General features: G+C 34.5%; 61 protein-coding genes and 2 tRNA genes (2 of these 63 only partly in view). 35 read left to right on the forward strand and 28 right to left on the reverse strand.

Features of this window, described 5'->3' with window-relative positions:
• Both KCG49_RS05385 and KCG49_RS05390 read left to right on the forward strand, forming a co-directional pair.
• On the forward strand, window positions 1-882 hold the 3' portion of the coding sequence (locus tag KCG49_RS05385; protein ID WP_218545172.1) for a GlmU family protein. Its footprint begins 294 nt before the window's first position; only the last 882 of its 1,176 coding nucleotides appear in the window; its start codon lies off the left edge, out of view; it ends in the stop codon at window positions 880-882.
• Between the two features lie 5 nt (window positions 883-887).
• Entirely contained in the window at window positions 888-1,796 is a 909-nt protein-coding gene (locus tag KCG49_RS05390; protein WP_218545173.1) for a TolB family protein, read from the forward strand.
• Window positions 1,797-1,840: 44 nt separating this feature from the next.
• Here KCG49_RS05390 and KCG49_RS05395 read toward each other — a convergent pair whose 3' ends face one another.
• Window positions 1,841-3,454, reverse strand: a complete 1,614-nt coding sequence (locus KCG49_RS05395; RefSeq protein ID WP_218545174.1) for an ABC transporter substrate-binding protein — start codon at window positions 3,452-3,454, stop codon at window positions 1,841-1,843.
• Between the two features lie 117 nt (window positions 3,455-3,571).
• Here KCG49_RS05395 and mtaB point away from each other — a divergent pair, with 117 nt between their 5' ends.
• Together mtaB and KCG49_RS05405 are read left to right on the forward strand one after the other, a co-directional pair.
• Window positions 3,572-4,897, forward strand: a complete 1,326-nt coding sequence (gene mtaB, locus KCG49_RS05400) for a tRNA (N(6)-L-threonylcarbamoyladenosine(37)-C(2))-methylthiotransferase MtaB (protein WP_218545175.1) — start codon at window positions 3,572-3,574, stop codon at window positions 4,895-4,897.
• Window positions 4,898-4,954: 57 nt separating this feature from the next.
• Window positions 4,955-5,497, forward strand: coding sequence for a hypothetical protein (locus KCG49_RS05405; protein WP_218545176.1), 543 nt, complete (start codon window positions 4,955-4,957; stop codon window positions 5,495-5,497).
• An 88-nt stretch (window positions 5,498-5,585) separates the two neighbouring features.
• Here the strand turns inward: KCG49_RS05405 and KCG49_RS05410 are convergent, their stop codons facing one another.
• The 3 genes from KCG49_RS05410 to KCG49_RS05420 form a co-directional block, all read right to left on the reverse strand.
• The gene (locus KCG49_RS05410) at window positions 5,586-6,257 is read right to left on the reverse strand and encodes an LbetaH domain-containing protein (RefSeq protein ID WP_218545177.1); all 672 of its coding nucleotides are present in this window, start codon (window positions 6,255-6,257) and stop codon (window positions 5,586-5,588) included.
• Window positions 6,247-7,080, reverse strand: a complete 834-nt coding sequence (locus KCG49_RS05415) for a beta-keto acid cleavage family enzyme (protein ID WP_256259875.1) — start codon at window positions 7,078-7,080, stop codon at window positions 6,247-6,249. The genes KCG49_RS05410 and KCG49_RS05415 overlap by 11 nt, the downstream gene beginning before the upstream one ends.
• A 197-nt stretch (window positions 7,081-7,277) precedes the next feature.
• Window positions 7,278-8,687 (reverse strand): short-chain fatty acid transporter, encoded by a 1,410-nt coding sequence (locus KCG49_RS05420; RefSeq protein WP_218545179.1) that lies wholly within the window; start codon window positions 8,685-8,687, stop codon window positions 7,278-7,280.
• A 145-nt stretch (window positions 8,688-8,832) separates the two neighbouring features.
• Here KCG49_RS05420 and KCG49_RS05425 point away from each other — a divergent pair, with 145 nt between their 5' ends.
• From KCG49_RS05425 to KCG49_RS05440, 4 genes are all read left to right on the forward strand, one after another.
• The gene (locus KCG49_RS05425; RefSeq protein ID WP_218545180.1) at window positions 8,833-8,985 is read left to right on the forward strand and encodes a YqaE/Pmp3 family membrane protein; all 153 of its coding nucleotides are present in this window, start codon (window positions 8,833-8,835) and stop codon (window positions 8,983-8,985) included.
• 3 nt (window positions 8,986-8,988) lie between these two features.
• Window positions 8,989-9,609, forward strand: coding sequence for an SDR family oxidoreductase (locus KCG49_RS05430; protein ID WP_218545181.1), 621 nt, complete (start codon window positions 8,989-8,991; stop codon window positions 9,607-9,609).
• 47 nt (window positions 9,610-9,656) lie between these two features.
• On the forward strand, window positions 9,657-10,217 hold the full coding sequence (locus KCG49_RS05435) for a type 1 glutamine amidotransferase domain-containing protein (RefSeq protein ID WP_218545182.1): 561 nt from the start codon (window positions 9,657-9,659) through the stop codon (window positions 10,215-10,217).
• A gap of 163 nt (window positions 10,218-10,380) precedes the next feature.
• The gene (locus KCG49_RS05440) at window positions 10,381-11,469 is read left to right on the forward strand and encodes a DUF2911 domain-containing protein (protein WP_218545183.1); all 1,089 of its coding nucleotides are present in this window, start codon (window positions 10,381-10,383) and stop codon (window positions 11,467-11,469) included.
• 70 nt (window positions 11,470-11,539) lie between these two features.
• Here the strand turns inward: KCG49_RS05440 and KCG49_RS05445 are convergent, their stop codons facing one another.
• From KCG49_RS05445 to KCG49_RS05455, 3 genes are all read right to left on the reverse strand, one after another.
• Window positions 11,540-12,037: a ClbS/DfsB family four-helix bundle protein gene (locus KCG49_RS05445; protein ID WP_218545184.1), complete on the reverse strand. Its 498-nt coding sequence runs from the start codon at window positions 12,035-12,037 to the stop codon at window positions 11,540-11,542.
• Window positions 12,038-12,115: 78 nt separating this feature from the next.
• Window positions 12,116-12,952, reverse strand: a complete 837-nt coding sequence (locus KCG49_RS05450) for a DUF6671 family protein (protein WP_218545237.1) — start codon at window positions 12,950-12,952, stop codon at window positions 12,116-12,118.
• Between the two features lie 7 nt (window positions 12,953-12,959).
• Window positions 12,960-15,494: a DUF559 domain-containing protein gene (locus tag KCG49_RS05455; RefSeq protein ID WP_218545185.1), complete on the reverse strand. Its 2,535-nt coding sequence runs from the start codon at window positions 15,492-15,494 to the stop codon at window positions 12,960-12,962.
• A gap of 129 nt (window positions 15,495-15,623) precedes the next feature.
• On the opposite strand from KCG49_RS05455, the gene KCG49_RS05460 reads away from it, so the two are divergent.
• The 3 genes from KCG49_RS05460 to KCG49_RS05470 all read left to right on the forward strand — a co-directional run bounded on the left by KCG49_RS05460 (window position 15,624) and on the right by KCG49_RS05470 (window position 17,315).
• Window positions 15,624-16,280, forward strand: coding sequence for a TrmH family RNA methyltransferase (locus tag KCG49_RS05460; RefSeq protein ID WP_218545186.1), 657 nt, complete (start codon window positions 15,624-15,626; stop codon window positions 16,278-16,280).
• Window positions 16,281-16,320: 40 nt separating this feature from the next.
• On the forward strand, window positions 16,321-16,851 hold the full coding sequence (locus tag KCG49_RS05465) for an SRPBCC family protein (protein ID WP_439901095.1): 531 nt from the start codon (window positions 16,321-16,323) through the stop codon (window positions 16,849-16,851).
• Window positions 16,852-16,952: 101 nt separating this feature from the next.
• Window positions 16,953-17,315 (forward strand): VOC family protein, encoded by a 363-nt coding sequence (locus KCG49_RS05470; protein ID WP_218545187.1) that lies wholly within the window; start codon window positions 16,953-16,955, stop codon window positions 17,313-17,315.
• A gap of 6 nt (window positions 17,316-17,321) precedes the next feature.
• On the opposite strand, the gene KCG49_RS05475 is transcribed toward KCG49_RS05470, so the two are convergent.
• The 4 genes from KCG49_RS05475 to KCG49_RS05490 all read right to left on the reverse strand — a co-directional run bounded on the left by KCG49_RS05475 (window position 17,322) and on the right by KCG49_RS05490 (window position 21,791).
• Window positions 17,322-18,125, reverse strand: coding sequence for a carboxypeptidase-like regulatory domain-containing protein (locus KCG49_RS05475; protein WP_218545188.1), 804 nt, complete (start codon window positions 18,123-18,125; stop codon window positions 17,322-17,324).
• A gap of 123 nt (window positions 18,126-18,248) precedes the next feature.
• Window positions 18,249-20,078 (reverse strand): DEAD/DEAH box helicase, encoded by a 1,830-nt coding sequence (locus tag KCG49_RS05480; protein WP_218545189.1) that lies wholly within the window; start codon window positions 20,076-20,078, stop codon window positions 18,249-18,251.
• A gap of 162 nt (window positions 20,079-20,240) precedes the next feature.
• Complete coding sequence (locus KCG49_RS05485) at window positions 20,241-21,299, reverse strand: alpha/beta hydrolase (RefSeq protein ID WP_218545190.1); 1,059 nt, start codon at window positions 21,297-21,299, stop codon at window positions 20,241-20,243.
• Between the two features lie 90 nt (window positions 21,300-21,389).
• Window positions 21,390-21,791 (reverse strand): LytTR family transcriptional regulator DNA-binding domain-containing protein, encoded by a 402-nt coding sequence (locus KCG49_RS05490; RefSeq protein WP_218545191.1) that lies wholly within the window; start codon window positions 21,789-21,791, stop codon window positions 21,390-21,392.
• A gap of 573 nt (window positions 21,792-22,364) precedes the next feature.
• On the opposite strand from KCG49_RS05490, the gene KCG49_RS05495 reads away from it, so the two are divergent.
• The gene (locus KCG49_RS05495; RefSeq protein ID WP_218545192.1) at window positions 22,365-23,504 is read left to right on the forward strand and encodes a lycopene cyclase family protein; all 1,140 of its coding nucleotides are present in this window, start codon (window positions 22,365-22,367) and stop codon (window positions 23,502-23,504) included.
• A 24-nt stretch (window positions 23,505-23,528) separates the two neighbouring features.
• On the opposite strand, the gene KCG49_RS05500 is transcribed toward KCG49_RS05495, so the two are convergent.
• Window positions 23,529-23,768, reverse strand: coding sequence for a hypothetical protein (locus tag KCG49_RS05500; protein WP_218545193.1), 240 nt, complete (start codon window positions 23,766-23,768; stop codon window positions 23,529-23,531).
• Complete coding sequence (locus KCG49_RS05505) at window positions 23,761-24,216, reverse strand: SRPBCC family protein (RefSeq protein WP_218545194.1); 456 nt, start codon at window positions 24,214-24,216, stop codon at window positions 23,761-23,763. Before KCG49_RS05505 ends, KCG49_RS05500 begins: the two co-directional genes overlap by 8 nt.
• 232 nt (window positions 24,217-24,448) lie before the next feature.
• Here KCG49_RS05505 and KCG49_RS05510 point away from each other — a divergent pair, with 232 nt between their 5' ends.
• The 9 genes from KCG49_RS05510 (at window position 24,449) to KCG49_RS05545 (ending at window position 34,240) form a co-directional block, all read left to right on the forward strand.
• Entirely contained in the window at window positions 24,449-26,395 is a 1,947-nt protein-coding gene (locus KCG49_RS05510; RefSeq protein WP_218545195.1) for a peptidylprolyl isomerase, read from the forward strand.
• 6 nt (window positions 26,396-26,401) lie between these two features.
• Complete coding sequence (locus KCG49_RS05515; RefSeq protein ID WP_218545196.1) at window positions 26,402-27,253, forward strand: peptidyl-prolyl cis-trans isomerase; 852 nt, start codon at window positions 26,402-26,404, stop codon at window positions 27,251-27,253.
• Entirely contained in the window at window positions 27,201-28,658 is a 1,458-nt protein-coding gene (locus KCG49_RS05520) for a peptidylprolyl isomerase (RefSeq protein WP_218545197.1), read from the forward strand. Before KCG49_RS05515 ends, KCG49_RS05520 begins: the two co-directional genes overlap by 53 nt.
• A 3-nt stretch (window positions 28,659-28,661) precedes the next feature.
• On the forward strand, window positions 28,662-29,615 hold the full coding sequence (locus KCG49_RS05525; protein WP_218545198.1) for an AAA family ATPase: 954 nt from the start codon (window positions 28,662-28,664) through the stop codon (window positions 29,613-29,615).
• A gap of 5 nt (window positions 29,616-29,620) precedes the next feature.
• Complete coding sequence (locus KCG49_RS16575; RefSeq protein ID WP_439901096.1) at window positions 29,621-29,821, forward strand: GldL-related protein; 201 nt, start codon at window positions 29,621-29,623, stop codon at window positions 29,819-29,821.
• A 208-nt stretch (window positions 29,822-30,029) separates the two neighbouring features.
• On the forward strand, window positions 30,030-32,297 hold the full coding sequence (locus KCG49_RS05530) for an aconitate hydratase (RefSeq protein ID WP_218545199.1): 2,268 nt from the start codon (window positions 30,030-30,032) through the stop codon (window positions 32,295-32,297).
• A gap of 125 nt (window positions 32,298-32,422) precedes the next feature.
• Window positions 32,423-33,094, forward strand: a complete 672-nt coding sequence (locus tag KCG49_RS05535; RefSeq protein ID WP_218545239.1) for a Crp/Fnr family transcriptional regulator — start codon at window positions 32,423-32,425, stop codon at window positions 33,092-33,094.
• 9 nt (window positions 33,095-33,103) lie between these two features.
• On the forward strand, window positions 33,104-33,667 hold the full coding sequence (locus KCG49_RS05540; protein ID WP_218545200.1) for a TlpA family protein disulfide reductase: 564 nt from the start codon (window positions 33,104-33,106) through the stop codon (window positions 33,665-33,667).
• A 12-nt stretch (window positions 33,668-33,679) separates the two neighbouring features.
• Window positions 33,680-34,240: an adenylate kinase family protein gene (locus KCG49_RS05545; protein ID WP_218545201.1), complete on the forward strand. Its 561-nt coding sequence runs from the start codon at window positions 33,680-33,682 to the stop codon at window positions 34,238-34,240.
• Between the two features lie 38 nt (window positions 34,241-34,278).
• Here the strand turns inward: KCG49_RS05545 and KCG49_RS05550 are convergent, their stop codons facing one another.
• The 6 genes from KCG49_RS05550 to KCG49_RS05575 all read right to left on the reverse strand — a co-directional run bounded on the left by KCG49_RS05550 (window position 34,279) and on the right by KCG49_RS05575 (window position 38,359).
• On the reverse strand, window positions 34,279-34,725 hold the full coding sequence (locus tag KCG49_RS05550; protein ID WP_218545202.1) for a sterol desaturase family protein: 447 nt from the start codon (window positions 34,723-34,725) through the stop codon (window positions 34,279-34,281).
• A gap of 18 nt (window positions 34,726-34,743) precedes the next feature.
• Window positions 34,744-35,583 carry a phytoene/squalene synthase family protein gene (locus KCG49_RS05555; RefSeq protein ID WP_218545203.1) on the reverse strand — a complete coding sequence of 280 codons (840 nt, stop codon included), beginning with the start codon at window positions 35,581-35,583 and terminating at the stop codon, window positions 34,744-34,746.
• Window positions 35,584-35,619: 36 nt separating this feature from the next.
• Complete coding sequence (gene crtID / locus KCG49_RS05560) at window positions 35,620-37,080, reverse strand: bifunctional phytoene desaturase/3,4-desaturase (RefSeq protein ID WP_218545204.1); 1,461 nt, start codon at window positions 37,078-37,080, stop codon at window positions 35,620-35,622.
• Window positions 37,081-37,085: 5 nt separating this feature from the next.
• A complete protein-coding gene (locus tag KCG49_RS05565; RefSeq protein ID WP_218545205.1) occupies window positions 37,086-37,985 on the reverse strand; it encodes a MerR family transcriptional regulator in 900 nt (299 codons plus the stop codon).
• Window positions 37,986-38,147: 162 nt separating this feature from the next.
• Window positions 38,148-38,233: transfer RNA gene (locus tag KCG49_RS05570), tRNA-Leu, on the reverse strand.
• Between the two features lie 53 nt (window positions 38,234-38,286).
• Window positions 38,287-38,359, reverse strand: a tRNA-Lys gene (locus KCG49_RS05575).
• Between the two features lie 129 nt (window positions 38,360-38,488).
• Here KCG49_RS05575 and KCG49_RS05580 point away from each other — a divergent pair.
• Window positions 38,489-39,010: a shikimate kinase gene (locus KCG49_RS05580; RefSeq protein ID WP_218545206.1), complete on the forward strand. Its 522-nt coding sequence runs from the start codon at window positions 38,489-38,491 to the stop codon at window positions 39,008-39,010.
• Here the strand turns inward: KCG49_RS05580 and KCG49_RS05585 are convergent.
• The 3 genes from KCG49_RS05585 to KCG49_RS05595 all read right to left on the reverse strand — a co-directional run bounded on the left by KCG49_RS05585 (window position 39,002) and on the right by KCG49_RS05595 (window position 40,540).
• A complete protein-coding gene (locus KCG49_RS05585) occupies window positions 39,002-39,505 on the reverse strand; it encodes a phosphoribosyltransferase family protein (protein ID WP_218545207.1) in 504 nt (167 codons plus the stop codon). The genes KCG49_RS05580 and KCG49_RS05585 overlap by 9 nt on opposite strands.
• A 113-nt stretch (window positions 39,506-39,618) precedes the next feature.
• Window positions 39,619-40,185: a methyltransferase domain-containing protein gene (locus KCG49_RS05590; RefSeq protein ID WP_218545208.1), complete on the reverse strand. Its 567-nt coding sequence runs from the start codon at window positions 40,183-40,185 to the stop codon at window positions 39,619-39,621.
• Window positions 40,169-40,540: an RNA-binding S4 domain-containing protein gene (locus tag KCG49_RS05595; RefSeq protein WP_218545209.1), complete on the reverse strand. Its 372-nt coding sequence runs from the start codon at window positions 40,538-40,540 to the stop codon at window positions 40,169-40,171. The genes KCG49_RS05590 and KCG49_RS05595 overlap by 17 nt, the downstream gene beginning before the upstream one ends.
• A gap of 29 nt (window positions 40,541-40,569) precedes the next feature.
• Between KCG49_RS05595 and KCG49_RS05600 the strand changes: the two genes are divergently transcribed.
• Window positions 40,570-41,718 (forward strand): FKBP-type peptidyl-prolyl cis-trans isomerase, encoded by a 1,149-nt coding sequence (locus KCG49_RS05600; protein WP_218545210.1) that lies wholly within the window; start codon window positions 40,570-40,572, stop codon window positions 41,716-41,718.
• Between the two features lie 73 nt (window positions 41,719-41,791).
• Here the strand turns inward: KCG49_RS05600 and KCG49_RS05605 are convergent, their stop codons facing one another.
• From KCG49_RS05605 to KCG49_RS05615, 3 genes are read right to left on the reverse strand one after another with little or no spacing between them, the layout of a single operon-like run.
• A complete protein-coding gene (locus KCG49_RS05605; RefSeq protein WP_218545211.1) occupies window positions 41,792-42,385 on the reverse strand; it encodes a porin family protein in 594 nt (197 codons plus the stop codon).
• A gap of 54 nt (window positions 42,386-42,439) precedes the next feature.
• Entirely contained in the window at window positions 42,440-43,393 is a 954-nt protein-coding gene (locus KCG49_RS05610; RefSeq protein WP_218545212.1) for a transketolase family protein, read from the reverse strand.
• 19 nt (window positions 43,394-43,412) lie between these two features.
• The gene (locus KCG49_RS05615) at window positions 43,413-44,258 is read right to left on the reverse strand and encodes a transketolase (RefSeq protein ID WP_218545213.1); all 846 of its coding nucleotides are present in this window, start codon (window positions 44,256-44,258) and stop codon (window positions 43,413-43,415) included.
• Window positions 44,259-44,435: 177 nt separating this feature from the next.
• Between KCG49_RS05615 and tgt the strand changes: the two genes are divergently transcribed.
• The 12 genes from tgt to KCG49_RS05675 all read left to right on the forward strand — a co-directional run bounded on the left by tgt (window position 44,436) and on the right by KCG49_RS05675 (window position 56,225).
• A complete protein-coding gene (gene tgt / locus KCG49_RS05620; protein ID WP_218545214.1) occupies window positions 44,436-45,566 on the forward strand; it encodes a tRNA guanosine(34) transglycosylase Tgt in 1,131 nt (376 codons plus the stop codon).
• A 3-nt stretch (window positions 45,567-45,569) separates the two neighbouring features.
• Window positions 45,570-46,646: an LptF/LptG family permease gene (locus tag KCG49_RS05625; RefSeq protein WP_218545215.1), complete on the forward strand. Its 1,077-nt coding sequence runs from the start codon at window positions 45,570-45,572 to the stop codon at window positions 46,644-46,646.
• Window positions 46,633-47,541 (forward strand): DMT family transporter, encoded by a 909-nt coding sequence (locus KCG49_RS05630; RefSeq protein WP_218545216.1) that lies wholly within the window; start codon window positions 46,633-46,635, stop codon window positions 47,539-47,541. The genes KCG49_RS05625 and KCG49_RS05630 overlap by 14 nt, the downstream gene beginning before the upstream one ends.
• A 55-nt stretch (window positions 47,542-47,596) precedes the next feature.
• A complete protein-coding gene (locus KCG49_RS05635) occupies window positions 47,597-48,550 on the forward strand; it encodes an acetyl-CoA carboxylase carboxyltransferase subunit alpha (protein WP_218545217.1) in 954 nt (317 codons plus the stop codon).
• A 169-nt stretch (window positions 48,551-48,719) separates the two neighbouring features.
• The gene (dnaB, locus tag KCG49_RS05640; protein ID WP_218545218.1) at window positions 48,720-50,252 is read left to right on the forward strand and encodes a replicative DNA helicase; all 1,533 of its coding nucleotides are present in this window, start codon (window positions 48,720-48,722) and stop codon (window positions 50,250-50,252) included.
• A 72-nt stretch (window positions 50,253-50,324) separates the two neighbouring features.
• Window positions 50,325-51,365: an AI-2E family transporter gene (locus tag KCG49_RS05645; RefSeq protein WP_218545219.1), complete on the forward strand. Its 1,041-nt coding sequence runs from the start codon at window positions 50,325-50,327 to the stop codon at window positions 51,363-51,365.
• A gap of 57 nt (window positions 51,366-51,422) precedes the next feature.
• Window positions 51,423-52,340, forward strand: coding sequence for an aminotransferase class IV (locus KCG49_RS05650; protein WP_218545220.1), 918 nt, complete (start codon window positions 51,423-51,425; stop codon window positions 52,338-52,340).
• A complete protein-coding gene (locus KCG49_RS05655; RefSeq protein ID WP_256259878.1) occupies window positions 52,333-53,058 on the forward strand; it encodes a sulfotransferase-like domain-containing protein in 726 nt (241 codons plus the stop codon). Before KCG49_RS05650 ends, KCG49_RS05655 begins: the two co-directional genes overlap by 8 nt.
• 146 nt (window positions 53,059-53,204) lie before the next feature.
• Window positions 53,205-54,389, forward strand: coding sequence for an asparagine synthetase B (locus KCG49_RS05660; RefSeq protein WP_439901097.1), 1,185 nt, complete (start codon window positions 53,205-53,207; stop codon window positions 54,387-54,389).
• A gap of 10 nt (window positions 54,390-54,399) precedes the next feature.
• Window positions 54,400-55,473: an adenylate/guanylate cyclase domain-containing protein gene (locus KCG49_RS05665; RefSeq protein ID WP_218545222.1), complete on the forward strand. Its 1,074-nt coding sequence runs from the start codon at window positions 54,400-54,402 to the stop codon at window positions 55,471-55,473.
• Between the two features lie 44 nt (window positions 55,474-55,517).
• Window positions 55,518-55,796: an EF-hand domain-containing protein gene (locus KCG49_RS05670; protein ID WP_218545223.1), complete on the forward strand. Its 279-nt coding sequence runs from the start codon at window positions 55,518-55,520 to the stop codon at window positions 55,794-55,796.
• 6 nt (window positions 55,797-55,802) lie between these two features.
• Window positions 55,803-56,225 carry a secondary thiamine-phosphate synthase enzyme YjbQ gene (locus tag KCG49_RS05675; RefSeq protein ID WP_218545241.1) on the forward strand — a complete coding sequence of 141 codons (423 nt, stop codon included), beginning with the start codon at window positions 55,803-55,805 and terminating at the stop codon, window positions 56,223-56,225.
• A gap of 71 nt (window positions 56,226-56,296) precedes the next feature.
• Here KCG49_RS05675 and rplT read toward each other — a convergent pair whose 3' ends face one another.
• From rplT to infC, 3 genes are all read right to left on the reverse strand, one after another.
• Window positions 56,297-56,641, reverse strand: coding sequence for a 50S ribosomal protein L20 (gene rplT, locus KCG49_RS05680; RefSeq protein WP_218545224.1), 345 nt, complete (start codon window positions 56,639-56,641; stop codon window positions 56,297-56,299).
• A gap of 163 nt (window positions 56,642-56,804) precedes the next feature.
• Window positions 56,805-57,002, reverse strand: a complete 198-nt coding sequence (gene rpmI, locus KCG49_RS05685; RefSeq protein WP_040279932.1) for a 50S ribosomal protein L35 — start codon at window positions 57,000-57,002, stop codon at window positions 56,805-56,807.
• 64 nt (window positions 57,003-57,066) lie between these two features.
• Window positions 57,067-57,485, reverse strand: partial view of a translation initiation factor IF-3 gene (gene infC, locus KCG49_RS05690; protein ID WP_218545242.1) — the 3' portion only. The gene runs 133 nt beyond the window's last position; the window shows 419 of its 552 coding nt (coding positions 134-552); its start codon lies off the right edge, out of view — the gene reads right to left on this strand; its stop codon occupies window positions 57,067-57,069.

The raw sequence follows: 57,485 nt of genomic DNA on the forward strand, positions 1-57,485 counted from the left end.
GCATTTTTTGCAAAAGAAGGAGAGGAAGTCAATGATTTTTTAAGTTTTGATGCCATAGAATTTGAAAGTAATGTTTTAACTATAGAGCACACTTGGGATATTTTTTCAAAGAATGGAGATGCTATAAAAGATGATTTCTTACTTATAACCAAGGATAGAAAATCAGAACCTATTCCTGCTACTATAAACACAATCAACCCAGAACATATTTTTATCGAAAAAGGAGCAACCTTAAACTTTGCTACATTAAATGCCAGTTTTGGTCCAATTTATATTGGTCGAGATGCAGAAATCATGGAAGGTTCTGTTGTTAGGGGACCTTTAGCACTTTGTAATAATGCTACTTTAAAATTGGGAACAAAGATTTATGGACCAACCACAGTCGGGCCACATAGTAAAGTTGGCGGAGAAGTTAATAATTCGGTGTTATTTGGTTATTCTAACAAAGGCCATGATGGGTTTTTAGGAAACTCTGTCTTGGGAGAATGGTGTAATTTAGGAGCAGATACGAACAATTCAAACCTTAAAAATAATTATGCCGAAGTAAGATTATGGGATTATCAAACTGGCGGCTTTGCAAAAACTGGATTACAGTTTTGTGGACTTATGATGGGAGATCATAGTAAGTGCGGTATCAACACTATGTTTAATACTGGTACGGTTGTTGGTGTAAGTGCTAATATCTTTGGAAGTGGTTTTCCTCGCAATTTTGTACCGAGCTTTTCTTGGGGAGGAAGTAAAGGCTTCGTAACCTATAAAACGAATAAGGCGTTTGAAGTCGCAGAAGTAGTTATGGCTAGGCGCAAAGAAGAATTTACAGACAAAGACAAAGCGATTTTAGAACATGTTTTCGAAGAAACAAAACAATACAGAAGAGAATAATAGTTATGCTTAGAACCAAATTTACACTACTGCTTTTATTAACTTTAGCCTATAGCTTTTCGCAAAGCGATGATGTTGCAATAAAACCACTTAAGATTAATACCAAGCTCAATCACTATGGTGCACAGGTTGCGGGTGATAAAATATACTTCAGTCATCATCTCACTACAAAACGAGGTCGCCCAATTAAAGATAAATATGATGGCTTTATCTATACTACGTACGAAGCTTCTTTGAGTGAAGATGGGGAAATTATAAATGAAAAACCCATAGAAAAAACTAAATTAGGGCAATTCAATCTGTCTTCAGTTACATTTTCAAAAGATAGAAAATACATGTACTTTACTTCAAATCATGTAGGTGAAAAGGGGACCAATAAACGAAAAGGTGTAGATACATACAATTTAATGATTCAGCGTGCAGAGTATGTTGAGGGAAAGGGATGGACAAATTTTGAAACTCTGCCATTTTGCAATCCAGATAATAATTATGCACATCCAGCTTTAAGTCCAGATGGATCTGTATTGTATTTTGTTTCAGATTTTAAAGGTACTAAAGGCAAATCCGATTTGTTTAAGGTTTCTGTTTCTAATCATAAAACCTATGGTGAAGTTACCAATTTGGGAGAATCCATTAATTCTTCACGTACCGAGGTTTTTCCGTTTGTAAGTGCGGATAACAAGCTGTATTTTGCATCAGATAGACGAGGAGGAAAAGGAGGCTTGGATATTTACGTCTACGATTTAGAATCTGGAGACGATGAACAAGTTCCGGTGTCTTTAGATGAACCCATAAACAGTATGGGTAATGATTTTTCATTCTTTATAAATGAGGATTTAACTACAGGCTATTTTTCATCGAGACGCTCTAAGGGAGAAGGAGGCGATGATTTGTATTATTTTGAAAAGTTTTGAGTTACCGGAGGCTTTGAAAATTAATTGATTTCATAGTTATACTACTAATCATTTACTTTTTTAACGGTTTTCAATTCCAATAAATTAGTAGCATTAATACCCAAGCCCTTAACTTCTTTTCTGGTAAACCGAACTACCTCGTCATAAAACAATGGTACTATTGGTGCAGAGGTCATGACTAAAGAGTCCATTTGGGTGTAAAGCTGCTCTCGTTTTTCTGTATCGGTTTCGAGATAGGCGGTTTCATACATGGCATCGAATTCATTACTTTTAAAATGCGTGTAATTTGGGCCATTCGGTGCGAAGTTTTTACTATAATATAGAGATAGGTAGTTTTCAGCATCAGGATAATCAGCAATCCAGCTCGCTCTAAAAAAGTCGAGTTGGCCGTTCGCTTTGGCATCTTTCAAGCTCGATGCAGGTATTACATCCACATTGACCTGTATGCCTATTTTTTGAATTTCACGTTGAATAAATTCACAAAAACTAAGGTAATTACTTGTTGTGGTCAATGTTATTTCTGGATTTTGGATTCCTGTTTCAGATTTAAATTCTGCCACTAATTGTTTTGCTTTTTCCGGTTGATGAGTAAAGCCAATTGCATCGTCAAAACCAGGCAACCCCTTTGGGATAAATCCGCCCGAAGCAGGTATGCCAATGCCATTTCTAAGATAAGTCATCATTTTAGCTCGGTTAAAACCCAAGTTAATCGCCTTTCTTAGTTTTAAGGATCGTAATTCATTAACCTCATTTTCCATATAAAAAGCTAGATATTCGGTGTTTAGATATGGACCACGAATCATGTTAACATCATTTGCATACTGTTCTCGTAGCTTACCGTCAGCAGTTAAAATTTCATCTTTATAGGAAGTATCCAGCCCAGATACAAAATCAATATTTCCTTGTGCGAATTGTAAAAATTCACTCTGCTTATCGGATAAAAATGTTATGGCTATAGCTTCTAAATATGGTAGCGTATTTCCTTTAGTGTCCTTTTCAAAATAGTTGTTGTTTCGTCTAAAAACAAGCTTAATATTTTCTTCCCAACGCTTAAATTTGAAAGGGCCAGTACCAATGGGGTTCGACCTAAAATCATTACCATAGTGTTTTACAATTTCTTTAGGAACGACGGAACAATACTTCATGGTCAATAAACCTAAAAATGCTGGGAAAGGTTGTTTTAATTTTATTTGAAAGGTAGAATCGCTTATAGCAGAAAAATAATCGACTTTATTTAACACCCAACTGCCAGGAGAAGCGACTGACTTATCTTTAAGTCTATTAAAACTGTATTCAAAATCTGATGCTTTTACGGTTCTGGTTGAATCATTATTAAATAGTTTATGTTTATGAAAAAACACGTCTTTTCTAAGATGAAATGTATAAGTTGTGGCACTATCGGTAATGGTCCAATTCTTAGCAATACAGGGCAGTACGTTTAACTGATCGTCCATTTGTACCAAGCCATTAAATAACTGATGTGTTGCCCAAATGTCTGCCAAATCCTTAGAGAAAGCTGGATCTAGAGAACCTATATTTTTGTGCTCGTTGTATCTAAAGACGAGGTGGTCTTTATTTAATTTTTCTTTAGAAGTACAAGACATGACAACTAGAAATAGTATGGCACAGTAGAATACAGTTTTTTTCGGTTTTAGCATATAACTAATATATTGTAAATTTGCAGCCACAAAAATTTATAAGTTGCACATTACTCTCAATTTGAGTGCTAAAGGTAAATTTAAAAACATCTTGAAACAAGTTCAGGATAACAAAAGATGGAAACGAAAAAAGTAGTATTTTACACCTTAGGTTGCAAACTCAACTTCTCAGAAACTTCCACCATAGCCAGAAGTTTTAAAGACGAAGGTTTTGAGCGTGTGGACTTTGGGCAAGAAGCGGATATATATGTGATTAATACCTGCTCGGTTACTGAAAATGCAGACAAACGTTTTAAAACAATCGTAAAGCAAGCACAAAAAATAAATCCGGATGCTTTTGTTGCTGCTATTGGTTGCTATGCACAATTAAAGCCTTCAGAATTGGCAGATGTCAATGGAGTAGATTTGGTTTTGGGAGCCACAGAAAAATTTAAAATAACAGATTATCTTAATGATTTAACAAAAAACGACTTTGGCGAGGTACACTCTTGCGAAATTGAAGATGCGGATTTTTACGTTGGTAGTTATTCAATAGGCGATAGAACAAGAGCTTTTCTTAAAGTACAAGATGGCTGTGATTATAAGTGTACGTATTGTACAATTCCACTCGCCAGAGGTATTTCTCGTAGTGATACCATGGACAATGTCTTAAAAAATGCCAAGGAAATTTCCCAACAAGATATTAAGGAAATCGTTTTAACTGGTGTAAATATTGGAGATTATGGTAAAGGCGAGTTCGGAAATAAAAAGCATGAACATACCTTTTTAGACTTAGTAACTCAACTTGATAAAGTTGAAGGTATTGAGCGCTTAAGGATTTCGTCTATTGAGCCCAACTTATTGAAGAATGAAACGATAGATTTGGTGTCTAAATCCAGAGCTTTTGTGCCTCATTTTCATGTGCCTTTGCAGAGTGGGAGTAATGATATTCTTAAAAAGATGAAACGTCGCTATATGAAAGAACTATACGTGAATCGTGTTTCAAAAATAAAGGAAGTCATGCCACACGCTTGTATTGGTGTCGATGTTATTGTAGGTTTTCCTGGAGAAACAGATGACCACTTTTTAGAAACGTATAACTTTTTAAATGAACTTGATATTTCCTATTTACATGTCTTCACATATTCTGAGCGCGACAATACAGAAGCGGCAGAAATGAATGGTGTTGTACCTAAAAATATCAGAGCCAAACGCAGTAAAATGTTGCGAGGGCTATCTGCCAAAAAGCGAAGAGCATTCTACGAAGAACAACTAGGTACTGAACGAACCGTTTTGTTTGAAAGCGAAAATAAAGAAGGCTATATTCATGGGTTTACTGAAAATTACGTAAAGGTAAAAACACCTTGGAATCCTGAGTTAGTCAACACGCTTCATGGAGTTCATTTGACTAAAATTGATGAAGATGGTTTGGTGCGATTTAATTTTGTTAAAGAATCTCTTTAAAAGAGCTAATATAGTTTGTTTCTTATGTTATATTTGCGCCTAATCAATTAACATATTATGAAGAAAATTTTTTTAAACCTTTTCGTTTTATTGGGGCTTTTGCTCGTAACATCTTGTAGTGATGATGATGACGATAACAGTGTTTCACTTGAAGGAACTTGGGTGCTAACTACTTTGAGCACAGATGGATCCTTTGATCTAAACAATGATGGTTCTGCTAGTGCTAACCTATTAAATGAAATAAATTGCCCAACTAACGAATCCATTATTTTTACTGATGTTACGGCAACTTATGTATCAACATTTTCTCTAGAAGAAATCGAACTTGTTGTAGATGGAGAAGGAGAGACGGAAGATATGTATATTGTCGACTGTGATTCAGGGTTAGAAAGCAATCAAGCAACTTACGTGAGAAATGGAAATACGATTACCGTTACGTTTACTTATGTAGAGGATGGTGAGACTTTTGAAGAAATCAATATATTGAATATAGATGGTAACACTATTACTTTTACGGAAGTAAATGGCTTTGTTGTTGAAGGAGATGATTTTGAAATCTTAGTTCAGCAAGATCTTGTTTATACCTTTACTAAGGAGTAATATTTAGTTTGACAAGTTCTAAATAACCGATGCAGGCCATTTAGAACTTGTCATTTTAATAAGCTTTATTTAATGGGATAATAGAAATTTAAATCTCCCATAGTTCGTTAGGACGTACTACTTTACATGGACTGCCGTACGCAATGCAGTTAGGTGGAATATCTTTGGTAACGACGCTTCCCATACCTATAAATGTGTTATCACCAATGGTAACATTGTTGTTCACTAAACTTCCTGTGCCAATTTCGCAACCTTTACCAATTGTCACATTACCCGATGTTACAACACCTGGATTAATATCCGTAAATGCTCCAATTTTATTATGATGGCCTATTTTGGCTCCTCTTTTAATACTAACCCCAAATCCTATAGCGGTTTGGGAGCTCACTACACATTGATAGTCTACTAAAATACCATAATCTAATTGGCAACTTTGACTAATTACTGACGAGTTGGAAACTAAATTGTTGTAATCTTCATTATTGAGATAGGGTTTAAAATCCTTATAGACTTTATGCTTATGTCTCCCGCTTGCCAAACCAAACAAAACGTGTTGGTTTGGTCGTACATCTTGCATAGATTTTATGGTATAATCTATACGTTTTATAAGATCATTTGCCTTGCCATCTAACTCTAAATTTGGAAAGACTTCGACTCTAATAGGTAATTTGTATTGATAATGAATGAGGTCATAAACAACACAAACCCAATACGGATCAAAACCCAAAAGTTGAAATGTGGTATGTTGGTCAGGCTTCATTGTTTCTAAATCCAAGTGCGCCAAAAGCTTTCGCAGTAAATAGTGGTGCTTGGTGTATATCCATTAAATTATGAATGCGTTTCAGCAATTCAATATTAGAGCATTGGCGTGTACGTTGGTTGTCCCACCAAATGTTATCTTCAATACCAACTCGTACTCCGTAGCCCAAGGCTATAGCAGCAGCATTAACTTGTAATTGGTAATTTGAAAGTCCTGAAAGCCCAATAAGATGCTCCTTGGGAATACTTGATAATGCTGTGCCTAAATGCTGAAAATTTGCCTGAAAGCCTGCTATGTTACCAAAAATGAGATTCCAATACACAGGGGCTTTTACGTAACCTTTATCAATGAGATAATGACCATAGTTAATCATACCCAAATCAAAACATTCCAGCTCTGGTGTTACTCCATTTTTGGCCATTTTCTCTGCCAATCGCTGTACCATATCGGGTGCATTTACTGAAGCTTGTTTTAAAAAATTTAAACTGCTCAATGTTAGTGAGCACATATCTGGTTTTAGTTCTATAACTTCCGAACGACTATCAAAATCTTTTACCATTCGACCAGACGTGCTTCCGCAAAGTATTAAATCTGGACAATGTTTTCTTACGCCTTCAAAAATTTTTTGATACACGCTTTTTTTATGCGTTGGTGTTCCGTCTTCTAGTCTGGCATGGAGATGTGCTATAGTGATGCCAAGCTCATAAGCCTCATGGGTTTGTTCTATAATTTCATGAGGAGAAGTTGGGACATGTGGTGTGATAGCTTTGGTAGGTACCATACCCGTCGGACAAAAATTGATAATAATACCTTGGTCGTTCAATGGGGAAATGATTATTATTTAAGGCTAAATATAGATGTTATTGAATAATTTAAGTCTAGACCTATATGAACTGCCAAACTTTACGATGAATGGTTTTACGATGCTTTATTTATCGATAAATAATAGTGAACATGAATGCTCATTGAATGTTTTAATATCGAAGGTTTTGTGTTGAATTAATATGTTTAGGGTAAGTTTTATAGTGGCACATAAGTCACCATCAAGGCCTGAATGACAAACAACACAATAAAAGGAATAAACAAATAGCCAACCACATCCCTGGCCTGTATCTTAATCCCTTTTCCCATCACAGGGAAAACAATTAAAAGAAAAAAGGGTTGTAATAAATTACTAAGGCTTTCTCCGTAAGCTACAGACATTGACGCTCTCGCTATCATTGCTTTGATTTCATTTGGTGAAAGGTTGGCACCTAATTCTTGTACCATATTTATAATACTTGGACCTATAACGGCAAATTCGCCACCGGCAGAAGGAATTGCAAAATTGATAACTCCTCCGGTTAAATATGATATAAAAGCATACGATTCTGGTGTAGCGATAGATGCCAGAAGATTACTGATTTTTTCACCTAAACCAGAAGCTATCATAATGCCCATAATACCGGCATAGAATGGATATTGAAACAATACTCCCGAGATATTGCTGCTGGCACGTTTCATAGCTATGCTGTAGCGCATTGGTGTAACATGGAGAAGCATTCCGGTGATAAGAAATATGAAAATCATGATATTGAGGTTGAGCTCAAATCCTTTATTATAAAAATAGGAGATGATATAGCTTAGACCTAAAATAGCTACACTGATTTGTAACCAGGCAGCATTATTCAAGGCATCAGAAATGGCTTTAAACGGAAGTTTATAGGATAAAGCCTCTTCTTTCACTGAGCCCTCTTCATCTTCAGAATCTGTTCTTAAATCTTTAAGCTCTTTACCCGCAAATGATTTTGGGATTAATGCCCAAATCAATATGGGGGACACCACTACAAACAAAAAAATCATGCTAAGATTTAAAAAAGAACCAAGACTATAGCTGGTGGAAATGGTTCCATTTAAAATATTTTTTTCAATTAAGAAGTTGTTTTCGGTATTTAGTAACAAAGCTATGGAACTCGACAAACCGCATACCCAGCCATTAAAAGAGAAATACACACAAGCGACTAAAAAAGGGTAGTGGATACCTTTAATACGTAAAGCCAACTCACGGCCCAAGATAGCTGTAATGACCACCATTCCAAAACTAATTAAGGATAGTAAAGCGCCAAGTGCAATAATGATAAGATAGACTTGCGTTGGTGTTTTAATTAGCTTGGCCATATCATCAATACCTCTTTTTATGGGAGAAGATTGTGCAATACAGTATGCCGTTATAATAATTAGAACAATTTGCATCCCGAAAGAAAGTAAATCCCAAAATCCGGTATACCAACCGTCTAAAATTAAAATCCCCTTCTCAAAAAAACTATCTGCTTTTACAGTAAAGAGAGCAAAAACACCAGTAATTAATGTTAATATGAGAGCAAATACATAAGCACTTGGCATGTATTTGGTGAAACCATCTGTGAATTTTTGTCCGACTTTGGTAAGCATAAGAGTAAATCTTTGATGCCTAAATTAAGACTTTACGATTAAGTTGCCAAGATGGGGTTTTGCATTTGTATCAATATCTAAACCTTATCAGTTAAAATTCAAGCCAATGTCTTTATAATTTTGTTTAGAACAAAAAACAAATATTATGTCTTTATTAACAATTATTCTTAACATCTTATTGCCACCATTGGCTGTATTCCTTAAACATGGAGTTAGTACCACTCTTCTCATTAGCATATTATTGACACTTTTGGCTTGGTTGCCTGGAGTTATTCATGCGTTTATAGTAAACGATTAGAAAATGGAAAATGTATTGGTGGCGGGTGCCAATGGGACTACAGGTAAGAAGGTTGTTGAACTCCTAAAGCAATCACAATATTTTAATCCTGTTGCCATGGTTAGAAAAGAGCAGCAGTTAGAGCAATTCAAAAATAGTGGCATAGATACTGTCCTTGCAGATTTAACCAAAGACTTAACCCATACTGTAAATGGTATTGATAAGGTAGTCTTTGCTGCTGGGTCTGGAGGTAAAAATGTTGTTGAGGTAGATCAAGAAGGAGCAAAACGTTTAATGGCTGTTTCTAAAATGGCAAACATAAATAGGTTTGTAATGTTGAGTTCAATGGGTGCAGATAATCCAGAGAAATTTGAAGATTTACAGGACTACATGAAAGCGAAGCAAAATGCTGATGAACACTTAAGAAATAGTGGGCTCAAATATGTGATAGTTAGACCTGGTACATTGAATGATGAAAACGGAACAGGCAAAATAGAATTGAAAACTAAGTTGAATAAAGAAGGTGAAATTAGCAGGTCTAATGTTGCTCAGACTTTAGTTAGAGTTTTGCATGATGATGCTCCTCACAATTTAACCTTCGAAATTTTAGATGGTAGCACACCCATAGGTAAGGCTATAAGTTAGATCTAATAGAGAAAATAATAAAACAAATAATTAAAGGAAAAAGAAGAATGGAAAACTTAAGTAAGAAAACCGTAGCAATACTTGCTACAAATGGATTTGAAGAGAGTGAATTAAGAGAACCAAAAAAGGCTTTAGAAAATGCTGGGGCTGATGTTCATATTGTATCATTGGAGTCTGGCAACATTAAAGGTTGGTCAAATGGAAATTGGAGCAACTCTTACAAGGTGGATAAAACATTAGCTGAAGTTAACCAGGGGGATTATGATGCTTTGGTCTTGCCTGGAGGTCAAATTAACCCTGATGTGTTACGTAACGATAAGAACGCTGTGGATTTTGTAAAATCATTTTTTGAAAATCATAAGCCTGTAGCCGCAATATGCCATGGGCCATGGTTATTGGCAGAAGCTGATGTTTTAAAAGGTAGAAAAATTACTTCATACAGTTCAATCAAAACAGACATGATTAATGCTGGTGCTAATTGGTTAGATGAAGAAGTTGTAGTGGATTCTGGTTTAGTAACAAGTAGAAATCCTGACGATTTACCAGCATTCAACTCGAAATTAGTGGAAGAGGTTTATGAAGGAAAGCATGAAAAGCAAACCGTATAAACAACTTAAGACATTGAATTAAAAAGGTGCGTAAGCGCCTTTTTTTATGTCTTAACATTACGTTAATTAACATTCAAGAAGATTTCTTTAACAACTTCCTAACAGTCATGCATTTATAATCCAACTAATTTGGTGGTACTACTAATCAAAAATCCATATAAAAATGAGAACAACAATTACATCTTTTGTAATGTGTCTGTTGTTAAGTATTTCTTTTACAGCAACCGCACAATTAGATACACCGCGTGGTAGCCAAATGGCTTCTGTTATGCAACGTGTAGGGACTACCGACATTACAATAACTTACTCTAGGCCTAGTGTAAATGGACGGGATATTTGGGGGAAATTAGTTCCTTATGGTATGAACAACCTGGGCTTTGGAACTTCTGAAGCGGCACCGTGGAGAGCGGGAGCCAATGAAAATACAACCATAACTTTTACACATGATGCTAAAGTAGAGGGCAAGTCTATTGAAGCGGGTACTTATGGTTTGCACATCAATGTAAAAGATGCAGATAATGCCACCATAATCCTATCTAAAGATAAAGATGCCTGGGGAAGTTACTTCTACGATCCGGCAAATGATGCTCTAAGAGCCGATGTAAAATTGGGGGCTATAGACCATACTGAGTTATTGACTTATAGTTTTGATGAGGTGAAAGCGAATTCAGCTATAGCGTCATTAAAATGGGAAAAGAAAGCCATTCCCTTTAAAATAGAGGTTGATGTTGCAAAAGTTGTTTTAGAAGATATAAGAGCACAATTTAAAGGACAAAAAGGGTTTACAAGACAAAACTGGGAGCAAGCAGCTAGATTTGCATTAAACAATGGAGGCGATTTAGATGAAGCTCTAGGTTGGATTAACGCAGCATTAGAAGGACAGTTTTTTAGCCAAAAAACAGTTAATGGTTTAGCCATTAAAGCGCAAATTCTTCAGAAGAAAGGTGATATGGAAGGCTTTGGAAAAACAATGGATGAAGCTGTAGCTATGGCAAATCCCAATCAGATTAATAGAATGGGATATGCTATGATTACCGCAAAGGATTATAACAGAGCTATAAAATATTTAACCATGAATGTAAAAAGTGAACCAGAAAATGCCAATTGGCATGATAGTTTGGGTGAGGCTTACAGGGCTAAAGGAGAAAATAAAGCAGCCATTAAGCACTTTAAAAAGTCACTAGCATTAAATCCACCAGCAAATGTAAAAGTAAATTCAGAAAAGAATTTAAAGGAGTTGGGAGCTCTGTAAGATATTCATCATCAAAAACACGAACAGTTGTGTTTTAAAGGCCTGGTTGTTGTTGGTACCAGGTCTTTTTTTATGTCTTTGCTTTTTTAATTAGTTTAAAAGCCCAATCATAATGACTTGATGTTGCTGATATTATATAAGACCCAAGGGATGTAGAACCTGTCCACTTATAGCGTTTCTTTTCAAATAACTCTTCGTTTGTATGTTGTTCTATTATCGCTCTTACCTCTTCATAGCTTTTCTTTAAATTAGTTTTTGCTTTATCTAACGGTATATCGCAATATTGTTTTTGTATCCATTTGTTGAGCTCAGGCGTTGTTTTCCAAGTATAGCCTTTTGCGGGCATCTCGGGCTTTTCCCCTTTCATGCCAACATCATACCAATTAAGTAACATCAGATGCCAATGATGTAAATGCATAAGTACATCACTAATGTTTCTGTTCAATGTGCCTTTCGGGAATAGTTTTTCTTGTTCTTTAATGCTCAATTGATCTATAAAATCCAACAATTTTAAAAAATTGACTTCACTGAGCTGTAGTAATTCCGATTTAGAGTTAGGCCTTGGCATTGTACTTGAGATTTATATTGGTATAAAGCTAAGGTCTAAATGTGAAATTGTCTATGATAAATGTCATGCATAAAGTGACTACGGGTTACAAAAATCACAATACAAAGGGTCTTCTGTCTTTTTATCGTTAGGATAAAATTCTTCTTTTTCTAAATGACATTGCTTGCATGTGTAAATGACACTTAGTGTTGATTGTGTGGGTAGACTACAAAGGTCGCATGGCAATCCCTTTTTAACATCGGTGATACCGAAACCTGGTGTTTTACATCTAGGGCAAAAGGATTGTATTTTATTAACAAGTTTTATCGCTGCGATTTCAATGACGTGCATTCGGGTAGGGTTGTACAGGGCACGCATATCGGTTTCTGCATAAACGGTACCATATTTTTGGTATATGCTCTCATACGCTTGCTTCAGTTGTGGTAAAGTATTGATGTCTTTTATCAGATCTTTGGTGTCGAGTTTTGATTTTTTGAGAATTATACCATGAGAAGGAAATTTTACGAGCTCGGCAAACCTTAGTAAATCTTTTTCGTTATGAATGGTTTTTCCGTTAAAATTTGTTTCCGTACTCAATTCTCTGACTACAATTTCAAGCTTGTTTTTTTTATCTATAAAGATTAGGAGTTCATCATCAGCACTAGCAAAATGCATTGTCGGATGTGGCCCAAAAGACCCTTCGCTTGCCACACCTAGATCACAGTTATTTAGCTCCATGGCTTTCATGCACTTTAATCGAGCAGTTTTTAGGGGATCATTGACGCGCTCAACTTCCCCAGAAAATGTACCTAAAGTATCTGTATCAAACGAAGGATCTGTAAAACAATCTACACCAAGATGTTTTTCAAGAATAGGTGCTATAACTAATTCCTTCTTGTGTTTTGTTGCGATAATGAGTTTTCTATGTTTAAAAATATCCATATTAACTGATGTAGTTCCAAATATTGCGATACTTACTCATTTGCCTATAGGTGTTCAAAATTACTTCATGCTCTGGCAAAGCTAAGCTTGGATCCAATTTTAAAACAGATTTAGCATAGTAACGTGCCTGCTCTAAAATATCTTTATCCTTTACAATGTCTGCAATTCTAAGGTTTAAGACACCACTTTGTTGAGTTCCCATTATATCTCCAGGTCCGCGCAGCTTTAAATCAACTTCTGCAATTTCAAACCCATCGCTAGAACGCACCATAGTTTCTAGCCGTGTTTTACTATCATTGCTAAGTTTATGACTTGTCATTAAGATGCAATAGCTCTGTTCTGCCCCACGACCAACACGACCCCGTAATTGGTGCAATTGAGATAAACCAAAACGTTCGGCACTTTCAATTACCATAACAGATGCATTTGGCACATTAACACCAACTTCAATAACTGTAGTAGCTACCATGATATTGGTTTTGCCTTCTGCAAAGCGTTGCATCTCATAATCTTTGTCTGCAGCTTTCATTTTGCCGTGGACAATAGAAATCTGATAATCTGGCATTGGGAATTCTCTAGAGATACTTTCGTAACCATCCATTAGATCCTTATAATCCATTTTTTCGCTTTCTTGGATCAAAGGATAAACCACATAAATTTGTCTGCCTTTGGTAATTTCATCTTTCATGAATTTGAAAACCTTCAATCGATTATTATCGTAACGATGAACAGTTTTAATAGGCTTTCTTCCTGCTGGTAATTCATCTATAACAGAAATATCTAAGTCACCGTAAACAGACATGGCTAAGGTACGGGGAATTGGTGTTGCCGTCATTACGAGGATATGGGGAGGAATTGCCCCTCCAACCTCCCCAGAAGGAAGGCTTTTTAAAGTCGCAAGTATTTTGTCTAAAGCAGAATCAATATTACCGATGACCTCTTCATTTTTAAAACGAATGACTTTAAAACCTAAATCCTTTAAAATAAGTGTTCTTACCTCATCAATTTCTTGTTGCTGTATGCTGTTGTGGTAGTTGCCATCGACTTCAATGACTAACCTTTTTTCAATATTTACAAAATCGACAATGAATTCATCAATAATATGCTGTCTTCTAAATTTATAACCCAACTTTTTTCCTCTTAAACTTTCCCATAAAATGTGTTCAGCTTCAGTATTATTTTTTTTGCTTTCTAGCTGCAATTCTTTCATCAACTTGTAAGTTGAAGGACGAGCAGTCCTGTATCTATCTAGAACAGTTTTTACTTCTTCCCTCAGGGAAGATTGAGATGGGCTTTTCTTCCAAAGTTTACTTCTTTGTTTAACACCAAAACGGTGTTGTTCATCTATTATGGCGAGCCCTAAATTCTTAAATTTTACCTTATCTTCAAGTAGAGCATGCGTGCCAATTAAAATCTGTAAATTACCATTTTCAAGATTTTTATGAATATATCTGCGTTCTGAAGTTTTACTTGAACCTGTTAATATTGAAATACTGATATTCAATTTATTACATAATTCAAGTAATCCATTATAGTGTTGAACTGACAAAATTTCAGTTGGTGCCATTAGACAACATTGAAAACCGTTGTCAAGCCCCATGAGCATTGTCATAAAGGCAACTATGGTTTTCCCAGAGCCTACATCTCCTTGCAAAAGTCGGTTCATTTGTGCATTACTGCCTAAGTCGTGTCTAATTTCTTTTAGAACACGTTTCTGTGCATGGGTTAACTCAAAAGGTAAATGATCTTTATAAAACGTGTTGAAGTAGTCGCCAACTTTATCAAAAACGAAACCTTTAATTTTTGATTTATGGATAAGATTTTTTAGGATTAACTGTAATTGAATATAAAACAGCTCTTCAAATTTTAATCGAAATTGTGCTTGGGAAAGTAAATCCTGATTTTTAGGAAAATGAATATTAAAAAGGGCATCAGACTTTGACAATAGTTTTAATTCGCCTTTTACAGAATTGGATAACGTTTCTACGAATTTACCCTTGGTTTCCAAAAATAGCTGTTGCATTATTTTAGTGACGACACGATTACTGATACCTTTATTTGATAATTTTTCAGTTGAAGGATAAATAGCCTGCATTGCTGAGCGTAAGTTATTTTCATGCTCGGACTGTAGTTCTAATTCTGGATGTGGCATACTGAATTTACCGTTGAACCAATTTGTCTTTCCGAAAATAACATAGGTTTTACCGATTTTAAGGCTTTCTCTAATCCATTTTTGCCCCCTAAACCATACGAGTTCCATGGTTCCGGTTTCGTCTCTAAAATCGGCCACCAAACGTTTACCACGTTTTTGAGCTACTTCCCTAAAACCTGTTATTGATCCAATAACTTGTACCTCGGCGTTATTGCGTTGTAGTTCATTAATTTTGTAATACTTAGTACGATCTATATAACGATTGGGAAATAGGTTGATAAGATCTTGGTATGTATGTATGCCCAACTCAGAGCGTAACAAATCTGCTCTGTTTGGTCCCACGCCTTTGAGATAATCTATAGGTGTTTGTAAATTCACACTCATACAGCGAATTTACCCAATTTCGTGCAAAAAAGGAATCTCTTTTGTTATTAAGAAAGGAGTGGATCGTCATTAATGCATAGATGTTTTTGATAACGTTACATTTGTTATCACATTCCGTATTTTTGAATTATGGAAGATTTAAAACTTCTCAATTATTTAGAATCGTACCTCACAGAAAACAGACGGAAACGTTTTCAAAAGGTTTTGTCACAACGTACAAAACATTTTACTGTTGCTACAGAGGATGTCTACCAACTTCACAATACAAGTGCCGTGATTCGTACTTGTGATGTGTTTGGTATACAAGAAGTTAATATTGTCGAAGAAATCAACTCCAAACGCATCGATCGGGAAATCGCTATGGGAGCCCAGAAATGGGTAGATTTAAACCGTTATCACACCACCAAGTCTTGCATCGAAGATTTAAAATCTAAAGGCTACCAAATTGTGGCAACGACACCTCATGCTCAGGATTGTGAGTTGATCGATTTTGATATTTCTAAAAAATCGTGTTTTTTCTTTGGTAGGGAAACTGAAGGTTTGTCTCAGCAGGTTATTGACAAGGCAGATAGCTTTCTTAAAATTCCCATGGTTGGTTTTACCGAAAGTTTAAATATTTCGGTGTCAGCAGCAATTATACTTCAGTATGCAACTTCAAAATTGAGAAAGTCTGATATAAAATGGCAATTGACAGAACAGGAAATTATTGAAAAACGCTTTGACTGGATTAAGAAAACCATTAAGAACTATGATGCAATCATTGAGCATTATAAATCGAAAACTTAATTTTTGTAAATTTATAGCACTAACCAAAATCTAAAATATTATGATGATATTGTTATATGTGGTGCTTGCTATTGTGGGTATTATAATTTTACTCGCTTTAATCGCTCCCAAAACTTACAATGTTAGCAGAAGCATCGTTATTGATAAGCCCGTTGCCGAAGTTTTTGACTATTTAAAATATGTGAAAAATCAAGATGAATGGTCACCATGGAAAAAGAAAGATCCCAATATGAAACAAGAATTTACGGGTACAGATGGAGAGGTTGGTTTTATTTCGAGATGGGAAGGTAATAAAGAGGTTGGTACTGGTGAGCAAGAAATCGTTTCTATAAATGAAAATAAATCTATTTATAGCCAACTTCGATTTTATAAACCATGGAAATCACAATCTGATGCTTATTTAAAGGTAAGACATAACGGCAATGGCACTTCTGAAGTGATTTGGGGATTTTCAGGTATAAATACACCTCCATCAAATATTTTCTTTCTATTTTTTAATATGGATAAAACTGTTGGAAAAGATTTTGAGCAAGGTTTAAAAGATTTGAAACGTATTTTGGAAGCTAAATAATAATCGATTGTTAAACTGAGCATAGTCAATCAGACCTTTAATAGAGAGGTTTTTTTAATTTTTTTACTGTGCCTTGGAAGACATTTTTAATACATTAAATTATGGTAGGTTGGTTCGAAATTCCGGTAAATGATATGGAACGTGCAAAACAGTTTTACGAAACCGTTTTTAATATTGAAGTAAAAGATGTTGATTTTGGAGGCTTAAAAATGGGATGGTTCCCTGATAACAATGGTGCTTATGGAGCTACAGGAACATTGATTAAACAAGAGACTTACATTCCTAGTGAAAAAGGCACATTGGTTTACTTTATGTGTGAAGATGTGCAAAACGAATTGGATAGAATAGAAACCGCTGGAGGAAAAATATACCAGCCCAAAACCAAAATCTCTGACGAACATGGTTTTATGGGAGCTTTTATTGATACTGAGGGGAATAGAGTGGCTTTGCACTCAAAAGTTTAAGAGTTCTTAAGCTTTGTTCTTACGTTTTTTTCGCTCTTTACTTCTTTGAATCACTTTGTATTCTTCATAGCATTCGCTTATGGCATCTAATACCTGAAGGTCATTAGCGGTATTTATAAAATCTTTGGAGTAATTGCATTGGTTTACAATTTCGTCTAAATCGTATTTAGTCACTTGTAATAATACCATAAGCATTTCCCTGTCAAAACGTTTTGCAAGTTGATTTCTGATTTCGTCATCTTCCTTCATCTTTTTTAGCTTGCGCATTTCATTTGGCTTTTTTCCAAACATATTATAGAGAAAATCTGCAGGATTGAATATTGCACCTAAAACCTTAGTGGCAATATTAGGTTTTCCACCTTCATAAGCTTTGCCGTACAAACCAGAAATTCTATACTGATTGTTAGAACGAATAGGAACTTGTTTCATATCCACTTCTAAATAACCTGTAAGTTCCAACTGCTTTACGGTAACCTCTTCTAAAGCCAATGCAAGTTCTGTCATGGCTATTTTGGTATTGCCAAACTTTAACCAATCATTGGTAACTCTAACTTTTATAGATTTATAGCCTAAATAAGATAAATGTAGGGTGTCGTTAACTGATGCTCTAATTTCAAACTCTCCATTGTCATCTGTTGCAGTACCGACAACTTTATTAATGTTTACAATATTTACTTCACTCAAAATTTCGTCAGTAGAGGAACTTATAATTGTCCCTTTGACGGTCTCTGGTGTTTTGGTAACTGTACTGTCTTGACTATGGGTGTAAACCGAAGTAAAACATAGAAATAAAATTAGTAAATATCGCATTAGTGTCAATTACTTTGTAAAGGTAGTAAACAAAACGGATTTTGTGTCTTTCAATTACAGATTTGACTAAATATTAACAACAATTATGCCTAAAAAAAGCCCCACTTAAGAGGCTTTTTGATGTTATTTTCTACGTGAACGCCGAGGTCGGTCCGAAGGCGACCCTGAGCGTCTTGGTTTAGGGTCGTCAGAACGTCTACTGCGTCTTTCACTTCGATTTTCAGAACTGTCACTTCTTCGCGAACGTCTATCGCTTCTAGGTTTGTCGTCGCTTTTACGACCTCTTCCACCAGAACGTCTATCGTCTTTTCTACGACCTCTGTCTCGCCTGTCACCGCCACTTCGACCTCTGTTTTCACTTACTTCTACATTAATAAAACGACCTTCGTGTTTAAAGTCGGTAAAAAAGGCAAGCACTTTTTCTTGCAACTCTTTTTCGGTATTAAAGAATGAAAAGCTGTCCTTTACATCAACTTTAAATACGTCGTCACGTCCAAGTTCCAAAACTTCTTTTAGGAAGTCTTTTAATTTCATCCAATCAAAACCATCTTTATGACCAACATTAATAAAGTAACGTGTGTCATTGGATTGTTTTCCGTAATCACGACCACCGTCACCACCTTTGGAATCTACAACGGCTAAATCCTTTGATTTTTGATAATAATTAAAAAAGCGAGAAAACTCTACTGAGAAGAATTTCTTAATTAAATCGTCTTTTTCAATATCTTCAAATAATTCGTTAATACTATCTAAGTATTTATCAATTTCGTGATCAACCTCAGTATTATGAATCTTATTGGCTAAGCTCATTAATTGCACTTCGCAGATTTCCATACCTGATGGAATATCTTTCTTTTCAAACTGTTTTTTAATAATACGTTCAATACTCTTTATTTTTCTGACCTCACTTTTTGCTACAATTACCATTGAAACACCAGTTTTTCCAGCACGACCTGTTCGACCAGATCGATGGGTGTAGGTTTCAATCTCATCGGGTAATTGGTAATTGATAACGTGCGTAATATCATCTACATCGATACCACGAGCGGCAACGTCTGTAGCAACCAACATTTGTATTTGTTTGTTTCTAAAGGATTTCATCACCAAATCACGTTGGTTTTGGCTCAAATCGCCATGAAGCGCTCCTGCTGAGTAACCATCTTCAACCAATTTTTCAGCAACACGCTGCGTATCACGCTTGGTTCTACAAAAAATAACCGAAAATATATCTGGATTGGCATCTGCTAAGCGTTTTAATGCCAGATAACGATCTCTACCATTAACTAAATAATACTCATGTGAAACCTGACTGGTGCTTTCGTTTTTGTTTCCTACGGTAATTTCAGTAGGGTCGTACATAAACTTTTTGGCAATGGTCGCTACCTCTTTGGGCATTGTTGCCGAAAATAACCATGTACTTTTATCGTCAGGTGTATGCGATAAAATATCAGTTATATCTTCGTAAAAGCCCATGTTTAGCATCTCATCGGCTTCGTCTAATACACTATATTGAATTTTAGAAATGTCAACCAGTTTTCTACTGATCATATCTTTCATACGACCGGGAGTTGCTACTATAATTTGCGCTCCTCGCTTTACTTGTCTGGCTTGTTCGGTGATACTTGCTCCACCATAAATAGCGACAACATTTAAGCCTTTGCAATATTTACCGTATTGTTTAAGCTCGTTGGCGATTTGCAAACAAAGTTCGCGAGTAGGCGAAAGGATAAGACCTTGCGTGGTTCTGCTGTCTACATCTATTTTTTGTAGCATAGGAAAACCAAAGGCTGCAGTTTTACCTGTGCCGGTTTGTGCCAATGCCACAAGGTCGCGTTCTTCTTCTAATAAAATTGGGATAGCTTTTTCTTGGACTTCACTAGGTTTTGTAAACCCTAAATCCGTAATAGCGTTAAGTAGGTCTTCATTAAGACCTAATTCTTGGAATGTGCTCATTCTTTTTTATAAGTATTCGATATCTTTTATGTGGTGTTACATAAGAAGCGTATCGACATACTTAAACCTAAACTTCTGGTAACACATCCTCACGCTGAGGAAATTTCGGCAAAGATAGACTTTTAATTGGAATTACAATTTTTGGTTTTAGTAAACGTGTTTTCATTTGTCTGATAAACCTAAAAAGGAAAGGATGGCTTGGTTAAATAATATAGGTTGAACTATATATGACTCGTGAGTACAATCTGGCAAAATTTTTATTCGTGAGTTTTCTATTAAATTATGAGCTTCTCTTTGTTCTTCTGGTACGGCAATAGCGTCGTACCTACCGGTTATTAATAATATAGAGTGCTTTATGTTTGGCAGTAATTCCCAAATGGCAGTCTGTTTTCCTGTATCCCAAAGCTCTTTTTCGGCGTACCAGAGCTTATCTGCTACAAACTTATTGTCTTTATTATTTAAATAGCTGATTGGGTTGTAAGGTCTTGCAAATACTGTTTTCAGTACCATACCTAAACCAATTTTCTTTTTAATAGCTTTGAAAGCATTATCTACGTAAGTGTTCCATTGTCTGGAAGCTTCAATTGTAGAAATTGAATCTGTTTCCAACATCCAATTGTAAGCTTTTTGCCAATATACAGAGTCTTTACCATGTTCTATAAACTCTTTAGCTATATTTTTGAGATAAAGCGGACGATAATGATTATAGCGTTCAGGTGAAAAATCACTGGTTATAGGTGTATTAAATACAATTCCTGATTTAATAAATGCTGTCTCTTCCGGAAATATTGCTAGGCATTTCAATATATCAATGCCTCCCATACTGTGACCAAAAAGGTGTATTTCAGACTCATACTTTTGCTTTAATGATTCAGCAATAGTAATAATATCTTTTAGTACTTGTCTGGCATTGATTTTTGAGGTGTCTATTTTTTTTATATTTCTATTAAGTCCGCGCTGGTCAAAATAAGCAATTGCTACTTTTGTTTCCAGAGTATTTTTCCATTTTGGATAATCTGAACGCCCAAAATCGATACCGTTTTCAGCACCTCCTCCTTGTACGTAAAGAAGAATTTTACTTGATTCTAGATTGCCTCTGACAAATACCGGTAGATTCTTGGTTTCGGGTTCTACATAGAAAAAATCTTTTACTTTTTCTTGAGCTGTTGTAATGCTATTTGTGAATAAAATAAGTATTAATAAAATGATTTTTGAGTACATGTTTTACTTTTTAGGTTTACTACAAAACAATATCTAATACCTCAATTGGTATTTAAAAAACTTCACCAATTTGCCGAATGTGATTAAATCTTAGGATGAATTGGTTAACCATTTTTTAAAGCTTGGAGAATTATATTTTGAAACGATTAAATTTAAGCCTGAAGAGAAATCATCATTTATCAAAACTTCAAGTTTTTGGTAGTCTAACCTACTGTAACCTTTCACTATTTTTCTCGAAGTTATTACTTGTCTGTTCAATCTAAAAAAATGTTTTGGAGACAATACGTCAGTTAATTTTGCTAAAGATTGATTTGTATGAAGCTTCTGATAATCTAAGGTTTGAATCCAAACTATATTTTCTGATAAATAAATAATTGCTATTTCCGAATGTTTAACAAAGAGATTTTTTTTACCATTAAATACCTCTAATTGTTGTTTTGTGTCTTGAGGTAGAGTTTTATGCTTCGCTACATTGGCCGATATTGGTTTCAAATAGTTTTTTTGATAAAAGTAAACACAGCCTATTATCAAAAACACTATAGTCAATGGTATGTCGAATTCATAAAATGTAGTTTCTGTAAGCGAATCAATTTTGTAGTACAAAGAGTAGAAAACAATATCTACCAAAATAATCCATACAAATGAGATGCACAAGGTCGCTAGTAATAACCATATTAGACTTACCGAAGAATCAATTCGAAGTTTTTTAAAACCTATTTCGAGAATAGATGAAAACAAGTAATAAGTGGTTAAAAATATAAACCATAGATGAAGGATATTTACAATGTTATTCTGCCTCCAATTTGAAAAAATAAAAATGTTTGGGTCATTAATACCACTGAGAAAGAATGATAGCAAAAATGTTATAAGCGCAGTGACAACAAATTTTTTCAGTTTCAAATATTATATGATTTTAATGGTATGAGTAATCCTGTTTTTACTTCGGGCGTAGTTTGTACAGCTAGACAAATTTAATTTTTCCACGTAACTAAGTCAACAGTTTTAATTAGCATTTATAAACAAAGCAATAATTGTATCTTCGCTTTTTAATTCTTAAAAAAATAAATGACTAAATACGATTATATCATTCTAGGGGCCGGTGCTTCGGGTTTAATGCTGGCGTATCGTATATCGCAAGATGCTTTTTTTGATGGTAAATCGGTTTTAATTATTGATAAGATTAAGGATAAAGGTAATGACAGAACTTGGTGTTTTTGGGAGAATGGAGACGGTGAGTGGGATGGTTTATTGACCAAAACATGGGCAAAGATTTTTTTTGGAAGCGATAACTACTCAAAGGAAATAGATATTTCTCCTTACAATTACAAAATGATTCGCAGTAATGATTTCTATAAATCACTTTGGGAATCGATCAATGTGAATAAGAACATTACCTTTTTAAAAGATGAAGTTGATAGTTTCACAGCACTGAAATATGGTGTGCAAGTCATTACAAAAAAGGGCAGTTACATTGGGGCAAAACTATTTAATAGTATACCTGATTCTGAGGTGTATGAAACTCAAAAAGAGTATCCTGTTTTACAACAACATTTTGTGGGTTGGTTTGTTAAGACCAAAGAAGATATGTTCGATGATTCCCTGGCAACTTTTATGGATTTTACAGTTGAGCAAAACGGAAATACACGTTTTATGTACGTATTGCCTACCGATAAAAAAACGGCACTTTTTGAATACACTTTGTTTTCTAAGGATTTACTGCAATTAACCGATTATGAAACATCTATAAAAGAATACTTAAGCCAAAAAGGAATATCTAATTTTGAGGTTATAGAAAAAGAAAAAGGTTCAATCCCAATGACATCCTTTAAATTTAACCAATTAAATTCTAAGCATGTTTTAAACATAGGCACAGCTGGTGGTTGGACCAAAGCCAGTACGGGCTACACATTTAGAAACACCTCTAAAAAAACAAAGGAATTAGTGTCATTTTTGAAACAAGGAAATGACCTTTCCAAGTTTTATAAAAAATCAAAATTTTGGTTCTATGATTTAATATTTCTAGATGTTTTAGACCATCATAATAATGAAGGAGCGGCTTTATTTTCGTCCATGTTCAAAAAAGCGAACATCAAAACAATCTTTAAGTTTTTGAATGAAGAATCTACTTGGTCAGAGGATTTAAAAATCATTCTTTCTGTACCTCCAAAACGTTTTATTCAGGCGTTTTTTAAGAGATTGTTCTAAAATGATTTTCAGCTTTTTACTGGTTTAGGAATCTGAGTAAATCTGCCCTCGATGTGGCTTAAGTGCATCTCTAATAGATTTCATTTCAGATTCATCTACTACTAAAAAAGCCAAGCTATGCATATCGTTGATAATCTCAACTCCGGTTATTGTAATACTCAATTCATTCATCTTAATATATTCCCTAAGGTGTACTAAATGATGTTCAGCTGTCTTTTGGCTCGCCGGACCTCTAAAATCCCAAATCAATTTCAATTTACGCATTGGCTGTAGAAGTTCCGTTTTCGACAAAATTTTTAAAGTTTTTCATATAGGTTTTGGTTTGTTTTTTGAATGCTCTGGGCATTAAAAACAACATGGCATTCATTACAAAATTAGTAGGCTGAAACTCGTTTTTGCAAATCCATCGGGTATGGTTTTCTTCAATAGATTCAAAATAGTTTTGCTGTATATTACGCATGCCTTTTGTTGTGTATGTGGCATGAAATTCACTCGGGAAATTCTGTTTCGTAATCGTTTCTATGAGCTCCATTTTCCGTTTTCCAAAATCGTAATTCAGCTTCATTTTTGCTCCAAACTCACCAGGAGTACCAGATATGTGTTCGGCACTTACTAAGCCTTCTTGCCAATGTTTCATATTATCTGTAGAATCCATTTTGTTGATAACATATTCCAAAGGTTTTTCAATAATAATCTCTGTAGTATATTTCATTTTTTAATTAATGGATTATAAAGATAAAAAAAGTGCGGATACTAACTTAAGTATATCAGCGTTTTTCAACAATTAAGATTTAGAAACTGGTATACAACTTTTAAGGTATTGCCGTTAAAATAATGGCTTTTGTTCTCCTTGTAAACTTAGGGATTTATGTTATTTTTGCTCCACCTCAAAAAAAGGAATAACTTTTGTAAAATTTAATAGAAATTAAACAAAATAGGATATTATGAAAATTAGGTTTCAATATGTGTTGCTAATACTTTTAGGATTGAATTTTTCTTTTGCGCAAGAAAATGATGAAGTATTGCTTAAGGTTGACGGTGAGCCGATAATGACTTCAGAATTTTTAAGGGTTTATAATAAGAATCTAGATTTGGTTAAGGATGAAAGTCAAAAAGATATTGATGGTTATCTAAAACTCTTCACGGAATATCAATTAAAACTTAAAGAGGCCAAACGTTTAAAATTGCACGAAGACCAAAATTATCAACGCGAATTTTTAAGGTACAAAAAGCAATTGACAAAGAATTACATCTCAGAAAACAAAGTTACAGATGCTTTGGTGGAAGAAGCATATGTGCGTAGTAAAATGGATGTCAATGCCGTTCATATCTTAGTACGTTTGGATGAAAATGCCAAGGATACTTTACAAGCCTACAATGAAGTGTTGAAATTAAGAGCACGTGCATTGAAAGAAGGTTTTGATACCGTAAAGAAAGAGATGCACAACGGTAAAACTATCTTTTTAGAAGATTTGGGCTACTTCTCGGCTTTTAAAATGGTCTACGATTTTGAAACTGTAGCCTATAATACTCCAGTTGGCGAAATTTCAATGCCATTTAGAACGCAATTCGGTTACCATGTTGTTAAGGCGAACGATAAAAGAGTTTCGAGAGGCACAATAACTGCGGCGCATATTATGGTGGCATTACAGCAAAAGGATTCGCTCCTAGATCCACAAGAGCGCATAAACGACATTTATAAAAAATTACAGCAAGGTGAAAAGTTTGAATCTTTAGCGAAGCAATTTTCCGATGATAAAAGTTCAGCTAATAAAGGTGGAAAATTAATGCCATTTAAAAGCGGACAGCTAAGCTCTGTTAAGTTTGAGGACGAAGCTTTTGCTTTAGAGGAAGACGGAGCAGTTAGTAAACCTTTTAAAACGGCATACGGATGGCATATTGTAAAACGTATTGAGCTAAAACCCATTCGACCTTTCGAGGATTTAAGACCAACATTAGAGTCTAAAGTAAAACGAGATGCGAGATCTAAGTTAATAAATGCGGCTATGGTGAATGAACTTAAATCGCATTATCAGATATCGTACAACTCTGAGGCGATGGCATACTTTGAATCTATATTGTCCGATGAGTTTTTTAAGCGTGCATGGAGATTGCCAGAGGATTTTGAAAAAGAAAAAACACTTTTTTCCATAAATAACAGAAAGTATACCTACAGCGATTTTGGTCGCCACCTCATGTCTTCGCAACGCTTGCATGCAGGTAAAGTCGTTCCTTTTGATGTTGTTGTAGAGAAAGAATTTAAACGATTTTTTGAAGAATCCATACTGCAATACAGAGAAGATAATTTGGAATTAGAGAATAAAGATTTTGCAAACATCTTGAAAGAATACAGAGATGGATTGCTCTTGTTCGACCTTATGGAAAAAGAAGTTTGGAACAAGGCTTCTAAGGATACTGTAGGATTAGAAAGCTATTACGAAAAACACAAAGAAAAATATAAGTGGAATGATAGGGTAGAAGTTGTTATGGCATCTTCGGCAAGTGAGAAAATCATAGGTAACGTTTTAAAAATGATGAAGCGAGACAAGTCTGAAGAAGCTATAGAAAAGGTCCTAAACACAGATGCTGAGAAGAATGTTATTTTTACAAAAGGCACCTTTACGCTTACGGACGAAAAATTACCTTCAGATTTTGAAATGAAAGAAGGTGTTTCTAAAATTTATCAACACAATGATGCGTTTCATGTTATAGATGTTAAAAAGGTATTGCCATCTGGTATTAAAACTTTAGAAGAAGCTAAAGGCAATGTTATCAATGATTACCAAGCTGAGCTCGAAGCTAACTGGATAGCTGACCTGCACAAACGTTTTAAAGTTGAAGTTAATGACAAAGCTTTAGAAGCAGTTAAAATAAAAATTAAAAATCAATAGTTTTTCTTGAAAAATACCCTCTACATATTAGTTATTTGTACACTCTTGGCAAGTTGCGATTTTTTCAAAAAAACGGATGATCGTCAACCCATCGCTAGAGTAAACGAGTCGTATCTTTATAAAGAAGACATCGAAGACATTGTGCCAGAAGGTGCTAGTGTAGAGGACAGTACACTTATGGTCAATGGATTTATTAACCGTTGGGCGCGTCAATTATTGCTTATGGACGGCGCATTGTTCAACCTATCCGAAGACAAACAAAACGAATTTTCTAAACTTGTTGAGCAGTATAAAAACGATTTGTACACAAAGGCGTATTTGGAAGCATTGGTAAAGAAAAAAATAGATACTGTCGTACAGCTCAATGAAGCTGAAATATTCTACGAAGCCAATAAAGAATCTTTTAAGCTAAACGACGAGTTATTACAATTCAGATATGTGGGCTTGCCTATAAATACAATAGATTTTGATAGCATAAAAAAGAGATTTAAACGTTTTAACTCTAAGGATAAAAGGTATTTAGATTCAATTTCGGTTCAGTTTAAATCGTTTTCCTTAAATGATTCGTTATGGGTAAAATTTAGTCAGATTGCTGAAAAAATACCTGTAGTAAATTCTGAAAATAAAAATCAACTGTTAAAAAAAACTAATTTCTTACAACTCAAAGATTCATTAAACCTATATTTGATGCAAGTTAATGACGTACGGTTACAGAACGATTATGCGCCTTTAGAGTACGTTAAACCTTCAATAAAACAAATTGTTATAAACAAGCGAAAGTTAGAGCTTATTAAGCAACTCGAAAATGATATTACAAAAGATGCCATTAAGAACAATAAATTTCAGATATATAACTAAAACGGTAGGTATTTACTGTTTTTTCTTATTTGGTGCGCTACATGCACAAGAAATTATTCCGGACGAAAAGCCAACATTAAAAGTAAAAGATAGTGTTGTTAACAAAACAAGAATCAAAGCAGATGGTGTGGCAGCTGTCGTGGGCGAGTTTATTGTATTGGATTCCGATCTCGATCGTGAGATTGCACAATTAGAAGCACAAGGTGCAGATTTATCAAACACTTCGCGTTGCGAACTTTTTGGAAGCCTTTTAGAAAAGAAACTCTATGCGCATCAGGCCATACAAGATAGTGTGCTTGTCAATGAGCTTTACATTCAATCTTTGGTAGAGCAACAGGTACAGGGTATTTTAGCGCAAACCAACGGAGATATGCAAGGTCTGCTAAAGTTCTATAAAAAAGATTCAGAAGAGGCTTTAAGAGAGGAGATGTTTGAGATTAATAAAAGCAACTATTTATCACAAGAAATGCAGAAAAAGGTGATTCAGGATATTGAAGTTACACCAGAAGAAGTAAGAATGTTCTTTAACGATATTCCAAAAGATGAAAGACCAACATTTGGTACAGAACTTAAGGTAGCACAAATAGTTGTAGTTCCAGAGGTAACAGAAGACGCCAAACAGGCAGTTATTGATAAACTCAAAAGTTTTAAGAAAGATGTTGAGGAAAACGGTGCAAATTTTACAACAAAAGCACTATTCTACTCAGAAGATGGCGGCTCTAAAAATAATGGTGGACTATTACCTACCATGAATAGAAAACGCCCTAGAATGGTTAAGGAATTTAGAGATGTGGCTTTTAATTTAGAAGAAGGTGAAATCTCAGAGCCTTTTGAGACGGATTTTGGTTACCATATTATTTATTTGGAAAAAATTAGAGGCCAGGAATATGAGGTAAGGCATATCTTGTTGCGCCCGGAATTGTCTCAAGAAGCCATTCAGAAAGCTAAAGATGAAATTGATGAGGTAAGACAGAAAATTGTGGAAGGTAAAATAAGCTTTGCTGAAGCGGCTAGAGAGTTTAGTGATGAAAAAGAAACTAAGTTTGAAGGAGGTAAGCTTACCAATCCGACAACTCAGGACTTTAATTTTGAACTAGCCAGAATGGATACCGAATTATATACGCAAATTCAGAATTTAAAGGATAATGAGATTAGCGAAGTCATTCAAGATGAAGATAGAATCAATAGAATTAAGTTTAAAATTTTAACGGTGTTCGATAGAATCGATGATCATGAAGCTGACTTTGCAAGAGATTATCTAAAGATTAAGGATTTGGCATTACAGGACAAGCAGATAAAGGCTATAGAAAAGTGGCAAAAGGAAGCTATTAGGGAGACCTATGTAAAAGTTAATGGGGAATATAGGTCGTGCGATTTTGCAAATAATTGGTTAAAAACTCAATAGCATATGTCTGATGTTACTATAATTGAAAACTTTGTAATAAAGTATAAAGCACTTAAAGAAGAAGTTGCTAAGGTTATTATAGGTCAAGATGATGTTGTGGATCAGATTTTAATCTCAATATTTTCTGGTGGGCATTCACTTTTAATTGGTGTACCGGGATTAGCAAAGACCTTGATGGTCAATACTATATCCCAAGCTTTAGGTTTAGATTTTAAACGAATTCAATTTACACCAGACCTAATGCCTAGTGATATTTTGGGAAGTGAAATATTGGATGAAAACCGTCATTTTAAATTCATTAAAGGACCAATATTCGCCAATATTATTTTAGCAGATGAGATTAACAGAACTCCGCCAAAAACACAAGCTGCCTTATTAGAGGCCATGCAAGAACGAGCGGTTACTGTTGCCGGCCATCAGTATAAATTGAGCTTACCTTATTTTGTTTTGGCTACTCAAAACCCAATTGAGCAAGAGGGAACTTACCCTTTGCCAGAAGCACAGTTAGACCGTTTTATGTTTGCCATTAATTTACAATATCCGTCTTTTAGAGAGGAAGTTGAAGTTGTAAAAGCAACAACTACTGATGTTCAGTTAACGGTAAATTCATTGTTTACGGCTCAAGAGATTATAGATTTTCAAAATGTAATTCGCCGTATCCCTGTTGCCGATAATGTCATAGAGTATGCCGTTACCTTAGTATCTAAAACCAGACCAAAAGAAGATACAGCAGCAGATATTGTTAAAGAATTTGTAGATTGGGGAGCCGGACCACGAGCTTCACAAAATTTAATTTTAGCAGCTAAAACACATGCGGCAATACATGGGAAATTCTCCCCAGATATAGAAAATATTCAAGCTGTAGCTACAGGAATCCTTAGACACAGAATCATTAAAAACTACAAAGCCGAAGCTGAAGGCATCACGGACGAAAAGATTATTGAAAGTTTGTTTTAATAGTTATGAAGTCAACTAAAAAACGTTTGATTCTTGGAATCATCATTTTTTCATTTGGTATTATAATTACTATTATTGGGGCCTTGTTCAAAATTCAACATTGGCCTTACGGAAGCGAGCTTTTAACGATTGGGAGTCTTATTGAAGTTATCGGGATTGTATTCACAATTATCACTTTAATACAAATTTATAATTCCAAGCCTTAAATTCAGATTTATTCTAAATAAGCTAGATTGTTAAATTATTAATACTTAATGTTATTTAGTGTTAATTTTGTAAATTTCTGATAGATAATTAATCGAAATATGATTTATTTTCAAAGAAAATCCAATTTCGTTACATATTTTTAAAAATCCTTTGTATTTCGTACTTTTGTGCTTCTTAAAAATAATTATCAACCTTTAAATATACTATATGGCTTTTGACATTGATATGATTAAAAAGGTTTATGCCAATATGACTGAGCGCGTTGATGCTGCCAGAGAAATAGTTGGTAAACCATTGACACTCTCAGAAAAAATATTATACTCGCATTTGTGGGACGGAAAACCTACCGAAACATTTGCCCGAGGTAAAGATTACGTAGATTTTGCACCAGACCGAGTGGCTTGCCAAGACGCAACTGCTCAAATGGCACTATTGCAATTTATGCAAGCAGGTAAACCAAAAGTTGCAGTACCAACAACGGTACATTGTGACCATTTAATACAGGCTAAAGATGGTGCGGCAACAGATTTAAAACATGCCAATGATACAAGTAGTGAAGTATTTAACTTTTTAGAATCTGTATCTAATAAATATGGTATTGGATTTTGGAAACCAGGTGCTGGTATTATCCATCAAGTGGTATTGGAAAATTACGCATTTCCTGGGGGAATGATGATAGGTACGGATTCGCATACCGTTAATGCTGGTGGATTGGGAATGGTTGCCATCGGAGTTGGTGGAGCCGATGCTGTAGATGTTATGGCTGGTATGCCTTGGGAACTTAAATTTCCTAAGTTGATAGGTGTAAGATTAACTGGAAAGCTTTCGGGTTGGACAGCACCAAAAGATGTGATTCTTAAAGTTGCAGAAATTCTTACTGTGAAAGGAGGAACAGGATCTATAGTTGAATATTTTGGCCCAGGGGCATTATCTATGTCTTGTACAGGTAAAGGAACCATCTGTAATATGGGAGCCGAAATTGGAGCAACAACGTCTACGTTTGGTTACGACGATTCTATGGAACGTTACCTAAAAGCTACAGATAGAGAGGATGTTGCTGCCGAAGCCAATAAAATTAGAGAATACCTAACTGCTGATGACGAAGTTTATGCAAACCCTGAGCAATACTTCGACCAAGTTATAGATATTAATCTTTCGGAATTAGGCCCATTGTTAAATGGACCTTTTACACCAGATTTATCAACAACTGTAGGTAGGGAAATGACAACAAAAGCCAAAGAAAATGAATGGCCAATGCAGGTAGAATGGGGACTTATTGGTTCTTGTACCAACTCATCTTACGAAGATTTGTCTAGAGCCTCATCCATAGCACAACAAGCATTGGACAAAGGATTAAAGACCAAAGCTGAGTTTGGTATAAATCCAGGTTCTGAGCAAGTACGTTATACTGCAGAACGTGATGGCATTCTTCAAGTTTTTGAAAAATTGGATGCTAAAATATTCACTAATGCTTGTGGACCATGTATAGGGCAGTGGGCACGTTACAGTGATCCTAAAAATGCTCCAAAGAATAGTATTGTACATTCCTTTAATAGAAACTTTGCCAAGCGTGCAGATGGTAATCCAAATACGCATGCTTTTGTAGCGTCACCAGAAATTACAGCAGCAATTGCAATAGCAGGTAGGCTAGACTTTAACCCAATGACTGATACTTTAATTAACGAAAATGGGGAAGAAGTTATGTTAGATGAACCAACAGGGTGGGAATTACCACCAAAAGGTTTCGATGTTAAAGAGAATGGTTACTTAGAGCCCGTTGCCGATGGAAGTGGAGTTGAAGTTACTGTGAATCCAGAGTCTGAACGTTTACAATTGTTAGAACCATTTACACCGATTGGAGATTCAATAACTGGTGCTAAATTATTGATTAAGGCCTTTGGAAAATGTACAACAGATCATATCTCTATGGCTGGGCCTTGGCTACGCTTTAGAGGACATTTAGATAATATTGCAAATAATACCTTAATAGGAGCTGTTAATGCATTCGGTAAGAAAACAAACTTTGTTAAAAACCAATTGACAGGCGAATTTGGCGGAGTGCCAGATACCGCTAGAGCTTACAAGGCCGCGGGAATAAAATCTATTGTTGTTGGTGACCATAACTATGGAGAAGGATCATCTAGAGAGCATGCAGCAATGCAACCAAGACATTTGGGTGTGGCAGCTGTAATTGTAAAGTCCTTTGCGCGTATTCATGAAACCAACCTTAAAAAACAAGGTATGCTTGGGCTAACATTCGCCAATGAATCTGATTACGATTTAATACAAGAAGATGATACGTTCAACTTCTTGGACTTAAACGAATTCGCACCAGACAAACCATTGCATATTGAAGTAGTTCATGCAGATGGATCTAAAGATACCATTGCACTGAACCATACCTATAATGATGCACAAATTGAATGGTATAAGGAAGGTTCTGCATTGAATTTAATTAAGAAGCAGAACGCTTAATGATATAAAACCAATAGTATTAAATTAAACTCTCAGTTCTGGCTGGGAGTTTTTTTTGCTTTAAAATGAAAGGTTTACATCTTCTATACGACAGAAAGTGCAACTCAATTAATCTTTTATTAGCCATGAATGCCATCTGGATATTCGAGGATGTTAACTTATTCAATTTGTTATGTCCTCATAAGTTTAAGAAATATAAGGATTGCCACGATTTTGATGCCTATAAAAAAAGCGACTATATCTATTTTGAAGAAGATGCAGCCAATAAGGTATATCTCATCGAAAAAGGAAAGGTAAAGATTGGCTACTATAACGAAGATGGAACAGAAGTAATAAAAGCAATTTTAAAAAGAGGGGAGCTCTTTGGCGAAAAAGCTATCTTGGGAGAAGAAAAGCGTGAAGAATTTGCACAATCTCTAGATAATAATACTTCAATTTGTCCTGTAGGTGTAAATACCATGCACGAGCTTATGAGAGACAATAAAACGTTCAGTTTAAGAATTTATAAGTTTATCGGGTTAAAGTTTAAAAAATTAGAACGCCGCCTACAGCTCTTGCTGTTTAAGGATTCAAAAACACGCTTAATGGAATTTTTGGATGAGTTATGTTCCGAATATGGTTACGATTGCAATAAAACAGGCGACCATATTATTAATCATCCGTACACACAAAAAGATATTGCATGCTTAATCGGTATATCTAGACCGACATTAAATGTTTTAATGAACGAGTTAAAAGAAGACAAGATTATAGATTTTAACCGTAAACAAATCCGTATCTTCAAGACTTCTGCTTAATTTTACTACATGAAAGCTAAACTTACAAAACGCAATATTATATTTTTTATTATAATAGCTGTTCTCATCATTCCTCAAACCAGAGAACCTTTACAGATATTGTTGCACAAGGGTCTAAGCTATATCAATCAATCTTCACTTATTGATAAAGATGAAAGGGTTTCCATAGCGTATTCTAATTGGAAATTAAAATCGGATAATAGTAGATCACTTACATTTAATAATACTAAAGGAAAAGTGGTATTTATAAATTTTTGGGCAACTTGGTGCCCACCGTGCATTGCAGAAATGCCAAACCTACAATTGTTATACAATGATTATAGTGATAAAGTTGAGTTTTTGTTTGTTACAACCGATGATTTTGAGACTGTAGAAAAATTTAAAAACAAGAAGAATTTTAATTTTGAAGTTTTTAATTCTTTAAACGAAATTCCAGAAGAATTATACACACGCTCTATCCCTAGAACATTTATAATAAATAAGCGTGGAGAGATTGTTGTAGATGAATCTGGTGCTGTGGATTGGAATAGTGAAACCGTAAGAAGTCAACTTAATGATTTACTTATAGAATAATAAGCTAACCGTATGCTATACTTAATTAGTGGTGCTTCCAGATCTGGAAAAACCACAATTGCAAAAAGATTATCTATCCAAAAAGGTGTTCCGTACATATCTTTAGATTGGCTTGTGATGGGATTCACTAAAGGTATTCCAGAATATGGAATACACGATCTATTGATGCCAGATGATATAGCCGAAAGGTTTTGGAGCTTTTTTAAAGCAATGTGCGAAAGTATGATTTGGGTAGGTGATGATTGTATTATTGAAGGTGAAGCTATATTACCAGAATTAATCATTGAGTTAATGAATAAACACCCTGAAGAGATGAAAATATGCTTTTTAGGCTATACTGACATCTCTATTATTGAAAAAGTTAATGAAATAAAAAAGTTTGTTACTGGTACAACAGATTGGTTAAGTGATAAATCTGATACACACATCGAAAATCATGTTAAAAACATGATAGAGTACAGCAAAAAAATTAAAAAATCTTGTCAAAAAAATGGCTTAACTTATTTTGACACTTCCAAGGATTTTATGACAGTCACTTACAATGTTGTAGATTATATGATGACTCATTCCTAGTATAGGTTTGGTATAATCTAGTAATTCAAAAGAAAACTTTATTTGAAATATTTAAATGGAACAATCAGCATTCCAAAATTCTCACCTTTATCTTTTCCTAAATGTTTATGATGAATTTTATGAGCGCGCCTTACTCCTCTGGCATATTTAGTATCAATATTTCTCAGCCACTTAAAACGTTGATGTATAAAAATATCATGGACAACAAAATAGGCAATACCATAAAATAAAATACCTAATCCAATAGGAAGCGTATACCATATACCTTCATAATTCCATAGATAAAAGCAGGTCATACTTACAACAGCATAAAAAATAAAAAAGGCATCATTACGTTCAAACCAACTATCATGATCCTTGTGATGATGATCTTTATGTAAATTCCATAAAAAGCCATGCATTATATACTTGTGGGTAAACCATGCATTAAATTCCATAATAAAAAATGTTCCTAAGAAAATCAGTATCCAAAAAACAGTTTGCATAATAATGTCTTTTATATTTTAAAGTAAATTGAGTTGATATTTCACGTAGCTTCTAGTTAGCAGTTCAATTTTTTTGTAGTTGGGAACTCTAATTCTAGTAGATTTAATCTCTAGAGCTGGTGTTTTTTTGAGCTTTTGAAGTAATTTGTTGTAATAACGATATGCCATAAATACGCCAAAACGTGCTTCTAGCGGTAGACGCTTAATGCCTTTTAGTCCTTTTGCAAAATCTTCTTCTATATCGGTAATAATAGCTTGTTTTGAAGCTTCGTCTAAATGATTTAAATCGGTATTTGGAAAATAAGTTCTGCTTAAGTCTTCAAAATCTGCCTTTAGGTCTCTTAAAAAATTTACCTTCTGAAATGCAGAACCCAAACTCATGGCAGAGTCTTTAAGATTATTGTACTTTTCATTATCACCTTTTACAAAAACCTTTAAGCACATTAAACCTACAACATCAGCTGATCCATAAATATAGTCTTTGTATTCTTGCTCAGTTAGGTAATCAGTCTTGTGTAGATCTAACCGCATACTGTTCATAAAAGCATCCACCAAATGTTTATCGATATTGTACTTATGGTAAGTTTCTTGAAACGAATTTAAAATAGGGTTTAAGCTAATTTTATCTGCCAATGCCGCTTCTAAACTAGCTTCAAAATCTTTAAAAAGTTTTTCTTTGTCAAACTCGTGAAACGTATCAACAATTTCGTCCGCAAACCTTACAAATCCGTAAATATTGTAAATGTCTTGTCTAATACTATCAGACAACATTTTTGTGGCCATTGAAAATGACGTACTGTAGGCATTTGTAACAGCTTTACTGCATTCTTTGGAGACGTTGTCGAAAATTGATTTCATTATATTATATTATGATATTGCTATTAAAGGTAATAATTAATCTTCATATTTATGTATAAGTTCAGCTACTAACTTTCCAGAGATTAAGGCTGGCGGTACTCCGGGGCCAGGAACTGTTAATTGCCCTGTAAAATAGAGGCTTTCTACTTTTTTACTTTTTAGTTTTGGTCTTAAAAACGCAGTTTGCATTAAAGTATTGGCCATCCCGTACGCATTTCCTTTGTACGAATTGTATTCGCTTATAAAGTCATTGACACAAAATGATTCTTTAAAGCGAATGTGTTCTTGAACGTTCTGATCAGTTAAATTTTCAAAACGGTTAATAATAATGTCAAAATATTGTTGCCGTAGTTGTGGTGTGTCTTCTAACCCAGGTGCAATGGGAATAAGGAAAAACCCAGTTTCACAACCTTTTGGTGCCATGCTATCATCCGTTACTGACGGAAAGTTAACATAAAATAATGGGTTTTTTGGCCATTTTGGGTCATCATAAATATCCTCAGCATGATTTTCAAAATTTGTATCAAAAAATAAATTATGATGTTCCACATGGTTTAACTTCTTGTCAAAACCAACATAGAAGAGTAGGGAAGAAGGGGCAAATGTGCGTTTGTCCCAGTATGTTTCACTGTACTGTCTGTAGTTTTTATCTAATAATGTTTCGGAATGATGGTAATCAGCACCACTTAAAACTACATCAGATTTAATAAGTTTACCATTAACGTTTATGCCTGCCGATTTGCCATTTTCTACAATTATTTTTTCGACATTACTATTTGTGTTAATTGTTACACCCAAACTTTCAGCGAGACTTTTCATAGCTCTAATAATCTCATACATACCACCTTTGGGATGCCATGTACCTAAACCGAAGTCGGCAAAATTCATAAAACTGTAAAATGAAGGTGTTTGGCTAGGTTTGGCACCTAAAAAGAGAACAGGAAATTCTAAAGTTGAAATTAATTTAGGATTTTTAAAATTCTTACGAACCTCTTTACTAATAGTTTTGAAAAAACGGTCAACTCTAGTTACAGTTTCTTTTGTAACCAACTCAAAAGGTGAAAGTCCAGGCTTTAAGACGACATTGTTAATCGCAATATCATAATGTTCTTGTGCTTGTGAAATAAACTTTCTAAGTGGTTTTGAACTGCCGGTTTCGATACGTTCAAATTCTTCACAAATCTGATCCATATGGTCTCCAATAGTTATCACTTCATCGGAAAAGAAGATTTTGTACGCAGGGCTCAACTTATCTAATTGATAATAATCACTGGTACGTTTTCCAAAGTCATTAAAAAATTTTTCAAATACATCTGGCATCCAATACCAGCTGGGGCCAATATCAAAAGTAAAACCATCCCTAATCAACTGTCTGGCTCTACCACCAACAGTGCCGTTCTTCTCAAATATCGAAACATTATAACCAGCTTTAGCTAAATAGCATGAAGCTGACAAAGCGGAAAAACCAGAGCCTATTATGGATATTGTTTTGCTCATTAATGTTATACTTTATCAATAAGTTCTTTTATGGATTTAAAAGCTGAGATACCTTCTGGAAGCTTTTCTAAATCTATGGCATTTAGCATATGACCTAAAACCCAAAGTTTTGTATTTGACTTATTAATAAGAAGCTTATTGAAATCATTTATGTAATCCTCAATTTTATCTTTTTCGGGCTTCACAGTAAAGTAAGACAAATAAATAATTTCGTCGTAATAATTTTGCAGATCTAAAAGGCTGTTCAGTGGTACACTAAAACCTAAAAATATGGATTGATACCCCTTGCTTACCAATTGATGGTTTATAAACATTAAGCCCAACTCATGAATTTCATTTTCGGGCAAATAAAGCACAAATGTTTTCTTGGATTTGTTGATTTGCCTAGACTGAACTTTTTCTGTATTTATTAATATTTTTTGTCGTATTAGTGAAGATAGAAAATGCTCGTGAGCAGGAGTGATGGTATCGGTTTGCCATAATAAGCCTATTTCGGTAAGAAGCGGAATGAAAATATCGTAGAAAATTTCATCAAAATCTTTTTCTTTTAATAACGACTCATAAGTATTGTAGAAAAGTGTTTGGTCAAAGTTTAGCATTGCCAGTTTAAAAGCATTTATGGCATGACTTTCCATATTGCTTTCTGCTGCAATTTCTCTAACGAGAATAGGGATTTTATGAGCTTCTATGGTAGCAATTTTAGATATTTTGTAACCATTATTATTGAGATAACTTACATTGAGCAACTTCTGAAAGCTTGCCAGATCGTAATACCTAATGTTAGTATCGGTGCGTTTTGGCTCTAGTAAATTATAACGTTTCTCCCATATTCTAATAGTGTGCGCTTTAATACCAGTGAGATTTTCTAAATCTTTAATACTAAACTGATTTTTAATATTGTTCATTTTTTTGTAAAAATGTTTAAACAAAAATAAGATTTATCTCGTTAAGAATACTACAATTAACAAAATTTAAGTAAAAATCGTATGTTAATAAGTTTTTTGCGATTGCAAAAAAGGAATAAAGAAAGCTGGGGAGCTTAAGTAAAAAAAGTTCTTTTGATTTTGTGCGCACGAGAAGACTCGAACTTCCACGACCTAAAACGGTCACTGGCCCCTCAAGCCAGCGCGTCTACCAATTCCGCCACGTGCGCAAATAACATGAATAATGGTAAAAAAAAAGTTAAGCTCTATTGCTTAACTTTTGTGACCGGGCTGGGGCTCGAACCCAGGACCCTCTCCTTAAAAGGGAGATGCTCTACCAACTGAGCTACCCGGTCATAATGTTTTTCTCTAACGAGGGTGCAAATATAAAATGTTTAATTAATAAAACAATACTTTTTTTATTTAAATTTTCGTTTTTTTGTGGTCAATTCAGCTAGTGTTTTAATAATCAAATTGTAAGCTTTATGATTGTAGTTTTGATGGGATATATGGGGTCTGGGAAATCCACTATTGGTAAGGATTTAGCCAAGGTTTTGGATTACAGGTTTTTAGATTTAGACGAATATATTTCAGAGAAAGAGAATGCAACAATTAAAGATATATTTGACAGCTCTGGTGAGATATACTTTAGAAAGAAGGAAAACCATTACTTAAACGAAATTTTAAATTCTCAGGAAAATAAGGTACTTGCACTGGGTGGAGGAACACCGTGTTATGGAAGAAACCTAAAACTGTTGCTAGACAATTCTCAGGTAAAACTATTTTATCTAAAGTTATCTATACCGCTTTTGGCCAAACGTTTATATAACGAACGCGAGAAACGACCATTAATAAATCATATAAGCTCAGAATCTGAATTGGTTGAGTTTATTGGCAAGCATCTTTTTGAACGCACTTACTATTACAATCAAGCGCAATATACAATTGATATTGATAATAAATCGAAAAAAGAAACCTTAGAAACTATTTTAATGCAATTAATCTAAGTATGCCTCATAAGGTTGTTTGGATAGGTTGACATGCACGTGCTCAAATAAAGACGTAGATAAAGAAATACCTTTAAAATCAGCTTTTACAGGAAATTTTTTATGATTACGATTTACCAATACTGCAGTTTTAAATTGCTTGAGCGGCACATCTAAAAAATGCTTTATACCGTAAATAAGTGTACTGCCAGAGTTTAAAACGTCATCAATGAGCACTATGGATTTATTGGTGTAATCTTTATATGGTATTGATGTATTAATAGGCTTTGTAGGTTCAGCTTTGTCAATAGTAACTTTACAAAGTGTTGAGGTTATTGAAGAGATTTTATCTAATTGCTGTTTTATTTTTTTAGCTAATATGTAGCCATTACTTTCAATGCCCGCAATAACAATTTCAGTTTCGTCAACATTGCTTTCATAGATTTGATAAGCAATGCGCTTAATTTTATGCTCAATTTCTTTATGACTTAAAATGGTGTTTTTTGTTAATGCCATCAATTTTTTGTTATAAATTTCCACACATAGTAATTATGTGATCAGTAATCTTTAATTATTGTAAAATATAACCTGTTTAATATCTACTACAGGCTTTCAAAGATAAAAAACAGTTATTTACCTTGTCTTTCTTTTATTGAATTTATTGATGTTTGTAAAGTCTTTATTTTAAAATAAGGTTCAAAAAGTCGCTTATATTCTGCTTTGATCCCACCAAATGGCGGGCCAGATTCGGTTAGTGGAAAATCAAAAAGTAAACCAACAAGCCTTCCATGGGTTTGTAATAGTTGATGCATTTTTTCTACATATTTCAACCTCAAAGCAGGATAGAGCGCACAGAAAAAGGTTTGTTCCAAAATCAAATCAAATGTATTGCTGAGCTCAAAAAAATCAGCCTGCAATAATTGTTCTTTGGGAAAATTCGGTACACGTTTCTTTAAATTTTTCAATGGTTGTTTTGCTAAATCTATTACAAATACATTTTTAAAGCCACTATTCCAAAGATACTCTGCTTCGTATCCATTTCCAGCACCTGGAATCAAGATTTTTAAGGACTTATCCTTAAGCTGGTCAATATAAAACTTTATTGGTGTTGATGGGTAGCCAATATTCCAGCCAATTTCATCGGTCTCATATCTTCTTTCCCAATATGCTCTATTTAACTTATTCTTCTTCTTCATGAAAACCTTCTATATCTCGCCTGTCTTTTTTAGTAGGTCTGCCAGTTCCTTTTTTTCTGTAATAATCTTTACTGTATTTTAATAATTCTTGGGCTTCAAAAGCTTCTTTTGGAGTTGTATCTGTTCTGTAAATGTCAACCAGTTTTGCCCCTACACGATTTGGTGGCAAATCATTAACAGTTAATTGATGGGTAATTTGATTTTTTCTAAGTTCAATTTTATCAGTTGGGTAAATTTCCCTGGAAGGTTTTGCAACTGCTCCATTAAGTTTTACCTGTCCTTTTTTACAAGCTTTTGTAGCTATATTACGTGTTTTGTAATAACGTACACACCATAAATATTTGTCAATTCGCATATAATTTAACTAAAAACTACGTTAATCTTATGATACAAAAATATTATTTTAATGTATCTTGCGACCATATTAAAAGCAATAATGAACCTAGTATAAGATTTGTGGTGAATCTTATGCTCGAAATAATAAAGCATATGAAAATTAAAGTATTGAAACTTGGACTTTGTTTATTGGTCTTAGTCATAGCTGTTGTGTCTTGTGAAAATGATGATGATTCGACTTCTTCAATTCCAATTAGAGATAGAGCGGAACAACAACTCGCAGACAAAGACTCACTTTTAGCATACTTGACTACACATTATTATAATTCTAGTTTTTTTGAGTCTGGATCGAATCATAAATATACAGACATTGTTATCACCGAACTTCCACAAGATGATGAGGGCAACTACTTAGAAATGCCTGACCCTGATAATAATACATTACTCATAGATGCAGTTGAAACACTTACAACTACTTTTTTAGAGGCAGATTACGAGTATTATGTTCTTAAGATTAACCAAGGTGGTGGTGAAGCTCCAAAATTTACGGATGCAGTTCGTTTTAGGTTTGAAGGATCGATTGTAGAAACTAAAGATGTGTTTCAAAGCCTCAGCACGCCCGACAATATAAATCTGCATAGTAATGGTTTTGGTTCTCAAGGTGCCATAAGGGCTTGGCAATTAGTGCTTCCTACCTTTAATACTGCATTTGATTTTTCTTTGAGTAATGGTATTGTAGAATATAATAATTTCGGGTTGGGAGTCATGTTTGTTCCTTCTGGTTTAGGTTATTTTTCTGGTAGTGTACTAGATATACCTTCATATTCAAATCTAATTTTTAAGTTTGAACTTTTGCAGTATCAAGAGGTAGATCATGATTCGGATGGGATACCGTCTTTTGTCGAAGATTATAATGATAATGTAGATGTTTTTGATAACGATACTGATGGAGATGGTATATCAGATTTTGCAGATTTTGATGATGATGAAGATGGTATTTCAACATTTAACGAATTAGTACAAACTACATACACTTCTGAACCAACACTTGCCGCAAATGAATATGTTTATAGCAGAGAAGAAAGCGAAGATGGTCTGGTTATTATTACTGTTACCGCTCAAGATACCAATAGTAATGGTATTTTAGATTATTTGGATGATTCTGTAAGTATAGATTATAATAACATTGATGAATAAATAAAATAATGTCAATTGAGCATGTAGAATAAAAAAGCCGCTTTATTAGCGGCTTTTTTATGACCTATTTCAATTATAACGCTATAGATAAGCTAAGTATTAATTGATCTGGTCTAGTATCAATTCTACTAATACTAATGTTATTATTGCTTAAGAAAGTAGCTTCATTATCACTAAAACCTCTTTCATACCTTAGGTCTATTCCTATTTTGTTAAAATTCAATGCAATACCAAAATTTAATCCAACAGAGAAATCATCCTCAACATTATCAATATCGATACCATCAAATTCGGTATCTAAGATGTATTGTAAAGAAGGTCCGCCAAATACACTGACCGGCCCCAAAACCTTAATACCTACTAACAGCGGAGCATCAAGCTTTTTAACATTAAAATCATTGTTGTCATAATCACTTTTGGTAGCTGTGTAGATGAGCTCTGGTCTAAAATAGAATTGATTACCAATCTTTCCGAAGACACCTAGATGGTATCCTACATTGCGATCAGGGTTTTTGGCATTATCACCAATGGCTTCAAAATAATCTCCGTTAGCACTGTAGTTTAATCCGCCTTTAAAACCAAAGGCACTGCCTTTTTGAGCATTAACGGAAAACCCTATTAATGCAAGAGCTACAGCTATAAAAGCTGTTCTTTTTAAATTTTTCATATTGTTCGTTTTTAAGATTAGGTATTTAATATCAAAAACGTTGCCAAAATGAAGTTATTTTCTTTTTAGTACAGTTTTTACAGCTTTGAGAATAGCATCATTATTGAGACCATACTTTTCCATAAGTTGTGAGGGAGTACCAGATTCACCAAAAGTATCATTGGTGGCAACAAACTCTTGAGGTGTTGGTTTGTGCTTTGCTAAAACCCGCGCAACACTTTCACCAAGACCACCAAGATAGTTATGCTCTTCTGCAGTAACTATACAGCCAGTTTTAGATACCGAATCTAAAATAGCTTGGTCATCTAAAGGCTTAATAGTGTGAATATTAATAACCTCTGCGCTAATACCATTTTCATTTAACACTTTTGCAGCTTCCAAGGCTTCCCAAACTAAGTGACCAGTAGCAACTATAGTTACATCACTTCCTTCAGTTAATATTACTGCCTTACCAATTTTAAAGTCGCCATTCTCTGGTGTGAAATTAGGAACTTTTGGTCGTCCAAATCTCAAATAAACAGGACCGTGATGTTTTGCTATCGCCAATGTAGCTGCTTTTGTTTGGTTAAAGTCGCAGGTATTTATTACGGTCATACCTGGTAGCATTTTCATTAGACCAATATCTTCAAGTATTTGATGTGTAGCCCCATCTTCGCCCAGAGTAACACCAGCATGAGATGCACATATCTTTACATTCTTATCAGAATATGCGACGCTTTGACGGATTTGATCATAAACTCTACCAGTAGAAAAATTTGCAAATGTTCCGGTAAATGGAATTTTGCCTCCAATTGTCATACCTGCGGCAATACCAATCATATTTGCTTCTGCAATCCCAACTTGAAAAAATCGTTCTGGGTGATTAGCTTTAAACTCATCCATCTTAAGAGATCCTGTTAAATCAGCACAAAGTGCCACAACGTTTTCGTTGGTTTTTCCAAGTTCTGTTAATCCAGCTCCAAAACCAGACCTAGTATCTTTATTTCCTGTGTTTGTATATGTTTTCATTTTCTTTTTTGATTGATGATTAATAGTCTCCTAGAGTTTCAGCATTCTGAGCTAATCCAATTTCTAACTGCTCATCGTTAGGTGCTTTTCCATGCCATGCGTGCGTATGCATCATAAAATCCACTCCGTTGCCCATTACAGTTTTTAATAGTACACAAACAGGTTTCTCTTTGCCTGTTAGTGATTTGGCTTCGGCCATACCTTTGAGTATCGCTTCAATATTATTGCCTTCTTCAATTTCTACAACGGTCCAGCCAAAAGCTTCAAACTTAGCTTTAAGGTTGCCCATAGGTAGAACATTATCCGTAGAACCATCAATTTGCTGGCCATTCAAATCTACGGTTGCAATAAGGTTATCAACTTTGTTTCCTGCAGCATACATAATAGCTTCCCAATTCTGCCCTTCTTGTAACTCACCATCACCATGTAAACTATAGATTAAATGGTCATCGTTGTTTAGTTTTTTTGCTTCAGCTGCCCCTATAGCGACAGACATACCTTGACCTAGAGAACCAGAAGCTATGCGTACACCTGGTAGACCTTCGTGAGTGGTAGGATGACCTTGTAGGCGAGAATCGATTAACCTAAATGTGTTTAACTCATCAACAGGAAAATAACCAGACCTAGCTAAAATACTATAATATACAGGTGAAATATGACCATTAGAAAGGAAAAATAAATCTTCTCCTTTTCCGTCCATATCAAAACCATCTTTGGTTTCCATGATATCTTGATATAATGTAACAAAAAATTCGGCACAACCTAATGAACCTCCTGGATGACCAGAGTTCACCTTGTGTACCATTCGTAGAATATCTCTTCGAACTTGAGTAGTTAAATCTTCTAATTGTTGAATGTTTGGCATGTTGTGTTGCTTAAATTAATGCCACAAAAATAGTTTTTTACATAAGCCTTTCAAAGATTGAGTACATGCACTTATTAACGATTTAACGGATTTGCTAACAATTTTAATTTATAATTTGGTTTTTATTAAGATGTAATGTTTTTGAGTTAATTATATTTGCCATCAGACTTACAATTAATGAATTTTCAAAGACTAGCAACAGATAAAGAAACCAAAGCAAGAGCAGGAGTTATTACTACAGATCATGGCACAATTGAAACTCCGATTTTTATGCCTGTTGGTACAGTGGCGTCTGTTAAAGGAGTTCATCAGCGAGAGCTAAAGAATGATATCAATCCAGATATTATTCTAGGCAATACTTACCATCTGTATTTAAGACCTCAAATGCCAATTTTAGAGCAAGCAGGTGGATTACACAAGTTTATGAATTGGGATAGAAATATTTTGACTGATTCTGGCGGTTATCAGGTGTATTCGTTGTCTGCTAATAGAAAAATAAAAGAGGAAGGCGTAAAATTTAGGTCACATATTGATGGAAGTTATCACGTATTCACACCAGAAAATGTGATGGAAGTACAAAGAACTATTGGTGCTGATATCATTATGGCGTTTGATGAATGTACACCATATCCGTGCGACTACAACTATGCAAAACGTTCTATGCACATGACACATCGTTGGCTGGACAGGTGTATAAATCACTTAGAAAAATTACCTTTTAAATATGGCTACAGTCAAACCTTTTTTCCTATTGTGCAAGGTAGTACCTATAAAGATTTAAGGCAGCAATCTGCAGAGTATGTAGCCAATACAGGCGCAGAAGGTAATGCTATTGGAGGTTTATCTGTTGGTGAACCGGCTGAAGAAATGTATGCCATGACAGAAGTGGTGTGCGATATTCTGCCAGAAGACAAGCCACGTTATCTTATGGGAGTAGGTACGCCTATCAATATATTAGAAAATATAGCGTTAGGTGTAGATATGCTTGATTGTGTAATGCCAACTCGAAACGCTAGAAATGGTATGTTGTTTACTGCCCATGGTACTATTAACATTAAAAATAAAAAATGGGCAGATGATTTTTCTCCTATTGACGACATGGGAATTACATTTGTAGATACAGATTACACAAAAGCTTATTTAAAACATTTATTCACCGTAAATGAATTGTTGGGAAAACAAATTGCAACGATTCACAACCTTGGATTTTATTTATGGTTGGTTAGAGAAGCGAGGAAGCATATCATTGAAGGGGATTTTAAAACATGGAAAGCCAAGATGGTTAAGCAAATGGATAATAGATTATAAGACGTGAAAATCCTAGATTGGTACATATTAAAGCGTTATTTGTTCACATTTTTAATGATGTTACTATTGTTTATACCTATTGGTATTACGGTAGATCTAGCTGAAAAAGTTGGAAAAATCCTTGAGAATAAAGTGCCTTTTGAAGAAACAGCAATGTATTATCTAAACTTTACGGTTTATTTTGCCAACCTCTTATTTCCACTATTCTTGTTTTTATCAGTGATTTGGTTTACTTCTAAACTAGCAAACAATACCGAAATAGTTGCGTTTTTAAGTTCGGGTGTGTCTTTTTCAAGGTTTTTAAGACCCTATTTAATTGGGGCTACAATCGTTGCTGCATTTGCTTTCATTCTGGGCATGTACCTAGCTCCCGTAGCAAGCCAAGGTTTTAATGAATTTAAATATAAATATTTAAAGAAAAGCAAGAATATTCAGCAAACAAGAGATGTTTACAGACAGATAAATGACAATGATTATATATACGTAAGTAACTTTATCCCTAAACGTAAATTAGGAATGAATTTCACGTATGAGCATTTCGAAAACAATGAACTCAAGTACAAAATATTTGCTGATAATATAAGATATCTGGAAGAAGATAGCATATACAGACTTACATCTTATCTAAAAAGATCGTTTAATAATGGTATTGAAACTGTAGAAAAAGAGCGTAGAGTGGATATGGACTTCCCTTTTGAGCTAGAAGATTTAACGCCAGTACAGTATGCTGCTGAAACAAAGACTTATGGTGAGTTGTTAGATTTTATTGCAGCCGAAAAACGACGAGGTTCACCGAACATTGGTCGTTATGAAGTAGTAAAACTTAGAAAATGGAGTTTGCCAGTTTCTATATTTATACTTACAATAATTGCCGTAGCTGTATCTTCTGTGAAGCGACGAGGAGGTATGGGAGTTAACTTAGCTTTTGGCATATCCATAGCAATGATTTATGTGTTTTTTGATAAGGTCTTTGGAGTTATGGCAGAACAATCTAATTTTCCTGCTATAGTTGCGGTATGGTTTCCTAATGTAATATTTGGTATTTTAGCGATATACCTTCTGCAAAATGCCAAACGCTAAACTAAAGCATTACCTTCATTTACATTTTCTAGTCTTTATTGCCGGCTTTACAGCTATACTAGGAAAGCTTATTACTATTGGGGCTTTAGCTCTGGTATGGTACAGAATGGCAATAGCTGGTATTTTAATGTATCTGTTTGTTATTGCGATAAAACTAGATATTAAAATAACTAAAAAGACATTTTGGAAATTTTCTGTGGCAGGCGTTATCATTGCACTACATTGGATTACTTTTTTTGAATCCATCAAACAATCTAATGTGTCAATAGCATTGGCAATGTTTTCCTCTGGGGCTTTTTTCGCTTCGTTTATTGAGCCTATCTTTTTTAAGCGACGCATATTAGTCTATGAAATTTTATTCGGGCTTATTGTAATAGCTGGAGTATTTTTAATTACAAGTAGTGAAATGGATTATATCTATGGTATAATTTTAGGTCTTTTATCTGCTTTGTTTTCAACTTTATTTGCAGTAATCAACGGACGCTTTATAGAACGTCATAATGCAACTGTAATTTCGTTTTACGAATTTGTAAGTGGAGTATTTTTTTTAACTGTATTCATAGGCCTTTCAGATATAGAATTCAATGCCGAATTTTTTACGCTTTCAAGCAAAGATTGGATATACATTTTTATTTTAGCTTCGGTATGTACAGCCTATGCATTTATAGGATCTGTTGATGTTATGCGTTACATTAGTCCATTTACGGTCATTCTAAGCTATAATCTAGAGCCCATTTATGGTATAGCATTAGCTTTGCTCATATTTCCAGATACCGAACAAATGTCCCCTCAGTTTTACATTGGTGCAGTTCTAATTATTGTTACAGTGCTGTTAGATGCCATTTTTAAAAATTACAAACGCACGAAGAACAAAACAAACGCTATTACCGATTAAAGTTTTTATATTTGCATACTACTAACTAACGAAATATAAAATAACTTCAAATTGTATGGAATACTTAGAGTTTGAATTGCCAATAAAAGAATTAGAGGAACAGCTTGAAAAATGTCAGGTTATAGGTGAGGAAAGCGACGTTGATGTCACAGAGACTTGCAAGCAAATTGAAAAAAAATTAGCCGAAACTAAAAAGGATATATACAAAAACCTTACGGCATGGCAACGTGTTCAATTGTCGCGTCATCCCAATAGACCATATACTTTAGACCATATCAAGGCACTTTGTGGGGAGTCGTTTTTAGAACTACATGGAGATAGAAATGTAAAAGATGATAAGGCCATGATTGGAGGTTTAGGTAAGATTGGTGACCAAACCTATATGTTTATTGGCCAACAAAAAGGATACAATACCAAAACACGACAGTACCGCAATTTCGGAATGTCCAATCCCGAAGGTTATCGTAAGGCCTTACGCTTAATGAAATCTGCTGAGAAATTTGGTATTCCTGTGGTGACATTAATTGATACTCCGGGTGCTTACCCAGGTTTAGAAGCAGAGGAACGGGGACAAGGTGAGGCAATTGCTAGAAATATTTTAGAAATGGCACGTCTTAAAGTGCCTATTATTACTATAATTATAGGAGAAGGAGCTTCTGGAGGAGCTCTTGGAATCGGAGTAGGAGATAAAGTAATGATGTTAGAAAATACTTGGTATTCTGTTATTTCCCCAGAATCTTGTTCATCCATTTTATGGAGAAGCTGGGAATACAAGGAGCAAGCTGCTGAAGCTTTAAAGCTAACAGCAAAAGATATGAAGCGTATGAAGCTTGTGGATCAGATTATAAAAGAGCCTCTTGGTGGTGCGCACACCGATAGAGAAAAAACATTTTCGGCAGTCAAGGATGCTATTGTAAAATCTTATGACGAACTAAAAAACTTATCACCAAAAGAATTGGTGAAACAACGTATGAATAAATACGACGAAATGGGAGTCTATAAAGACTAAATCCGCTATACATAGGCAACTAAAAAAAACTGAAGTTTTAGCTTCGGTTTTTTTTGACGCTATTAACAATAAATTTAAGTTATTAACAGTTAAATTGTTAACTACCTGTTGAGATTGTAGAAACTGCAACTGGTAGTTCGTCGATACTATTTAGCTACTTTTGTTACTTATGAAACAACCCAACCTAGCACAAGGCTATAAAGTCGATAAAAGCACTATAATTAATTTAGAGAAAGGGAAAATACCGCCTCAAGCAACTGATTTAGAAGAAGTTGTGCTTGGAGCGATGATGATTGACAAGAAAGGTGTTGATGAGGTTATTGATATTTTAAGTCCTGAAGCTTTTTATAAAGAATCACATAAAAATATCTTTGAAGCTATTTTCAAATTATTTGAAAACAGTGAACCTGTCGACTTATTAACCGTTTCCAGCCAATTAAAAAAAGATGAAAAATTAGATTTAGTTGGAGGTGATTTTTATCTTATTTCTTTAACACAGCGTGTATCATCTTCGGCACATATAGAATTCCATGCACGTATTATTCTTCAAAAATATATTCAGCGTAGTTTAATTAAAATTTCAAACGAAATTATTGAAGAAGCTTACGATGAAACCAAAGATGTTTTTGACTTGTTGGATAATGCTGAAGCCAAATTGTACGAGGTCACTCAGGGTAATGTCAAAAAATCAACTGAAACAGCCCAGAGTTTGGTGATACAGGCCAAGAAAAAAATTGAAGAAATTTCAAATAAAGATGGCTTAAGTGGTATACCAACAGGTTTTGACAAGCTCGATAAATTAACCTCGGGTTGGCAGCCTAGTGATTTAATTATTGTTGCAGCGCGTCCTGGTATGGGTAAAACAGCATTAACATTAACTATGGCGAGGAATATTGCTGTAGATTTTAATCAACCAGTGGCGTTTTTCTCATTAGAGATGTCTTCTGTTCAATTAATTACACGTTTAATATCGAGCGAAACAGGATTATCCTCAGAAAAACTCAGAACAGGAAAATTGGAAAAGCACGAATGGGAGCAACTCAATGTTAAAGTAAAAACCTTAGAAAATGCACCTTTATTTATTGACGATACACCTTCATTATCCATTTTCGACTTAAGAGCAAAAGCTAGAAGACTGGCTTCGCAATACGGTATAAAGGTGATAATGATTGATTACTTACAGTTAATGACAGCAGGTGGAAGTCAAAAAGGCGGAAATAGAGAGCAAGAAATATCAATGATTTCTCGAAACCTTAAAGCATTGGCAAAGGAGTTAAATGTTCCGGTAATTGCTTTATCTCAGTTGTCTCGTGCGGTAGAAACTCGTGGTGGAAGCAAAAGACCATTACTATCAGATTTACGTGAGTCTGGTGCGATTGAACAAGATGCGGACATTGTGTCCTTTATTTACAGACCAGAGTATTACAAAATTGACGAATGGGATGACGAAGAGCGCTCACCAACTGAAGGTCAAGGTGAATTTATTGTAGCCAAGCACAGAAATGGTGGGTTGGATAATATTAGATTGAAGTTTATCGGTCACTTAGGTAAGTTTGATAATTTGGATGATTTTGATACTCCTTTTGGAGAGTTCCATTCTAAAATGAATGCGGCAGCAAATGACGATACCTTTAAGCCAGATAGTTTTCCATCTGCGTCCGATGCTTTCGATGGGCCTGAGGATGACGGTGTGCCGTTTTAACAGCATTTTATGGTTTTTAAAGTACTTTTTTGACGTATCTTTACTTTTCGCTATTCATAAGAAATTTGCCTCATGTTAGACCAAAGACGTACGACAAATATTTTGTTGTTGATTATTGTTGTTCCGCTAGTATTTTACCTACTTAAAATACTCTCGTTTATATTTATACCATTGATTTTTTCAATGTTCATTGCACTGTTATTTTTACCTTTAATGCGCTGGTTAGGTCGTCGCAAAATACCAAAATTTATAAGCATAATTATCGTATTGTTATTAGTTGCAGGTGGATTAAAATTAGGTATAGAATTAATTCAGCTTTCCAGTAAGGAAATTTTGGCTACTAAATCAGATTTTTTTCCAAAGGCAGAAGAGAAGTTGGCAGATTTAAAAGTATATGTTTTTGAAAACTTCGGAATTGAATTTGAAGACAATAAAAATCCTTTGGCACAATTTTTTGAAAAAGAAAATTTAGGATCTACCTTCGGCTTTTTAAGAACATTTCTCACAACCCTTTTGATGACCACATTCTTCGTGGTACTTTGGTTGGCAGAATCCATTAACGTACATAAATTACTGAACAATACTTTATTAAAGCAAAAACATACATCTATTAAGGCTTTTATGAAGATTGAAAAAGATTTGATAAAGTTTATTAAAGTGAAGTTTTTAGTTAGTGCATTAACGGGCTTGTTTACGGGTTTAATGTGTGTATTCTTTGATGTTAGCTTTCCAATTTTTTGGGGCTTATTTGCATTCGCCATAAACTTTGTGCAAATGGTGGGCTCATTTGTTTCGGTTATTTTACTATCGATATTCGCCTTTGTTGAGTTGGATCCAACAAGTACGCTCTTCTTTTTTGTATTGGCTATTACGCTGGTACAAGTCACTTTTGGTGCTATTTTAGAACCAATTTTTATGGGTAAATCCTTTTCAATAAATATCATAGCAGTATTGGTTATGCTAATGTTTTGGGGATTTTTATGGGGAATTCCAGGCTTGATTATGGCAATTCCTATTACGGTGTTTATCAAGATAATTTTGGAGCAATTTCCGAGTACTAAAGTTATTGCAAGTTTGCTTTCTGGTAACGAAACACAAATCAAAAAACTTTAAGACTTTCAGTTTTTTAACTATGAATTTTAAGTATCTTTCTGCTTAAAATTATCAGCAATGGTTCATGGTACGCATAATGCTCTAGCGGATTCTAGAAATGATTCTATTCTAATATCTATTAACGATGAACTCTTTAAGCGAAATGATGCTAAAATATCTGTATTCGACAGCGGTTATTTGGTAGGAGATGGTGTTTGGGAGGCATTACGTCTGCATCATGGTGTTTTAGTCTTTTTGGAAGATCATTTTAACCGTTTGTGGCAATCGGCAAAAACAGTGGGAATGAAATTGCCGTTTACAAAACAAGAGTTGACAGCAAAGGTTTGGAATACGTTAAACGCCAACAAAATGACCGATGGTGTACATGTAAGAATAATGGTGACCAGAGGCATTAAAAAAACACCTTCACAAGACCCGAGGTTAACTATATCTGGTCCTAATGTGGTTATAATTCCTGAGTATAAAGCAGCTTCTAAGACTTCCAAAGAAAAAGGCATAACATTGTTTACCAGTACTGTCAGGAGAGGTTCACCCGATTATTTAGATCCAAGGTTAAATTGCCATAGTAAATTGCATGAGGTTCAGGCTTTGATTCAAGCCATTGAAGCTGGTGCAGATGAAGCCTTAATGTTAGATGTTAACGGTTTCGTTTCTACTTGTAATGCAACTAATTTTTTCATAATTAAAAATGATGAAGTTTGGACATCAACAAGTAAATATTGCATGAACGGGATTACCAGAGCGAAGGTTATTGAAGTTTGCATTGCCAATAACATACCATGTTTTGAAAAAGACTTTTCGTTGTTTGATGTTTATGGAGCTGATGAAGCATTTGTAACTGGAACATTTGGTGGATTAACGCCGGTAACTAAAATCGATGGACGAGTAATAGGTGAGGGGAATTATGGGAATATGACAAAAACTTTAAGCGATTTATATGAAAATTTAATTAATGCCGAAGTGAAAAATGGATAATATAAAACGCATTTGCCTTTGGTCTGGACCACGAAATATATCAACAGCTTTGATGTATGCCTTTGCGCAACGTGAGGATACAAAAGTGTTTGATGAGCCTTTGTATGCGTATTATTTAAAAAATCACCCAGAAGCACATCGCTACCATCCAGGTGCTCAAGATATTCTTGAAACAATGGAAAACAATGGTGATAAAGTGATTGAAATGATGATGGCCAATAATGAAAAACCAATACTGTTCTTTAAGCATATGACACATCATTTGTTAGATCTGGATCGTGGGTTTATGAAAGAAACGATCAATATCATTTTAACGAGAAATCCTAAGGATATGTTGCCGTCTTTTGATAAGGTAATTAATAAGCCAACCATAAATGACGTAGGTTATGCACTTCATATTGGTTTACTGAACCATTTTAAAGAAGAAAATATTCCTTTTACGGTTTTGGATTCCAGAAAAGTTTTAGAAAACCCTGGAGAAACATTACAGAAGTTATGTGATTTTATAGGAATTCCTTTTGATGAAAATATGTTATCGTGGCAACCAATGCAACGACCCGAAGATGGTATTTGGGCTAAATATTGGTATCATAACGTTCATAAATCCACTGGATTTCAAAAGTATAAACCCAAAGAAGATCCCTTTCCAAAGCACCTTAATAACCTATTGGAAGAATGTAAGCCTCACTACAAAACTTTATTGAAGTATTCAATATAGGTCTTAAAAGAATTATAATTTTAATCCAATCGGACTAAAATTTAAGTATATTTCGTTTTAATTACATGAAATTGAAAAAAATAGCCCTCATAATCGTTACACTTTTTCTGAGCTTAAATGCTTATGCTTCTTACATTCTTATTCCTATGGATGCGGAATCACAAGAGAATCATCTAAAAGCTTACGGAGTAACCTATTGGACTTTAGAGCGCGAACTAAAAGTAAAATGGCTCCTCAACTATAGAGGAGGCTCATTTTTATTGCCAGATGCTGAAATTATACAACGCGAATGCCAAATCAGAGGTGTGTCCTTTGAAGTGATCTCTGATGCAAAAGCGGCAAAAATACTTGATGACATTAGTAGTCCTGCCGTAAATCAAGAAGCTGTCGTTTTAGAAAAAGCACCAAAAATTGCAGTTTATACGCCTTACGGAAAGCAACCTTGGGATGATGCCGTAACAATGGTATTAACTTATGCCGAAATTCCTTACGAAACAATTTATGACGAAGAAGTTTTAAAGGACGAATTACTTCTTTACGATTGGTTACACTTGCACCACGAAGACTTTACAGGTCAGTACGGTAAGTTTTACCGAACCTATCGTTCAGCTGCATGGTATATTGAAGAGAAAAGAGCAGCGGAAGAGTTAGCACAACGCTTAGGCTATAGTAAAGTCTCTGATGCTAAATTGGCTGTGGCCAAAAAAATAAAGGATTATGTTGTGGGTGGCGGTTTTATGTTTGCCATGTGCTCGGCTACAGATAGTTTTGATATAGCTTTGTCTGCAGATGGCGTTGACATCTGCGAACCTATGTTTGATGGAGATGGTAGCGATGCAGGATATCAAAATAAAATAGATTATTCTAAAACATTTGCCTTTAAGGATTATATACTAGAACGAAGTCCAAATGTTTATGAGTTTTCTTCGATAGATATGACACAAAAACGTCAAATTCCTTTTAAAACCGACTATTTCTCATTGATGGAATATTCGGCCAAATGGGATCCAATTCCAACAATGCTCACTCAAAACCATACGTCTTTGGTAAAAGGTTTTATGGGGCAAACCACATCATTTACAAGAGACCAGATTAAGTCTAATGTTTTGGTAATGGGAGAAAACCGCACCAATGGTGAGGCAAAATATATACATGGTATAAAAGGAAAAGGTTTTTTTACGTTTTATGGTGGTCACGATCCAGAAGATTATACACATCGCGTAGGAGACCCAAAGACGGAATTAGATTTGCATCCTACCTCTCCCGGTTATAGATTAATACTCAACAATGTACTGTTTCCTGCTGCAAAAAAGAAGAAACAGAAGACTTGATGCTTTGTTGATGAGTAACAGATTACTAGCTTTTCTTCAATTGTTTGTTGTTTCTATTGCCTTTTGGCTTTTGGCATTCACATTTTTTATTGTTATAAGATATAATGGCTTAACTGAAGAATTAGCTATATATACAGATGAAGATCTAGGCATACCAATATCTGCCTTTTATAAGTATGGAATAATTTTGGGGCTAATATTGGGTGTCTTTTATGCCATTATTGAATTTTTGTTTGACGAGTTTTTTAGTAAAAAGTTTATTCTAGGTATTAGTATAATAGTTAAGTCTTTAATATACTTTGTATTAATAGTTGTTGTTCTGAGTTTATTATCTTTTAATATTGAGGAACAAATAGATATAGATTTGCCGAATGAAAGAGGTTGGTGGCATACAGATCCATTTTTTTGGAATACCGTAATCTATTTTGTTACAGCTTCAATTATCTTTTCTCTAATAAGAATAGCCAACGACAAGTTTGGTAGAGGTATGTTTATAAACACACTTCTTGGTAAATATAGAAAACCAAGAGAGGAAGAGCGCATATTGATGTTTTTAGACTTAAAGGATTCTACAAAAATAGCTGAGAAAATAGGACATATTAGATATAGTAAGTTTATTCAAGATTGTTTTACAGATTTAAATAAGGTTTTAAATAAATACGATGCAGAAATACATCAATATGTTGGTGATGAGGCAGTTATAACTTGGACTGTAAAAAAAGGGTTTAGAAGGAATAACTGCATTAATCTATTTTTTGCTTTTCAAGAACAGTTAATGAAACGAAAAACATATTATTTAGCAACGTATAGTTTTGAACCCATTTTTAAGGCAGGTATTCATTTTGGCAGAATAATGATTGCGGAAGTAGGAACAATTAAAAAAGAAATCGCATATCACGGTGATGTTATTAATACGGCTTCAAGAATACAAAGTTTGTGCAATAAATACAACACCTATCTATTGATTTCTGAAACCCTATTGGAAGAAATGAAAATTGTTAACCAATACCAATTAGATTCAAAAGGCTCGATTACGTTAACGGGAAAAGAAAAAGCAATAGAAGTTTTTGGAATTTCTAAATGAAGTTAGAGTTTTATCCCGTAAATTATAATTCTAAAACAACTCAAATGGGAAGAAAAGAAGCCATCCTCAATAAAATTCAAATTTTAATCACCAATCATTTCAGTACACCAGAAGAGGCATTTGCATTTTTTGATAAAGATGGTGATGGAAAGCTAGCTAAGAAAGAAATTGTAAAACTCTTAAAGCAGGCTGAAATTAGCGGTTTTATTCGAGGTATAGTAGCATCGAAGCTTATTGAAGGTTATGACAAAGATGATGATGGATTTATCGATTGGGAGGAATTTAAATTTGCCATCGATGAAATTTCTGATGAATCAAAATAAATGCCCGTGACTTTCCTTCAAAAAGAAATAAGGCTAAAACCATATCCAAGAGGATTTCATTTAATTACTAAAGAGATATTAAATGCTATCCCAGATCTCGATGAAATCAATATCGGTCAATTCCAAGTATTTATAAAGCATACATCAGCCAGTCTAACCATAAATGAAAATGCTGACCCAACAGTTCGTTTAGATTTTGAAAGCCATATAAATACTATGGTTCCTGAAAATCAATCGTATTACAAGCACATTTTTGAAGGTCCAGATGATATGCCAGCACATATTAAAGCCTCTTTAATGGGAACTTCTGTACAGATTCCGATAACGCATGGAAAACTTAATTTAGGAATTTGGCAAGGAATTTACCTCTGTGAGCATAGGAATAATGCTTCGGGAAGATATTTGGTAATCACAGCATTCGGAAATTGAGAAACAAAAAATCCGATTCGTTAGAATCGGATTTTTTAAGCGAAATGTTGTTATTAATTTGGCTAAAAGCCTTACTTAACTTTGTTTACTATAGCTTCAAAAGCTTCTGGGTGATTCATGGCTAAATCTGCAAGAACCTTACGGTTCAAATCAATATTATTAGCTTTTAGTCCTCCCATTAACTTTGAATAGCTCATTCCATGCTGTCTTGCACCTGCGTTAATACGCATAATCCATAACGAACGGAATGTTCTCTTTTTGTTTCTGCGGTCTCTATACGAATATTGCATCGCTTTGTCAACCGCATTCTTTGCTACTGTCCAAACGTTTTTACGTCTTCCGAAGTAACCTTTTGCTTGCTTAAGAACCTTTTTTCTTCTAGCTCTTTTTGCAACTGAATTTACTGATCTTGGCATTTCTTTAATTGTTTTTTTGTAGTAGGCGGTTTATTAGTATTCAGTATAACGTATTCAGTAATTAACTAATTACTTTTCCATTTTATACTTTTCACTTCATACTTTAAACTCTTTGTGGCCTAACTCCAGGGTTTATAAATTATTTTAACCGATTAAAACGTTGTTACTTTAAGCGTAGCATCGTTTTAATGTTATCCTCATCTGCTTTGTGTACTAAAGCATCATGAGTTAACTTAAGCTTACGCTTTTTAGATTTTTTTGTCAAAATATGACTCTTAAAAGCATGCTTTCTTTTAATCTTACCAGTGCCAGTTAGTTTGAAACGCTTCTTAGCACTCGATTTTGTTTTCATTTTAGGCATTTGTCCTAGTTTTAATTTACGTTTCGCTTATCTTTTATGCTGAACCCGTTTCAGCATCTTTACTTTATTTATTCTTTTTAGGAGATATGAACATAATCATACGCTTACCTTCAAGTTTTGGCATTTGTTCTACTTTGCCATATTCCTCAAGGTCTTGAGCCAATCTTAACAATAAGATTTGACCCTGCTCCTTAAATACTATTGATCGTCCTTTAAAAAACACAAAAGCTTTAAGCTTTGCCCCATCTTTTAAAAACTTAATAGCATGTTTCTTTTTAAATTCGTAATCATGGTCATCTGTATTGGGACCGAAACGAATTTCCTTGACTACAACTTTAGTTGCTTTAGACTTTAACGCTTTTTCACGTTTCTTTTGTTCGTAAAGAAACTTCTTATAATCCATGATTTTACAAACAGGAGGATTTGCATTTGGCGAAATCTCAACCAGATCCAAACCTTGCTCGTCAGCCATGGATAGCGCTT

Origin of the sequence: Winogradskyella luteola, assembly GCF_019203985.1 — a bacterium.
Classification (GTDB): domain Bacteria; phylum Bacteroidota; class Bacteroidia; order Flavobacteriales; family Flavobacteriaceae; genus Winogradskyella; species Winogradskyella luteola.

Bases quoted from the DNA above. Each gene is read 5' to 3' on its own strand.
- KCG49_RS05670 (WP_218545223.1), top strand. From the start codon at position 55,518: ATGGGAAGAAAAGAAGCCATCCTCAATAAAATTCAAATTTTAATCACC.
- KCG49_RS05475 (WP_218545188.1), bottom strand. From the start codon at position 18,125: ATGCGATATTTACTAATTTTATTTCTATGTTTTACTTCGGTTTACACC.
- KCG49_RS05610 (WP_218545212.1), bottom strand. From the start codon at position 43,393: ATGAAAACATATACAAACACAGGAAATAAAGATACTAGGTCTGGTTTT.
- rplT (WP_218545224.1), bottom strand. From the start codon at position 56,641: ATGCCAAGATCAGTAAATTCAGTTGCAAAAAGAGCTAGAAGAAAAAAG.
- KCG49_RS05405 (WP_218545176.1), top strand. From the start codon at position 4,955: ATGAAGAAAATTTTTTTAAACCTTTTCGTTTTATTGGGGCTTTTGCTC.
- KCG49_RS05500 (WP_218545193.1), bottom strand. From the start codon at position 23,768: ATGCGTAAATTGAAATTGATTTGGGATTTTAGAGGTCCGGCGAGCCAA.
- KCG49_RS05590 (WP_218545208.1), bottom strand. From the start codon at position 40,185: ATGAAGAAGAAGAATAAGTTAAATAGAGCATATTGGGAAAGAAGATAT.
- KCG49_RS05435 (WP_218545182.1), top strand. From the start codon at position 9,657: ATGGAAAACTTAAGTAAGAAAACCGTAGCAATACTTGCTACAAATGGA.
- KCG49_RS05505 (WP_218545194.1), bottom strand. From the start codon at position 24,216: ATGAAATATACTACAGAGATTATTATTGAAAAACCTTTGGAATATGTT.
- KCG49_RS05445 (WP_218545184.1), bottom strand. From the start codon at position 12,037: ATGCCAAGGCCTAACTCTAAATCGGAATTACTACAGCTCAGTGAAGTC.
- KCG49_RS05665 (WP_218545222.1), top strand. From the start codon at position 54,400: ATGAGTAACAGATTACTAGCTTTTCTTCAATTGTTTGTTGTTTCTATT.
- KCG49_RS05545 (WP_218545201.1), top strand. From the start codon at position 33,680: ATGCTATACTTAATTAGTGGTGCTTCCAGATCTGGAAAAACCACAATT.
- KCG49_RS05630 (WP_218545216.1), top strand. From the start codon at position 46,633: ATGCCAAACGCTAAACTAAAGCATTACCTTCATTTACATTTTCTAGTC.
- KCG49_RS05495 (WP_218545192.1), top strand. From the start codon at position 22,365: ATGACTAAATACGATTATATCATTCTAGGGGCCGGTGCTTCGGGTTTA.
- KCG49_RS05430 (WP_218545181.1), top strand. From the start codon at position 8,989: ATGGAAAATGTATTGGTGGCGGGTGCCAATGGGACTACAGGTAAGAAG.
- KCG49_RS05645 (WP_218545219.1), top strand. From the start codon at position 50,325: ATGTTAGACCAAAGACGTACGACAAATATTTTGTTGTTGATTATTGTT.
- tgt (WP_218545214.1), top strand. From the start codon at position 44,436: ATGAATTTTCAAAGACTAGCAACAGATAAAGAAACCAAAGCAAGAGCA.
- KCG49_RS05420 (WP_218545179.1), bottom strand. From the start codon at position 8,687: ATGCTTACCAAAGTCGGACAAAAATTCACAGATGGTTTCACCAAATAC.
- rpmI (WP_040279932.1), bottom strand. From the start codon at position 57,002: ATGCCTAAAATGAAAACAAAATCGAGTGCTAAGAAGCGTTTCAAACTA.
- KCG49_RS05470 (WP_218545187.1), top strand. From the start codon at position 16,953: ATGGTAGGTTGGTTCGAAATTCCGGTAAATGATATGGAACGTGCAAAA.
- KCG49_RS05525 (WP_218545198.1), top strand. From the start codon at position 28,662: ATGTCTGATGTTACTATAATTGAAAACTTTGTAATAAAGTATAAAGCA.
- KCG49_RS05485 (WP_218545190.1), bottom strand. From the start codon at position 21,299: ATGTACTCAAAAATCATTTTATTAATACTTATTTTATTCACAAATAGC.
- KCG49_RS05565 (WP_218545205.1), bottom strand. From the start codon at position 37,985: ATGAACAATATTAAAAATCAGTTTAGTATTAAAGATTTAGAAAATCTC.
- KCG49_RS05455 (WP_218545185.1), bottom strand. From the start codon at position 15,494: ATGAGTGTGAATTTACAAACACCTATAGATTATCTCAAAGGCGTGGGA.
- mtaB (WP_218545175.1), top strand. From the start codon at position 3,572: ATGGAAACGAAAAAAGTAGTATTTTACACCTTAGGTTGCAAACTCAAC.
- KCG49_RS05650 (WP_218545220.1), top strand. From the start codon at position 51,423: ATGGTTCATGGTACGCATAATGCTCTAGCGGATTCTAGAAATGATTCT.
- KCG49_RS05595 (WP_218545209.1), bottom strand. From the start codon at position 40,540: ATGCGAATTGACAAATATTTATGGTGTGTACGTTATTACAAAACACGT.
- KCG49_RS05660 (WP_439901097.1), top strand. From the start codon at position 53,205: ATGGATGCGGAATCACAAGAGAATCATCTAAAAGCTTACGGAGTAACC.
- KCG49_RS16575 (WP_439901096.1), top strand. From the start codon at position 29,621: ATGAAGTCAACTAAAAAACGTTTGATTCTTGGAATCATCATTTTTTCA.
- KCG49_RS05480 (WP_218545189.1), bottom strand. From the start codon at position 20,078: ATGAGCACATTCCAAGAATTAGGTCTTAATGAAGACCTACTTAACGCT.
- KCG49_RS05425 (WP_218545180.1), top strand. From the start codon at position 8,833: ATGTCTTTATTAACAATTATTCTTAACATCTTATTGCCACCATTGGCT.
- KCG49_RS05550 (WP_218545202.1), bottom strand. From the start codon at position 34,725: ATGCAAACTGTTTTTTGGATACTGATTTTCTTAGGAACATTTTTTATT.
- KCG49_RS05605 (WP_218545211.1), bottom strand. From the start codon at position 42,385: ATGAAAAATTTAAAAAGAACAGCTTTTATAGCTGTAGCTCTTGCATTA.
- KCG49_RS05585 (WP_218545207.1), bottom strand. From the start codon at position 39,505: ATGGCATTAACAAAAAACACCATTTTAAGTCATAAAGAAATTGAGCAT.
- KCG49_RS05600 (WP_218545210.1), top strand. From the start codon at position 40,570: ATGATACAAAAATATTATTTTAATGTATCTTGCGACCATATTAAAAGC.
- KCG49_RS05465 (WP_439901095.1), top strand. From the start codon at position 16,321: ATGATGATATTGTTATATGTGGTGCTTGCTATTGTGGGTATTATAATT.
- KCG49_RS05535 (WP_218545239.1), top strand. From the start codon at position 32,423: ATGAATGCCATCTGGATATTCGAGGATGTTAACTTATTCAATTTGTTA.
- KCG49_RS05540 (WP_218545200.1), top strand. From the start codon at position 33,104: ATGAAAGCTAAACTTACAAAACGCAATATTATATTTTTTATTATAATA.
- KCG49_RS05555 (WP_218545203.1), bottom strand. From the start codon at position 35,583: ATGAAATCAATTTTCGACAACGTCTCCAAAGAATGCAGTAAAGCTGTT.
- KCG49_RS05580 (WP_218545206.1), top strand. From the start codon at position 38,489: ATGATTGTAGTTTTGATGGGATATATGGGGTCTGGGAAATCCACTATT.
- KCG49_RS05615 (WP_218545213.1), bottom strand. From the start codon at position 44,258: ATGCCAAACATTCAACAATTAGAAGATTTAACTACTCAAGTTCGAAGA.
- KCG49_RS05390 (WP_218545173.1), top strand. From the start codon at position 888: ATGCTTAGAACCAAATTTACACTACTGCTTTTATTAACTTTAGCCTAT.
- KCG49_RS05510 (WP_218545195.1), top strand. From the start codon at position 24,449: ATGAAAATTAGGTTTCAATATGTGTTGCTAATACTTTTAGGATTGAAT.
- KCG49_RS05530 (WP_218545199.1), top strand. From the start codon at position 30,030: ATGGCTTTTGACATTGATATGATTAAAAAGGTTTATGCCAATATGACT.
- KCG49_RS05520 (WP_218545197.1), top strand. From the start codon at position 27,201: ATGATATTACAAAAGATGCCATTAAGAACAATAAATTTCAGATATATA.
- crtID (WP_218545204.1), bottom strand. From the start codon at position 37,080: ATGAGCAAAACAATATCCATAATAGGCTCTGGTTTTTCCGCTTTGTCA.
- KCG49_RS05440 (WP_218545183.1), top strand. From the start codon at position 10,381: ATGAGAACAACAATTACATCTTTTGTAATGTGTCTGTTGTTAAGTATT.
- KCG49_RS05410 (WP_218545177.1), bottom strand. From the start codon at position 6,257: ATGAAGCCTGACCAACATACCACATTTCAACTTTTGGGTTTTGATCCG.
- KCG49_RS05635 (WP_218545217.1), top strand. From the start codon at position 47,597: ATGGAATACTTAGAGTTTGAATTGCCAATAAAAGAATTAGAGGAACAG.
- dnaB (WP_218545218.1), top strand. From the start codon at position 48,720: ATGAAACAACCCAACCTAGCACAAGGCTATAAAGTCGATAAAAGCACT.
- KCG49_RS05460 (WP_218545186.1), top strand. From the start codon at position 15,624: ATGGAAGATTTAAAACTTCTCAATTATTTAGAATCGTACCTCACAGAA.
- KCG49_RS05395 (WP_218545174.1), bottom strand. From the start codon at position 3,454: ATGCTAAAACCGAAAAAAACTGTATTCTACTGTGCCATACTATTTCTA.
- KCG49_RS05655 (WP_256259878.1), top strand. From the start codon at position 52,333: ATGGATAATATAAAACGCATTTGCCTTTGGTCTGGACCACGAAATATA.